The sequence below is a fragment of the Arthrobacter sp. ok362 genome, assembly GCF_900102785.1.
GTDB lineage: Bacteria > Actinomycetota > Actinomycetes > Actinomycetales > Micrococcaceae > Arthrobacter.
This window is the reverse complement of sequence record NZ_FNGC01000023.1, coordinates 1-40667: the sequence shown is the minus strand read 5'-3', so window position 1 is coordinate 40667 and position 40667 is coordinate 1. Positions and strand designations below refer to the sequence as shown.

The window sequence follows — 40667 nt, the reverse complement described above, 5'->3', positions numbered from 1 at the left end:
GATGAAGGCGCCCTGGAGCTGGCGCAGCAGCTCTTCGGAGGGCTCGGCGCCGTCCTGGTCCAGCGCGTCGGCCCAGCTCCGGGCGACCCGGACGAGGAAATCGGCGTCGTTCTCGGCGGCCGTGCGGGTCAGGGCGTGCTCCATCCGGGCCGCGGCATCCGCGTCGCACAGCGGCCGCACCCGCTCCAGCGCGACGGCGATGACCGTCGCGGCCCGGGACGCGACCTCGCCGGCCGCGACGGCGGCGGCGAGTTCTTGGTGCACGGGCGGCACCGGCCGGCCCGCGAGTCCCTCCCGGGGCAGCACAGCCTCGGCGAGGGAGAGCCGGCGCCGCGCCTCCGCGGCGCCGATCCGCAGCCGCGCCCGCAGGAACTCCGCGGTGTTCCGGTACCCGTCATCCACGACCGACGCGGGCCCGGATGACGCGTCAGCCGGGGTCGCCGTCGCAGACGCAGACGCAGATGCCGACGCGGCCGCGCCTGCTGCCGCGGTGCCGGCAGGCTCCGCGGCTCCGGATCCGCCGGTCTCCCATCCGCCGGGGCTCTCCCGCCAGCCCGTGGTCCACGAGGTGGCCGCCCCAGCGGCAACCCCGGCGGCGGCGACTGTGGACTGCTTCCTGGTCCGGTCCACGGCGGCGGCCGCCACCAGCTGCAGATACTCCACCGTGCGCGAGAACTCCTCCACCTGTCCGGCGAAGTCCGACGCGGCCCGGAGATCCCACGACGCCGCGTCCTCCACCGCCGTCGCACTCACCGTCTGGAGCGCGGCCAGGGCGCCGTCCACACGGGTTGCTGGACCGGGGCTGGGCCCCGGTCCGCGTCCTCGCAAGCAATGAAATCCCTGACGGCTTCCATAACCAGAGTCTGCCAAAGGGGTACGACATTATTAGTGACCCTGGCAACGAAGGCGATATCGCCCCGGCCGGGTTGGTCGTCGAGAAGATCCGCCGCAGCACAACTGCAATGAACGAGACCACGATGTAGACGTGACCTTGCAACTGTGCCCCACCCCGGCCGCCGCAAGGAGTCGGGATGCCCGGCGGACCAAATGCACCTACACTGCTGGAATGCCTATCATCCCGGATACCAAGGACTGGACCTGGGTCCTGTCACGGCCCTGCCCCGAGTGCGGTTTCGATGCCTCCGCTGCAACCCCAGCCACGGCGCCGGGGATGGTCACCAGCATGCTCCCGCGGTGGCGGGCGGCCCTGCGACGGCCGGACGCGGCAGAACGCCCCGCTGAGGCCACGTGGTCCGTCCTCGAGTACGGCTGCCACGTCCGGGACGTCTTCACGCTCTTCGATCACCGGCTTTCCCTCATGCTGACCGAGGACGATGCCCGGTTCGATGACTGGGACCAGGACAAAACGGCAATCGAGAAGGACTACGCCAACGCCGACCCAGCCGTAGTGGGCGCTGAATTAACCGCCGAGGGCGAGCAGATTGCAGCGTCCTTCGCGCGGGTCCCGGAGCAGGATTGGGGGCGCAAGGGAACCCGGAGCAACGGCTCAGTGTTCACAGTCCTGACCTTCGCGCAGTACTTCCTTCACGACGTCGTCCATCACCTCCACGACGTGGACGGCTAGCACGCCGACGGCTGGCACCCAGACGGTAAGTCCGCGCTCCGCTATGTAGAGCGGCCTCTAAAGCGGCCGCCTACGGCGCTGCCGGCCGGAGATCCTTGTCCCACGCCATGCTCCGGTTGACCGCTGCGTAGCCCATCTTGACGTAGAGCGCGAGGGCTCCGGTCGGGTTCTCCGAATCGACGTCCAGTGAGGCCACGTCCATCCCCGCATCGGCGAAGCGGCGCATGGCATCTGCCAGGAGCACCTGCGCGATGCCGCGGCCCCGGAATTCCCGCCGGACGCCGAGGAGTTCCGTGTACCCCTCGCGGAACCCCCGGCTCAGGGCGGCCTCGGCGTCGTGGGTGGCCAGTTGGTAGCCGGCCACCGCCCCGGTGGAACGGTCCAGGACGACGCCGCTCAGGTCCGGCCGGGCCTGCGGGTCGTTCACCACAAAGCCCCATGCCTCCTCGTCGCGGGGCTCGCTGCCCCAGTGGTCCCGAAATGCCGCGTTGTGCGCCAGCCGCACCGGTTCATGCAGCGCCGGTCCAAACGTCACGAGCTCCAGTCCGGGGTCCAGGACGGTTTCCGGCACAGTCTGGCTCAGCGGCCGGTGCATCTCGTTGTAATAGCGGACAATGCCGTAGCCAGCGCCGGCGAACAAGGCGGCCTGGTGTTGGTGCTGCTGCTCCATGTGGAGCCGCAGCCTCGGGCGCGGGACGGCGTCGCGTGCGTCCCCGGCCTCGTCGGCATGCCCCGCCGTCCCTGCGTCCTCTGCAAAGCGGTCCTTGGTCCGCTGTTCCATCCAGCCCAGCAGTCCGGTACCGACCCCGCTCCCCTGCCACTCAGGGTCAACGCAGCCGGAGCCGATCGCTTTGTCTCCGTCGCGGTTCTTGGTGATCCGGCCGTAGGCCCGGGCAACGTCCTCCGCATCGAAGCCGAGGATGGTGTTTGCCACCACGGGGTTGTTCTTCGACTCCAGGATCTGTTCCAGATCCGCCCGGCGCTCAAACCAGACGGGCTGCTCGACGGCGGCGGTCCGGGCGATCAGCCCGGCCCACGCGTCGAGGTCCCTGCGCTTCGCCGCCCGCCAGGACAGCCGGGGATCGAGTGCGGGCCGGGGCTGGAGCTCGCCGTTTTGGTTCATGGCAACAGGCTAATGGGCGGGCGACCCCCGCGCCAGCACGGCCGCCGGCGCCGGACCTTCGCCCGCGGCGGCCGCGGCAGCCGCGGCGTCCAGGTCAAGTCTGGTGTCAGCGGCGTCGATATCGTTCGGGTTGTGGGTGACGAGGACAACGGTCCGGTCGCGGAGCCCGTCCCGCAATTCGGCGAGCATGAGCCTGCCTGACTCCGCATCGAGGTGCGCCGTCGGTTCATCGAGCAAGATGACATCGGCCCCGGTCATGAGCGTGCGCGCAACGGCCAGCCGCGTACGTTCCCCGCCGCTGAGGAACGCCCCGCCCGGGCCGATCCGGCTGTCCAGCCCGTCCTCAAGCCGGGCCATCACCGGACCGAGTCCGACGGCGTCGAGGGCAGCGTGCATCTGCTCGTCTTCTTCGGCCGCAGCGGCCTTTCCGGCAGGGGCGGCCCCGGCCGCACGCGCGGCACCGTCTGTACTGGCGCCGGGTGCGGGCTTCGGCTCCGGCCGGGCCAGGAGAAGGTTGCCGCGGATGGTGGAGTCGAACAGATGCGCCTCCTGCGGGCACCACGCGGCGCGTCCGCTCAGGTACAGGTGGCCGCTGGCCGCCGGCAGGAAACCCAGGATCGCGGCCAGCAGGGTCGATTTGCCGGAGCCGGAGGCACCGGTGACGGCCAGCCAGCGCCCGGGTCCGGCCTCGGCCGTGAGTCCGGTAAAGACGTTGCCGCCGCCGGGCCACGCGGCAGCGAGGTCCACCAGTTCGATCCCGGGCCTGCCGCCGGGGCGCGAAGGCACGTGCACCAGGCCGCCGGTTGCGCCGGCGTCGTCGTCCTGTTCATCGTTGGCGCCCGGCTCCAGGACCCCTGCCTCGCTGATCCGCCGCATTACGGCGCGCAGCGCCGGGTACTGACGCACGGCCGTGGTGATGGCCGCGTAGGGGTCCACCAGGGCAAGCTGGACTAGGACGACGACGGCGACCGTCGCCGGTTCGACCGCGCCGCTAAGAGCGAGCGGGGCGGCCAGCACGGCACTGGCCAGGGCGGCCCCGGCACAAGCCAGGACGGTCAGGGCCTGGCCGAGCCCTTCCGCCCAGGCCGAGCGCTGTGAGGCAGCGGTCGCGGCCCGGTCGGCCCGGCCTATCGCACCAAGCACGGAGGCGCTCACGCCGTTCGCATGGAGTTCTGCGCGGGCGTCCAGGGCGGCGGCCACGTGACGGAGCACGCCGGAGCGGAGTTTTTGTTCGGTGCCGGCAGACATGCGGTCGGCGGCCAACGCCAGTGCAGGGGCAACGACAATGCTCAGCAGCGCTGCCGCGCCCACAGCGGGCAGCGCCGCGGGAAGCAGCAACCCGATCCCGACCACCGCGGCCGCGGCGACCGCTATGGCAGTCACGGGTGGCAGCACGACGCGGGGAAGGAGCTCGCGGACGGTGTCGACGTCGTCCACCACCGTGCCCAGGACGTTGCCGCCCTGCAGGAGTCGGCGCAAGGACAGTGCCCGCCGGCTCAGCGACTGCCACAGCCGGCCCCGGAGCCGGGTCAGTGCGGCAAACACGGCGTCATGCAGCAGCAGCCGTTCGGCGTACCGCAGTCCCGCCCGGCCGACGCCGAAGAACCGAACGCCGACGATCGCGGTGAGCAGGTACAGGATCGGCGGCTGCTCGCTGGCGCGGATGATCAGCCAGCCGGACAGCCCGGCGAGGGCGACGGCGAACAGCGCCGCCAATGTGCCTACTGCTCCGGCGGCGGCAAACCGACCCATTACCGGGGCCAGCAGGCGACGCAGCTGGGAGGTGACTGAGCCCGCCGAGCCGACGGTCACGGCAGGCGCGGGGCCAGCTTCACGGCGACTCAAGGTCGCGCCCTGGCTAGGACTCAGCGTCGCGGCACCCACGACGAAAGGCGGCAGGCTTGCCGCAGCCTGCACGTCCTCGGTTCTCCCGGCGGATGCCGTCAATGGTGTGACGGGGTCCGGAAGTTCGATCCCGTGGTGTCCGCCGCCGTGCGGAGCCACCGCAACGAGCGTGTCGGCAAGCTCACGGGTCTGCCGGTCGTGCGCGACGAGCAGAACAGTTACCTGTCCCCGGAGCCCGGCGAGTGCCTGGTTGACCATTGTGGCCGTTCCCCGGTCCAGATGGGCGGTGGGTTCATCCAGGAGCAGCACGCTGGCTCCGGCCTCGATCCGCGCCAGCCCGCGGGCCAGCGCCACCCGCCTCAGCTCCCCCGGGCTCAGCTCGGCCGGGTGCTTGGCGGCCAGGTGCTCCGCGCCCACGGCCGCGAGGCACCGCTGCGCTGCCGCATCTTTTTCCGCGCCGGCCGCAGTGCTGACCGAAGTGCCGGCCGGAGCACCGGCGGCAGGGCCTGCTGCGCCGGCGTCGGGTCCATAGGCGGGAACGCCGAGATACAGGCGGATCTCGTCCAGCACCGTGGAGGCCACCATGACGGGGTGCTGTGGCACCCAGGCGACCTCCGCCGTCGTGAATCCTCCGAGGCCTCCGGACACGACGGTTCCCATGCCGGTGCCGATGGTCCCGGCGAGCACTCCGAGCACGGTGCTCTTGCCGGCACCGCTGGCCCCGTCGAGTGCCGTGATCCGGCCGGCAGGAGCGGTGAAGCTCAGCGGACCGACGGCGGCGTCCGTGCGTCCGCCGAACCGAACGGTCAGCCCGTCCACGGTGACGGCAGGTGGCCCGTCAGGGGCATCGCCGGCAGCCCCGGCGGCGGGCGCCGGGTTCAGCGGCGTGGCTCCCGGGTCCGCGAGGACCGCAGTGGTTTCGGCGAGCGCTGCCCGGCCGTCGTCGCTGGCGTGGTGTGCGGTGCCAAGCTCCCGGAGCGGCAGGTAGCAGTCGGGAGCCAGGATGAGCGCAAGCAGCCCTGCCTCAAGCGCCATGTCGCCGTTAACCAGGCGGACGCCGATGAACACGGCGACCACCGCCACGGAAATGGTTGCGATGAGCTCCAGGGCCAGGGCCGAGAGGAAGGCGGTGCGCAAAGTCCCCATGGTCCGGGAACGGTATTCCTCGGACATGTCCTCCAGCGCCCGGCGCTGGGCGGCGGCCCGGCCCAGGCCGACGAGGACGGGCAGGCCTTTGGCGAGCTCGAGCATGTGGCCGGAGAGCCGTGCCAGTGCGGACTGGGCTTCCCTGACGCGTTCCTCTGTGTACCGTCCGATCAGGACCATGAACAGCGGCACCAGCGGCACCGTCAGCACGATCACCACCGCGCTGATCCAGTCGGCAAACAGGATGCGGGCCCCCAGCAGCAGCGGGATGGCCGCGCAGTTCACCAGCGCTGGCAGGAACTGGGTGTAGTAGTTATCCAGGGCGTCCAGCCCCCGGGTGGCCAGGACGGCGAGGCCGCCGTCGGCGGGCCCGGACGCGCGCGTTCCGTTCCTGAGCGCCTGCTCCAGCAGCTGAGAGCGCAGTTCCTCCTTCACCCCGAGCGCCGCCCGGCGCGAGGCCACTGTCTGGGCCCACACGGTCAGTGAGCGAAGCACAGCTCCGGCGACGCCCAGAACCAACTGGTCTGCCCAAGCGGGGTCATGCGCCGCGAGCCCGGCGAGCATCGATGCCACAGCCTGAGCCATCAGCACAAGGGACAGCGCCTTCAGGGCGGCCAGCAGGCCCAGCAGGTAGAGGGCGGAACGGGTCGCAGGGCCGGCGGGGAACGGTCTCATCAGGGAAGTTAGTCCTTCGGTGCCAGGGCTTTGGCGGCGATCGCGGGAAGGAAGCTGTGCGCCTCGGGAATGTGCGCCGCGCTCACGCGACGCCGGAACACCCAGTACGTCCAGGCCTGGTATGCCAGGACCAGCGGCAGCCCGATGCAGGCCACGATGCTCATCAGGCCCAGGGTGTAGTCCGAGGACGAGGCGTTGGAGACTGTCAGGTTGAACGCGGGATTAAGGGTGGACGGCAGCACGACGGGGAAGGCGGCACCGAAGATGGATGCGCTGCCGAGCAGGAGGAATGCCCCCAGCGACATGAAGGCACGGCCTTCGGCACCCTTGCGGGCGAAATTCCACGCCAGGACTGCCGCGAGGACCGCGGCGACGACGGCAGCGATGGTCCAGGCCTCGCCGCTGAGGAGTTGGAGGCTCACTGCCCATCCGGCGATAGGCAGCAGCAGCACGGGCAGCAACCGGACGAACCACGCCCGCGCCCGGTGGCGGACTTCGCCGTCGGTCTTCAACGCAAGGAACCCGAGCCCGTGCAGGAGGGAGAACCCGACCACGGCGAGCCCGCCGAGCACGGCGTAGCCGCTGAACCAGGCGAACGGCCCGCCCTCGCGGTCACCGTTGGCATCCAGCGGCATTCCCGTGGTGGTCAGGGCCAGTGCGGCTCCGACGCCGAAGGCCGCGACGAACGACCCTGCCGAGATGGCCCAGTCCCAGCGGGCGCGCCACCGGGGGTTGTCCACCTTGCCGCGGTATTCGAAGGCGACTGCACGGAAGATGAGCGCCACCAGAACCAGCAGCAGGGGCAGGTACAGTGCGGAGAACAGCGAGGCGTACCAGAGCGGGAAGGCCGCGAAGGTGGCACCGCCGGCGGTCAGGAGCCAGACCTCGTTGCCGTCCCAGACCGGGCCGATCGTGTTGATCAGGACGCGGCGCTCCGTGTTGTTCCGGGCGAATACCTTCATCAGCATCCCGACTCCAAGGTCGAAGCCTTCGAGAAAGAGATAGCCCGTCCACAGCACCGCGATGGCGATGAACCAGATGGTGGGTAGCAGTTCCATGCTGAGAGTCCTCTGCGCTTTTCCGTGTGGGGTTGCTGGCTGGGTGGGTTGCGGGGTTTAGTAGGCGAACGCCAGGACGTCGTCGTCGGGCTTGCCCGGACCGCCCGGGGGCGTGCTGTCCTCGTTTTCGTCGACGGGGGCATGCACAAGTTCCGGCATGGCCGAGGCGACGCCGCCGCGGATGTACTTGACCAGGAGCTTGACCTCCACCACCAGCAGCACCGCATAGATGGAGGTCAGGACCACGAGGGAGGTCAGGATCTCGCCTGCCGAGACTCCCGGCGAGACGGCCGCGGCGGTGAACATGAAGACCTGATCGATTCCGCTGGGGTCCGGGTTTGGGGCGACGACGAACGGCTGGCGGCCCATCTCGGTGAAGATCCAGCCCGCGGCGTTGGCACCGAACGGTGCGAGGATGCCGAACACCGCCAGGCGCATGAGTCCGCGGGAGGCGGGCACGGTTCCCTTGCGCGTGGCCCACAGTGCCACAAGGGCCGCGAGGGCGGCCACGCCGCCGAAGCCGATCATCATCCGGAAGCCCCAGTAGGTGACTTCCATGACGGGCACGTACTGGATTTGCTGGCCGGCGCGATCTCCGTAGATAGGGTTGTTCGGCACTTCGGTGCCGTACTTGGCCTGGTACTCACCCAGCAGGCTGTTGACGCCCTTGACCTCCGTGGTGAAGTCGCCCTTGGCCAGGAAGGACAGGATGCCGGGGACCTCGATCACGGCCACGACGTCGTCGCAGTTCTTGGAGCCGACGTTGCCGACGCTGAGGACCGAGAAGCCGGTGCCGTCGTGGCAGGCGGCCTCGGCGGCGGCCATCTTCATGGGCTGCTGCTCGAACATGAGCTTGCCCTGCAGGTCCCCGGTGACGGCTGTGCCCGCGAAGGAAATCATGGCGACGACGGCGCCGATCCGCAGGGAGCGGATCCAGACGGTGTGGTCGTTGCGGTCCCGGCCAAGAATGCCGGCGGCTTCGCCGGGAATCACCTTGCCGTCGGCCCCGATCGTGTCGATGCCGTCGTGGCGGCGGCGCCACAGGTGGTACCAGGCGATGCCGAGGAGGAAGGCCCCGGCCACGGCGAGGGCGCCGAAGAGGGTGTGCGGCACGGCGACGAGGGCGGTGTTGTTGGTGAAGACGGCCCATGCGTCGGTCATGACGGGCCGGCCGTTGACCATTTCGACGCCGACTGGGTGCTGCATCCAGCTATTGGCCACGATAATGAAGTAGGCGGAGAACACGGAGCCAATCACGGCGACCCAGAGGCAGGCCAGGTGGACACCGGGCTTGAGTTGCTTCCAGCCGAAGATCCACAGGCCGAGGAACGTTGACTCGACGAAGAAGGCCAGGAGCGCTTCCATGGCCAGCGGGGCGCCGAACACGTCGCCCACAAAGCGGCTGTACTCGCTCCAGGCCATGCCGAACTGGAACTCCTGCACGATTCCGGTGGCGACGCCCATGATGAAGTTGATCAGGAAGAGTTTGCCCCAGAACTTGGTCATGCGCAGATATTCCGGCTTGCCAGTGCGGTACCAAAGCGTCTGGATCACGGCCACCACCAGCCCGAGGCCGATCGTGAGCGGCACCATCATGAAGTGGTAGACCGTGGTGATTCCAAATTGCCAGCGTGCGATTTCCAAGGCGTCCAAGGCAGTCCCTACTTTTGGCTAGGTCGAGCAACTTCTACGTGGCGTAGAAGTAAGTCTTCTACAGAGTGTAGAACACAACGGCGCTTCCCTGTAACTCAGACTCCCACGGCGCGTCACGGCCTGCAATGGCCGGGCCGCCCCCGCCCGGCGCCTCCGGGGCCGGCCGCCCGACACGCCGGACAGCCGTGTTCTACTTCATGTAGAAAGAATGCGCAAAACGCGATAGATTTGAAACTGAAGTGTTCACATACACCGCACCGGCAGCCACCAGCATTTTCCCAGCACGACGCCGGCGCGGCAGTCACAGAAGGATGTACGCAATGGCAAGTCTCGGTGAACTGGAACGGGCAGTGATGGACCTGCTCTGGGCGGGCCAAGAAGCTGCGACGGCCAACACGCTGCGGGACCTCCTCGCGCAGAGCACCCAGCCCCAGGACGGCACCGTCGGGCACGTGGGCAAGGACCTCGCGGTCACCACGGTGCTGACCGTACTCTCGCGCCTCGAGCGCAAGGGCCTTGTGGAACGCGAACGCGGTACCCGCCCGCACCGCTACCAGGCCGTCTCGAGCCGCGCGGACCATACCGCGGAGCTCATGCACGAGGTCCTCGGCTCCGCCCCGGACCGCGAGGCCGTCCTGGCCCGGTTCATTGGTTCCGTCACGGACAACGAAGCAGAAACCCTGCGCAAGCTGTTGGGGCGCAGCTAGCGCCCGATGTTCTGGACCTCATATTTTCTGGCGGTCCTGGCGATAGCGTTGGCGTGGCCGGTGCCTATCCTCCTCTCCCGTGCCCAGTGGCCGGCCCGCTCCCCCTTCACGGCAATGCTGCTGTGGCAGGCGATCGCCCTGGCCGGCGGCCTGTCCATGATCGGCGCCATGCTGGTCTACGGGCTCGAGCCGGTCGGGGATAACCTGGTCTCCGGCCTGCGGGCCCTGGCGGGGATGGTCTTCAACAATGCCCCCACCACCGATCTGGGCTTCTGGCACATCTTTGCGCTCTCGGCCGCGGCCCTGCTGACGGCGCACCTCGTTTTCACCCTGTTGCTGACCTATTACAAGATCCAGCGCCAGCGCAGGCGCCACCGCGAACTGCTGGACCTTCTGGCCTCACCGTCCTCCGACGGCCCGGGGACCATGGTCCTGAACGTGGACTCGCCCGTGGCGTACTGCCTGCCCGGCGGCGCACGGTCCGTGACGGTTCTCTCCGACGGGCTCATGGCCGCCCTAGAGCCCGCTGAGCTGCGTGCCGTGCTTATTCACGAGAATGCGCACCTGAGCCAGCGCCACCACCTCCTGCTGTGGGCCTTCGCCGCGTGGCGCCAGGCCCTGCCGTGGCTCCCCACCACCCGGCTGGCGCAAGAGTCGGTCAACTCCCTGATCGAAATGCTTGCCGACGACGTCGCGCTCAAGACGGAGAGCAAGGCGACCCTGATCAAGGCGATTGCCATTGTGGCCAGCGGGTCTCCTGCCACTCCGGCGGCACGCCTGGCGTTCGGCGAGCCCGGCCCGTCCGACGTCGACCCCAGCCAGCCCGGCGCCACCGGGGGCACTGGCTCGGCCGGTACGACGGCGTCCCGCGTCAGCCGCCTGCTCTCGCCCCGGCCGCCGCTGTCGGAACCCCTGCGCGCCGTCGTCCTGGCATGCTGCGTGCTGCTGCTGGCCGTGCCGACGGCCCTGTTGCTGGTCCCTGGCCTGCTCGGCTAACGCCGGCCCCTGCCGTCAGGCGTCAATGCGCTCCCGGTCCAGGTTCGCGGCGCCTGCAATGATGAAGTCCTTGCGCGGCGCCACGTCCGAGCCCATGAGGAGGTCGAAAGTCTCTTCGGCCTGCTTGGCGTTCTCGATCCCGACCTTGCGGAGTGTCCGGTGACGCGGGTCCATGGTGGTTTCGGCCAGCTGCTCGGCATCCATCTCGCCCAGCCCCTTGTACCGCTGGATCGGCTCCTTGTAGCGCTTGCCCTCTTTGGCGAGCCGCGCCAGCAGGACATGGAGCTCAGCCTCGGAGTAGGTGTAGATCATCTCGTTGGCCTTCTGGCCGGCGTTGACCACCTCCACTCGGTGCAGCGGCGGGACGGCGGCGAAGACGCGGCCCTCGTCGATCATCGGGCGCATGTAGCGGAAGAAGAGCGTCAGGAGCAGGGTGCGGATGTGGGCGCCGTCGACGTCGGCGTCGGTCATCAGGATCACTTTGCCGTACCGGGCGGCGCTGATGTCGAACGTCCGGCCGGAGCCGGCTCCCACCACCTGGATCAGGGCCGCGCACTCGGCGTTGGAGAGCATGTCCCCCACAGAGGCTTTCTGGACGTTGAGGATTTTGCCGCGGATCGGCAGGAGCGCCTGGAAGTCGGAGGATCTCGCCAGCTTGGCGGTGCCGAGTGCGGAGTCACCTTCGACGATGAACAGTTCGGAGCGTCCGACGTCGTCCGTGCGGCAGTCGGCGAGCTTGGTGGGCATGGAGGAGGTTTCCAGCGCATTCTTGCGGCGCTGGGTTTCCTTGTGGACCCGGGCCGAGATGCGGGACTTCATCTCGCTGACGATCTTTTCCAGCAGCAGCGCGGACTGGGCCTTGTCGTTGCGGTTCGCGGACATCAGCTTGGCGCTGATCTCCCGTTCCACCACCTTGGCCACGATGGCCCGTACGGCCGACGTGCCCAGGATTTCCTTGGTCTGGCCCTCAAACTGCGGTTCGGCCAGCCGGACGGTCAGGACTGCGGTCAGCCCGGCAAAGATGTCGTCTTTTTCGATCTTGTCGTTGCCGGCCTTGAGCTTGCGGGCATTGGTCTCCACGGCCTTGCGGAACGTCTTGAGGAGGGCCTGCTCGAAGCCGGACTGGTGGGTGCCGCCCTTGGGCGTGGAAATGATGTTGACGAAGGTGCGGACCGTGCTGTCGTAGCCGATGCCCCAGCGCAGCGCGACGTCGACCTCGCAGTCGCGTTCGACCTCCGCGAGCTGGCTGTGGCCCTTTTCGTCGAGGACGGGGACGGTTTCCTTGAATTTGCCGGCACCGTGGAGGCGCCAGACATCCGTGACGGCCGGGTCGGCGGCGAGGAAATCGACAAACTCGGAGATGCCGCCGTCGTGGTGGAAGACCTCCTCATGCGGGCCCGATTCGCCTGGCGTGCCGGCAACCCTGCGTTCATCCCGGACCGTGAGCTTCAGCCCGGGGACCAGGAAGGAGGTCTGGCGGGCACGTGCGGCGAGGTCATCGTAGGAGAATTTGGCGTCGGGCGTGAAAATCTGCCGGTCCGCCCAGTAGCGGATCCGGGTTCCGGTCACGCCGCGCTTGGCCTTCCCCACGACATCCAGCACGGAGCCGTCGATGAAGGGTTCGAAGAGCGTCGCGGGGTCCGGCTTGGTGCCGGGATCCTTGAACCGGCCAGGCTCCCCCCGGCGGAAGGACATCTTGTAGGTCTTGCCGCCGCGGTCCACTTCGACGTCGAGACGGGCCGAGAGCGCGTTGACCACGGAGGCACCCACACCGTGCAGGCCGCCGGACGCGGTGTAGGAGCCTCCGCCAAACTTTCCGCCGGCGTGGAGTTTGGTGAAAACCACCTCGACGCCGGTCAGCCCGGTTTTCGGTTCGACATCCACCGGAACGCCACGGCCGTCGTCATGGATCTCCACCGAATTGTCCGCATGCAGGATGATCTTGATGTCGTGGCCGAAGCCGGCGAGGGCCTCGTCCACGGAGTTGTCGATGATTTCCCAAAGGCAGTGCATGAGTCCGCGGGAGTCCGTGGAGCCGATGTACATGCCCGGGCGCTTACGGACGGCCTCGAGGCCCTCCAGCACGGAGAGGTGCCGGGCGGTGTAATCAGAACTGGGTGCCACGGGTCGTGAACTCCTTACAGGATCGGGACCGCCCCTGCAGCGTGCGCAGGCGGGCAGTCACAGAAATTGACGCTCTTCCTAGGTTAGTCGGACTCCGGGTCATCGACGGTTTGCCACTCCCCGCAGGGACTCTCCGGCCACTCGCCGTTACGGAGACGTGATACGCGGACAGCGAAAGTAGGCCATCCGTGCCATGGTTTGGCCACGAATGCTGGTTATATAGGTATACCGATCTACTAAGGAGGCCGAACATGACAACAGCAGTTGCGGACCGCACACTGACCGCCGCAGACCGGTGCGATCGTTGCGGGGCACAGGCATATGTCCGAGTTGTTCTCGGTGCCTCCGGCGGTGAGCTTCTTTTCTGCGGCCACCACGCACGCGCCGTAGAGCCGACACTCAAGCCGCTCAGCTCAGACTGGCATGACGAGACTGACCGCCTTCACCAGAAGGCCCCGGTTCCGGTCGACTAGACCGCACCGGATTCGGCTCGGCGCCCTACAGGGTTCCGGGCGACTTGAGACCACTGCATCAGGGCCCCTCCATATCGGAGGGGCCCTGATTCGTTAAGAGACGTGCTTCCGTGGGCTACCCGCATCCAGCAACTTGGCGGCAGTAACAGCAACGCGGGGCCACTTCCTGCCCGTTCCTCCGATGAGGGCGGGCAGGATGTGACCCCGCGTTGCTGTGCACGTCGCCTGGCCTGTGGCCGGTCGGCGCTTAGTCCAGGTAGTCGCGCAGGACCTGTGAGCGCGACGGGTGCCGCAGCTTGGACATGGTCTTGGATTCGATCTGGCGGATGCGCTCGCGCGTCACGCCGTAGACCTTGCCGATTTCGTCTAAAGTCTTCGGCTGACCGTCGGTGAGGCCGAAGCGCATCGCGACCACGCCGGCTTCACGCTCGGACAACGTGTCCAGCACCGAATGCAGCTGTTCCTGCAGCAGGGTGAAGCTCACGGCATCCGCGGGCACCACGGCTTCGGAGTCCTCGATGAGGTCGCCGAACTCGGAGTCGCCGTCCTCGCCAAGCGGGGTGTGCAGCGAGATGGGCTCGCGGCCGTACTTCTGGACCTCCACGACCTTTTCCGGAGTCATGTCCAGCTCGAGGGCCAGCTCCTCCGGCGTGGGTTCGCGGCCGAGGTCCTGCAGCATCTGGCGCTGGACGCGGGCCAGTTTGTTGATGACTTCCACCATGTGCACCGGGATGCGGATGGTGCGGGCCTGGTCGGCCATGGCGCGGGTGATCGCCTGGCGGATCCACCAGGTGGCGTAGGTGGAGAACTTGAAGCCCTTGGTGTAGTCGAACTTCTCGACCGCACGGATCAGGCCCAGGTTGCCTTCCTGGATCAGGTCCAGGAACAGCATGCCGCGGCCGGTGTAACGCTTGGCCAGCGAGACAACGAGGCGGAGGTTGGCCTCCAAGAGGTGGTTCTTGGCACGCTTGCCGTCGTGGATGACGAATTCGAGCTCACGCTTGAGCTTCGGATCCATGGTGCCGCCGTCGGCGGCGATCTTCTCCTCGGCGAAGAGTCCGGCCTCGATCCGCAGGGCCAGGTCCACTTCCTGCTCGGCGTTCAGCAGGGCGACCTTGCCGATCTGCTTCAGGTAGTCCTTGACGGGGTCGGCGGTGGCGCCGGCGGACATGACCTGCTGCACGGGGGCGTCGTCGTCGTCGGCGTCGGAGTACACGAAGCCGGTGCCGGTGGCGGCCGCGGCCTTGCCGGCGACTTCTTCGCCTTCTACTTCGTCGCCGAGCTCGGCTGCGTCGGGCGTGATGTCGTCGAGATCCTCTTCGGCGTCGACGTCGTCGTCAGACGCACTGGCTGAGTTGCCTGCGGCTTCTGCCGCGGCTTTGGCGCCGGGCTTGGGCCCGCGCTTCTTGGGCTCAGGCTTGGCGACTCCGGTAACGGTGTCGCCACCCTCTGCGGAAGCGGCGTCCTTGACAGCCTTGTTGGCTGCGCGCGTGGCGGCGCGCTTGGCGTTGGTCGCCGCCTTCTTCTCCTCAGGGGACAATTCGGCCTGGTCGGCGGGTTCCTTCTTCGCGGAAGACGGGGTCACTGAAAACCTTTCTAGCTGCGGTCTGCGGAATCACCATACGGGCAACACCACTATGACCCTGTCAAGTCCGTGTTCAACATCAGGTGCTACCACGACCAGCAGAGCCACTAAGTAGAACTGCTGGGATGGCCTTAATGTTCCCTGTTTCCAAGGAACATTTAGGGCACTTGATACACGGACCCAACCGGGTCTCGGCAACCATTGTCTCACGGTTTTCACCCTGAGTGCCTTTCGGGACGCCGGTCCACAATATTGCCGCGGGTTCCGCGCCGCCTCAGTTACTCAAGCCGCGTCAGGGGCAAACTTCTGCCAGGCGGCCTCTCGCCTGGCCGCCCAGCCGCAAAGGGTGCCGCGCCGGCCAAGCTCTGCCAGCAGTTCCGCGAGCCTGTATCCCGGGTGCTCCTGCAAGGCCTGCTGGTACAATGCGTCGGCGTAGGAGCCGCGGCCACGGCACCATTCGATCCAGCCCCGTGCCGTCACGGCGGCTGCAGTGGACTCCCCGTCACCCAGAGCGCCGAGCCGCTCCAGAACCCGCTGGAGCCCGACCATCAGGGTCCAATCCGGGACGGATGGCGCCAGTCCGAGCAGGACCTCCCCGTAGCCGGCGACCGCTTCGGCACCTGGAATGGCGCCGGCAGCCGGCCCGCCGACGGCGGGCGCCTCCGGCGGGGGGTTCCCCAGAACGGACCTGGGGCGGGAAGCGGGATCGGACATGCGGTCGGGCATGCGGTCCGACACGGTCCCTGACAAAGGGCTAGGCGTCGGTCCGAGCCGTGAAACGGACATGGTTCCGGGCAAGTCGGCAGACCCGGCTTCCGCGTCGAACATGCCGAAGTCCTCAGCGCCGCGTTCGGCCGCGGACCGTCCGGCGGCAGCCATGACGAGCACGGCGTCCCGCCATGACGGGACGCACAGGCTGGCCCGCAGATAGCCGGCCAGTTCGGGTGAGAACTGGAGTGGCTGGCCCGCGGCCCTGGGATCGGAGCTAAGGGGATCCAAGCTACTGGGATCCAAGCTACTGGGCTCGAGGGTGCTGGGATCGAAGGTGCTGGGATCCAAGTTCCCGGCGGGTTGGTTCACGGCGGGCTGGTTCACGGCGGGCTGGTTCACCGCATCGGGCATCCCGGCGTCGGGGGCGGTGGTCCCGGGGGCCAGGGCGCTCGGTGGGGGGCCAGGAGGATACTCCCAGCCGGTGGCGGCCTGCATGGCCATCGTCCAGACATCGAGGACCTGGTCAAATTGGGCCCGGTCCCGCCGTCGCGGAGAGAATTGCTCCGCCCAGCCGCACTCGGCCGCGCGCACCGCGGGGTCCACAGGCAGCGGCGCCGGCTTGGTCCCTTGCGCGCCGGGGACGGCGCCGACGCTGCTGCCGCGGTAAACCATCTCGGCATTGAGCCTGCTGTTCCTGATCTGCTCGACCGGCCTGCCGCGCGTCCCACAGCACTCCGGATCATCGCAGTACGCGTTGCGCCAGAACTCGGCACCGATCATCCAGGCGTCCCTCAAGGGCAAGCCGGCTGCCTCGAGGGCAAGCTCAAGTTCCTTGAGCAGTCCCGCCCACGCATGGCCGCCGCCGGGACTGTCCGTATCGGTGTCAGTGAAGAAGGCCAGCAGCGAACCGTCGGCCAGGTCGTCCGCCTGCAGGTACGCCACGACATTTCGTGCGAAGTCGGCCAGCAGATCCCTCTGGCCGGAGCCGCGTTTAGGGAGGGCGCTCCCGCGCCCGCTGGCCCTGGAGCCACCCCCTCCCCGGCCGCTCCCGCCCCCGCGGTCGCCGGCGCTACCGGGCACGGGGAGGTCGACCCGCAAGGTGGCTCCGAGCCGTTTGCCTTGCAGGGTCATGGCCACGAGGCTGTTTTCCGGCCAGTAGCCGAGGGAGTGCGGGATGAAGCCTAGGATGTCTTCGGGCCCGGTAATTCTCAAGTGATCTGGAGCTGTCATGAGCCCAGCTTCGCGGCGACCGCTTCCTCGCGGCAGTACCGGACTGCGCTATGTGGATAACCGCGTGCGGACAAAGATGTCTCCCACGTCCACGAACGAGTCAACGCCGCCGATAAGTTCGCAACGAATGTGGCGGCACCAGCGCCACGGACGGGGGTCCTGCCACCCCCGACTGCTGACAGGACCCCTCCGGATATAGTGCCGATGCCGACTATTTCGGTGTTGGTCCGCCCAAGGCTGCCGCGTTCGCCGCGGCGCTTCGGCGAATCTCTTTGACCCTTTCGATCTCCGGCGCAAGTTGCTGCATGCGGGTTGTCAGGTACTTGTCGAGGACTTTGTCCAGCGCGGCGTGGAACCCGGTCTTGTCCCGGCAGACGGCGTCGGTCACGGCGATTCTGAACTCTTCTTGTCCGCCTGCAACTTTTCCCGCATCAGCGGCCTGCTGGGGGTTCGCGTAGGAGGAGTAGGGAGTTTCATTCATACAGGCTTTCCAGTCCTTGATGGCCGTGGCTATGCCCGGGTCGCCGGAAGCGGAATTTGTCGCGAGGAATAGTGAATTGGACGCGAGACCGGTGGCGAGCATGTAATTTTCGGCACCGCCATAGATCCGCGTCATGGCCTCGCCTCGGCAGCCGCCCGAGGTTGCCCCCATCCCTTGCACCGTGGTGATGTTGGTCGAGCCGCTGGTCCCGGCGAGGGCCGTGTTAAACGCTGGGTCCGCGAACAGTTGCCCGACTTGAGACTCTGGCGCGGGCTCGCGGGGGCCCTGCGGCCCGGTGCTGGCGTAACCGGTGGCTTTGGCGGCCTCGATCGTGAGCCGCTTGAATCCGATGACTCCGTTGAGGTCCAACGGCTTGTCCCACATGGGTGGTGTGTAGTCAAAACCGGCCTTAGCCATGCAGCGCCGAACGACTTCCTGCATGCCCTTTTCGGCGACCGGATCCGCCTGGGCATAGGCCTCAGCCTGACGGATGATCCCTGCGACGGGCTCCGCAGATGGGGTGATCGGCGCGGCCGGGATGGCCGCGGCGGCCAGCGCGGCTCCGGTGCCAAGAATCAAGACAGCGACGCCGATTGTCTTCTTTTTCATGATTAATTCCTAAAGCTGGTTGGAGCAGTGCGGTGACCGGCCTTGGCTGTGCGCGAAGGCCCCTGCAGGTGGGACGGTGGGGCTAGTTCAGTACGTTGTTTTCGTAGGCGAAGGCGACCAGCTGGATCCGGTTCTTCAGCTTGAGTTTGGACAGGATGCTGCCCACATGGGACTTCACTGTGGCCTCGCTGAGTACGAGTGACGCGGCGATCTCGGCGTTTCCCAGCCCTTTGGCGGTCAGCAGGAACACGTCGCGTTCCCGCCCGGACAGTTCGGCCAGAGCGGCGTCGTTCCCGGCCGAGGGCGTGGTGTAATCGCGCAGAAGTTCGTTCGTGATGGCGGGGGCGATCACCGAATGGCCAGAATGAACCGTTCGGATGGCGGCCAGGAGGAAGTCGGGCGTGGTGTCTTTGGTCAGGAAGCCGGCGGCGCCGGCCTGGATGGCGCGGACGACGGCTTCGTCGTGCTGGATGGTGGTCAGAACAATGATCTTGGTAGTCGTTCGACTGGGAGTTTCCAGGATCGTCCTGGTGGCCGTGATTCCGTCCATGACAGGCATCCGAATGTCCATCAGGAGCACATCCGGGAAAGCCTCCCGCACGAGTTCGACGGCTGCCTGTCCGTTGACGGCTTCGCCGACAAGGTCCATGTCCGTCTGGCTGCGCAGGATCATTTTGAGTCCGGCACTGAACAGCGGCTGGTCATCGGCCAGGGCGATCCGGATGGGCGAATTGGTCATGACCGTGATCCTTCCAAGACGCGGAGGCGGGACATGTTAAGGACAGCCGGTGCCTGCTGGTCAGGACCGGTCGAGGGGAGGAACGCCAGCACTTCGAAGGTCTCTTCGCTCCGGACTGTTTCGACCCATCCGCCGGCGGCTGCGGCGCGGGCCTTCATTCCTGCTACCCCGCGTCCGGACGGGGCGCTGTTCGGCATCGCGGCCGGGCTGGTGACCAGGGACGATCTGATACGGAGTTCGAGGGACGTCTCGGTCCAGAGCAGATGCAGGTGTGTGCCCCGGCCCCGGTCCCCGTGCTTGAAGGCATTGGTCAGGCTTTCCTGGGCCAGCCGGTAGACCGTCAGCTGCTGGACTGCGGTCATGTCCCACGGCTCGCCTGCGGTTTCGATCGTGACGGGCATGCCGCTGGAGCTCAGCCGTTGGGCAAGAACCGCCAGGTCCTCAACCTTGTGGGTCGGTGGGTTGCTTAGTTCCGTGGAGAAGCCTTCGATCAGCCGGCGCGTTTCGACCAGCGCAGTCCTCGCCGATTCGGCGATGACTTTGGATGCTTCTTCGACGGTTTCCGGTTCTGTGCGGTGGATGAAGCTTATTCCGTCGGCCTGCGCCACGATGACTGTCAGTGAATGTGCCAGAACGTCGTGAAGTTCCCCGGCGATTCTGTTGCGTTCCTGTTCGATGGCGAGTTCCGTCGCGGTCTCTCGCAGCCGGGTTTCCGCCGCGAGCTGCGCCCGTCGGCTCCTCGAGACGTTGTTGACGGCCACACCGACGGCCCAGGCGGCGAGGTTCAGGGCGGCGAACGCTCCGAAGATCAGAAATGCGTAGGTCAGGGTTCGCAGTAGTCCCCTGCCGTAGATCTGGCTGGCGAAGATGACGTTGATCCAGGTCTGGTCGGTGAACCAGTTGATGGTCGTGATGCCGGCGAACATGACAGCAGCAACAGGTGGAACCCACCGGTCCCGGGTTTTCCAGCCGATGACGGCGAAGAAGATGACCACGGGAACGGCACTGTAGCTCAGCACGCCGGACAGGAGGACCAGCGGGAAGACCTTGAGGCTTTGCAGGACCAGGGCCATGAAAACCAGCCCCAGGGAGGCCGCCGGCAGAATCTCGGCCACGGCGACACCCGTTAGGAGTGCCAACAGCAGGGCGCTGTTCTGGTCGAAATGGCGCTCCTCCAGGATAAGGAGTGTCCCCATCAGCAGCACGGCCGTGGCCGGTGCTGCGAGGAGCCTCAGAGACTGGATCGTTTTGAACATGCCTTCACCCTAAGCGGGCTTCCGCACCACCAACGCTGATTCTGAGTGAGTTCCACCCGGATGATGAACAACTTCACTCTTGCGGATGATCCGTCAACCACGTCGGACACATCAGCCACCACAGACATAGAGGATGCTAATTGGCTTCGGCACAGCGACTGTGGCCTGCAGGCATCCCGCAGAGCCGCCCTCCCGTCAAACAGCGGATCAGGGTGTGCGGCGGCGCTCCGCGACCAGCCTGCGCTGCTCGGCGAGGGCCTTGAGCAGCGGCGGAACCATGACCCCTTGGGCCGCCATCTGGCGCCGGACCTTCCGCCGGGTCACGATGATGGCGACTGCTCCCCCGGCAAGCAGCAGGAACTGCACGCTGAGAGCCACCCGGAACGAATCCAGGCCGTAGAGCTCGCCCTGGGAGAACCCGCTGGCATGCAGGAGGTCGAGCACCAGCCCAATCAGGTAGATGGACACCAGTGCGGCAATGAAGCCGCCCACGTTGACAATGCCGGTGGCGGTGCCAAGCCGGTGGGCCGGGTTGAAGGTCCGGGCGAAGTCGAAGCCAATCATGGAGCCGGGGCCGCCGACGGCCAGGGTCACCACGAGGGCAGCCAGGAGCCAAAGCGGTGCGCGTCCCGGCAGCAGCAGAACCGCTGCCCAGGCGGCGGCGGTGCAACCGGAAATCAGGAGCACCATGGTGGAGCGCCGCAGCGGATGCCGGGCAACGAATCTGCCCATCAGCGGTCCGGCGGCAATGGCAGCGGCCACGTACAGCGCCATGAGGGCCGAGACGGTACCGCGGTCCAGCCCCTGGGCGGAAATCAGGAACGGGTAGCCCCACGTCATGGCAAAAACCGTGCCGCTGAACTGGACCGTGAAGTGGCTCCACAGCCCGAGCCGGGTTCCGGGCTGCCGCCAGGCGTGCGCCAGCGAAATGCCAGTGGCGCGCAGCCCCTGGGATGGCGAAGGAGGCGGGTGCCCGGGCGGAAGGTCCTGAAGCAGGAGGAGGACCAGCACGACGGCGAGGCCCGACATCGCCGCGAGTGTCAGGAAAGCAGGAGTCCACCCCGCGGAGTGCAGGATCATCGCGAACGGCACCACACTGAAGAGCTGGCCCAGCTGCCCGGACATGCCCGTCAGCTGGGTCAGCAGCGGCACACGCCCCGGCGCGAACCAGAGCGGGATAAGCCGGATCACTGAGATAAACGTCATGGCGTCCCCTGCGCCCACCAGGACGCGTCCGAGAACTCCGCCGGGGATGTTGTCCGCAAATGCCAGCTGAAGCTGCCCGAGTCCCATCAGGACGCCGCCGCCGGCCAGCATGGCGCGGGAGCCGAACCGGTCCACGAGGATGCCTACGGGAATCTGCAGCGCCGCATAGACCAGCAGCTGGAGCACGGTGAAAAAGGAGATCTCGGCCGCGCTGGCGTGGAAGCGTTCCGTTGCCTCCAGGCCGACCACCCCGAAAGAGGTGCGCTGGCTGACCGCCACGAGATAGGCAAAGATCCCGATGATCCAGATCAGCCAGGCGCGGGGAGAGGTCACTCCCCCATTATGCCCGGTTCACAAAAAATAGTATTTATTCGCCGGGTTCTTTACGGGCCAGGTACGCCTCGACGGCAGCACCAAGGGCATCGGCGTTGGGGATTTGGTCGTTCTCATCTGCCAGCAGCGACCTCCGGACCGTCCCCTCGGCCTTTTCGTCGTACCGGGTCTCCAGCCGTGAGACCACCTGCTGGACCTCCTCGGATGCCTCGATCTGCTCGGCAATCTGACGGCCCACCTCGCGTCCCGCCTCGCGCAGGCGGTCGGTCGGCAGCATGAGGGACGTTGCCGCGCCCAGGTACTCCAGCCCGGCCACGGCGGCCGTGGGATACTCGGCTTCGGCCAGGTAGTGCGGCACATGGATCACATAGCCGGCGATGTTCCGGCCGGCCTCCGTCAGCCGCAGCTCCAGGATGTGGCCCACCGCAGCCGGAACCTCCACTGTGGGCTTCCATACCGAGATTCCCTCGATCAGCTCCGGCCGGTTGCCGTGCACGGTCACACCGACCGGCCGGGTATGGGGCACAGGCATCGGAATCGAATGGATCCAGGTGACGAGGTTGACGTCAAGCTCCTCGATGAGGCCGACGACGGCACGCGCGAAGCGTTCCCATTGCAGGTCCGGCTCGAACCCAGCCAGGAGCAGGAACGGGCTGCCCAGCCCGTCGACCAGCCGGTAGAGGGCCAGGCTCGGCGCCTGGTAATCCTGCAGGTGGTCCTCGACAAAGCTGATCTGCGGGCGCCGGGAGCGGTAGTCGATCAGCTGGTCGGCGTCGAACTCGGCGATCATCTCGGCATCGAGCGTGTCCAGCAGTTCCGCGGTGATCTGCCGGACCACGTGGCCGGCGTCGGCAAAGCCAGTGAACCCCATGACGAGGTTGAGTCCGCGCAGCTCGGCGCTGGAGAACAGCGCGTCATCACGGATGTAGAGCGACTGGGGATCCAGCAAAGAGCCGGAAATCCGTTCAATCACGGCGTGTTCCTTTCACGATGGCGGCGGCGGGAGAAGCGGGGCGCGGTCCGTCGTCGGGACGGTGCCAGGCAGAACCAGCCAGTCAGGCAGATCCTGTCGGCCAGTCCCACGGGGCACTCACCGCACGGCAGCGCCGCTACCAGTACAACGCCCCGGCGCCCCGGCTAATTCCTGCCTGGAGTGTGCTCCAGCTCTCATTCGATTCAATTTCCGCACTGCCGAGAGACTACGATCGGACATGGCCCTAGGGCCTGTTTTGCAGACACCGGGTTGCGTCCCAGACCGACGGCGCCCCCGGGATCCGTGGCAGGGCGCCAAACATGCAGTTCCTGCCGAATATCACCGAGAACCATCACAGAGAATTGAGGACTGTCCTCGTGGTCAAGAATAGTGAAGTCAAACTTAGTGCAGTCGCAGGGGATTTGAAGAAGTCCCCCAGCGATGCCCTCGTCATCGGCGTCGGACAGGGTCCCGACGGCCCCGTTTTGCTCGACAATCCGCTGACGGCCAAGGCCGCGGAGGCCTTGGCGGAATCACTGAGCGTTCTTGGCATCACCGGAGCGGCGGACCAGGCTCACCGACTGCCCGGCCTGCCCGAGGCTGGGGCCACCATTTTGCTCGTGGCCGGCGTGGGCAAGCTGCCGACGAATAAAGACTCAGCGAAGCAGCCACTCTCCGAAGAGGCACTGCGTCGCGCCGCCGGCTCGGCCGTGCGCCAGCTGGCCGGCGTCACCACCGTCACCCTGGCCCTTCCGACGACGACCCTGGCCGAGGTCGCGGCCGTCGCCGAAGGCGCCGCGATGGGCGCCTATTCCTACACCGAGTTCCGCACCTCCAAGGACGGGCTCAAGGATCCGGTGAAGAACGTCGTCATCCGCACCGACTTCGCCACGGACAAGGCGCTCCAGCCGGTCCTGCACCGGGCGTCGCTGATCGGCACGGCCGTGAACGCGACCCGCACCCTGGTGAACCAGCCGCCGAGCCACCTCTACCCCGAGTCCTTCGCCGACGCCGCCAAGGAGCTGTCCAGGGGCCTGCCTGTCAAGGTGACGGTCTGGGACGAGAAGCGCCTCGAGAAGGAGGGCTTCGGCGGCATCCTCGGCGTCGGCAAGGGCTCCACCCGGCAGCCGCGCCTCGTGAAAGTCGAGTACGCCCCGGCCAAGGCCACGGCCAAGATCGCCCTCGTGGGCAAGGGCATCACCTTTGACACCGGCGGCATCTCCATCAAGCCGGCCCTGGGCATGGGCGACATGAAGTCCGACATGGCGGGCGCCGCCGTCGTCCTCAACACCGTCCTGGCCCTGGCGGGCCTCGGGCTGCCCGTTAAGGCAACCGCGTGGCTCTGCATCGCCGAGAACATGCCCTCCGGCGCTGCCCAGCGCCCGGCCGACGTCCTGACGATTTTCGGCGGCAAGACCGTCGAGGTCCTCAACACCGACGCCGAGGGCCGACTGGTCATGGCCGACGGCATCGTCGCCGCCAGCCAGGAATTCCCGGACGCCATCATCGACGTCGCAACGCTTACCGGCGCCCAGCTGATCGCCCTGGGCGACCGCACCGCCGGCGTGATGGGCTCCGACTCACTCACCGGCGCCATCAAGACCGCAGCCGACCGGGCGGGCGAGCTCGTCTGGCCCATGCCGTTGCCGGAAGAGCTCCGGGCCAGCCTCGACTCGCAGGTCGCGGACATCGCCAACATCGGCGAACGCCACGGCGGCATGATGACCGCGGCCGTTTTCCTGCGCGAATTCGTGGGCAAGGGCAAGGACGGCGAACAGATCCCGTGGGCCCACATCGACATCGCCGGCCCGTCGTTTAACAACGGCAGCCCCTACGGCTACAACCACAAGCAGGGTACGGGCTCCACCGTCCGGACCCTGGTGGCCTACGTCGAGGACATCCTCGCCAAGTCCGTCTAGTCAGCATTGCGGCGCTGTGGCCGGGAGAGCGATGCTTCCCCGGCCACAAAGCCGCGTGACACTGGACACAAGCGCTCCACAAACGCCATGGCAAGGTGGAGCATGTATTAGTGGTTCGCTAAGGTAAACCTTGTTTCCCAGAAGCAGACCCAAATGTAGTAGTCACAAATGAAAGGGAACCGGCCAGCTGGCACAATCACAGCAGGCAGGTTCCACGACCAGATGACGCGTACTCTCGTGTCATCGTTCACGCGAGGGAGCGTTTTAGTGGCCGATCAGGCAACTGCGCAAGAATTCGACATCCTGGTACTCGGCGGCGGCAGCGGCGGCTACGCCACCGCACTGCGTGCTGTCCAGCTTGGCCTGACCGTCGGCCTCATCGAAAAGGGCAAGCTCGGCGGCACGTGCCTCCACAACGGTTGTATCCCCACTAAGGCCCTGCTGCACTCGGCAGAGCTGGCCGATCACGCCCGCGACTCGGCCAAGTACGGCGTCAACGTGACTCTGGACAGCATCGACATCACCGCTGTCAATGCTTACAAGGACGGCATCATTGCCGGCAAGTTCAAGGGCCTGCAGGGTCTGATCAAGGGCAAGAAGGGCATCACCGTCATTGAGGGTGAAGGCAAGCTTCAGGGCACCGACACCGTCGTCGTGAACGGCACCGCGTACAAGGGCAAGAACATTGTCCTCGCGACCGGCTCCTACTCCCGCACGCTGCCGGGCCTGGAAATCGGCGGCAAGGTCATCACCTCCGACGAAGCCCTCACCATGGATTACATCCCCAAGAGCGCGATCATCCTGGGCGGCGGCGTGATCGGCGTCGAGTTCGCTTCGGTCTGGAAGTCCTTCGGCGTCGACGTCACGATCGTTGAAGGCTTGCCGTCGCTGGTTCCGAATGAGGACGCCACAATCGTCAAGGCTTTTGAGCGCGCCTTCAAGAAGCGCGGCATCAAGTTCTCGACCGGTGTCTTCTTCCAGGGCGTCGAGCAGAACGACGACGGCGTCAAGGTCACCCTCGTAGACGGCAAGACCTTCGAAGCCGACCTCCTGCTCGTAGCTGTCGGCCGGGGCCCTGTCACGGCGAACCTCGGCTACGAAGAGGCCGGCATCACCATCGACCGCGGCTTCGTCATCACCAACGAGCGCCTGCACACCGGCGTCGGCAACATCTTCGCCGTCGGCGACATCGTCCCCGGCGTGCAGCTCGCGCACCGCGGCTACCAGCAGGGCATCTTCGTCGCCGAAGAGATCGCCGGCCTGAAGCCGGTCATCGTCGAGGACGTCAACATCCCCAAGGTCACCTACTCCGACCCCGAAATCGCCACTGTCGGCTATAGCGAGAAGGCTGCCAAGGAGAAGTTTGGCGAGGACCAGATCCAGACCCAGGAATACAACCTGGCCGGCAACGGCAAGAGCTCCATCCTGGGCACCAGCGGCCTGGTCAAGCTGGTCCGCCAGAAGGACGGCCCCGTGGTGGGCGTCCACATGATCGGCGCCCGCATGGGCGAGCAGATCGGTGAAGCCCAGCTGATCGTGAACTGGGAAGCCTACCCGGAGGACGTGGCCCAGCTGGTCCACGCCCACCCGACCCAGAACGAGTCCCTGGGCGAGGCGCACCTGGCGCTGGCGGGCAAGCCCCTCCACGGCTAAGCAACTCCGCAAGACAACAGAGCTTGGTGCACCCGGCCGGAAATGCCGGGTGCACTAAGCTCGAACAAGGCAGCAATCATCCGCACTAAAGATCATAAGGAGAACGGGGACGACATGTCTGAATCCGTTAACTTGCCCGCCCTCGGTGAGAGTGTCACCGAAGGAACCGTCACCCGCTGGCTCAAGCAGGTAGGTGACCGGGTAGAGGTGGACGAGCCGCTGCTCGAAGTTTCCACCGACAAAGTAGACACCGAGATCCCCTCTCCGATCGCCGGCGTAATCGAAGAAATCCTCGTCGCCGAAGACGAGACCGCTGAAGTTGGCGCCCCGCTGGTCCGCATCGGCTCGGGCGACGCCGCCCCGGCCGCCGCAGAGGCTCCGGCCGCCGCACCCGCCGAAGAGGCCCCGGCCGCAGAGGCCGAGGCTCCCGCCGCGGAGGCACCGGCCGCAGAGGCCGAGGCTGCCGCCGCACCGGCTGCAGCTCCGGCCGGCGAAGGACACGACGTCACGCTGCCGGCACTGGGTGAAAGCGTCACCGAAGGCACCGTTACCCGCTGGCTGAAGAGCGTCGGCGACACCGTAGAGGTCGACGAGCCGCTGCTGGAGGTCTCCACGGACAAGGTTGACACCGAAATCCCGTCCCCCGTCGCCGGAACCCTCTTGGAAATCCGCGTCAACGAGGACGAGACCGCCGAGGTCGGCTCCGTCCTGGCCGTCATCGGTTCCGGCGCCGCAGCACCTGCCGCACCGGCGCCCGCCGAGGCACCCGCACCGGCCCCGGAAGCACCCAAGCAGGAAGCCCCGGCAGCCCCGGCCCCGGAAGCAGCTCCCGCGGCCCCGGCCCCGGAAGCACCCAAGCAGGAAGCCCCGGTTGCTCCGGCAGCCCCCGCCGCACCGGCAGCCCCCACGGCTGCGGCAGCAGCTGCCGCACCGGCAGAGTCCGGCTACGTCACTCCCCTGGTCCGCAAGCTGGCCAACCAGCAGGGTGTCGACATCGCTGGCCTGACCGGCACGGGCGTCGGCGGTCGCATCCGCAAGCAGGATGTGCTGGCTGCCGCCGAGGCAAAGGCCGCACCGGCCGCAGCCACTGCGGCTCCCGCCGCGGCGCCGGCATCTGCGCCGACCTCAGGTGCAGTGTCCTCGCTGCGCGGCACCGTGCAGAAGGCCCCGCGGATCCGCCAGGTCATCGCCCGCCGCATGCGCGAGTCGCTGGACATCTCCACCCAGCTGACGCAGGTCCACGAGGTCGACATGACCAAGGTGGCTAAGCTGCGTGCCAAGGCCAAGGACTCCTTCCAGGCCCAGAACGGCTCCAAGCTGACCTTCCTGCCCTTCATCGCCAAGGCTGTTGCCGAGGCCCTGAAGCAGCACCCGAAGGTCAACGCCTCCTACGACGAGGACAAGCAGGAGATCACCTACCACAACGCCGAGCACCTGGCGATTGCGGTGGACACCGACAAGGGCCTGCTGGTTCCGGTCATCTCGGACGCCGGCAACCTGAACCTGGCCGGCCTGGCCGGCAAGATCGCCGACGTCGCCGACCGCACCCGCAACGGCAAGATCGGCCCGGACGAGCTCTCCGGCGGAACCTTCAGCATCACCAACATCGGTTCCGTGGGCGCCTTGTTCGACACCCCGATCATCAACCAGCCGCAGGTTGCCATCCTTGGCACCGGTGCGATCGTCAAGCGGGCCGTAGTGGTCGCCGACGAGAACGGCGATGACTCGCTGGCCATCCGTTCGATGATGTACCTCTCCCTTACGTACGACCACCGCCTGGTGGACGGCGCCGACGCGGGACGCTTCCTGCAGACGCTGAAGGCGCGCCTTGAGGAAGGCGCCTTCGAAGCCGACCTCGGACTCTAGGGTCTAAAAGCACACCGACGGCGACGGCGGTGCGGGCGCCGGTGGGAATCCACCGCAGTGCCCGTGCCGCCGTCGCCGTTTGCTGTTCCGACCCGGGACGGCCCGGCGGGTCCTACTACGGTGCGTAGAAGACTCTGGCTACACTGATGCCATGAACATCGTCTATAACGTCATGGTCTTCCTTCACATCATCGGCGCCGCCATGATCGTCGGCATCTGGATCGGCCAGATGAAGAAGCCCACCGTCCACCCCCGCCAGTTCGACGGCGCGATGCTGCAGCTGATCACGGGCATCATCATGGTGGGGCTGATTCCGGTCCTGGACATGAACGCCAACTACGTCAAGCTCGGCATCAAGCTCGTCATCGCCCTGATCGTCGGCGTCCTGGCCTTCATTGGCCGCCGCAAGTACAAGAAGGGCGAGCCGATCAGCAAGGGCCTCGCGCACAGCGTCGGCGGCCTTGCACTGCTCAACGTTGCGATCGCGACCCTCTGGCAGTAGCTTCTGACGAACAACGCGGTGCCGCTCCCCGGCCGGGATGCGGCGCCGTCGTCGTTAAGCGGCTTGTCAGTAGCCGGCGATGCAGAATTCGTTGCCCTCGGGATCTTGCATGACATCCCAGCGGAAGTCGCCGATGTCATTGCCCTCCACGAGTGCATCGGTTCCGGTAATCTCCATGACGACACTCTGGGGACGACTCTGTTCGCAGGTCACAATCCTCTGACAGCGGAACCCCCGTGCGGCGGCCGCGCTGAGTCCCTAGGATTGATCACGGCAGGCTCCGGCACCTCGCCGGATCCCTGATTCACAACGACGTCGAGGAGTGGACATGGCAACAACACGCACCGCACACACTGTATGGAACGGCGACCTGATGTCGGGTGCCGGCAACACCACCCTGGACAGCTCCGGGCTGGGCAACTTCGACGTCACCTGGAAGGCGCGCGCCGAGGCCGCCGAAGGCAAGACCAGTCCCGAGGAGCTCATCGCGGCAGCACACTCCGCCTGCTTCTCGATGGCATTCAGCAACGGCCTGGCGCAGGCCGGCTTCACGGCCGAGGAGATCAACACCAAGGCCGACGTGACGTTCCAGCCCGGCACCGGCATCACTGGCAGCCACCTCACCGTCGCCGCGCGGGTCCCCGGCATTTCTGCGGACGACTTCCAGCGGCTGGCCGGGGAAGCCAAGACCGGCTGCCCCGTCTCCGCCGCCCTGACCGGCATCGAGATCACCCTGGATGCCACCCTGGCCTCCTAGCCCACCCCCCCCCCCGCAATAGAACGCACGCATTACGTAACGAAGGCCCCCGCTTCCCTGGAATGTCCAGAGAAGCGGGGGCCTTCGTTGTACTGCGTGCGGACGCGCGGGACCGCCTAGGCCTGGTTGGCCTGCTGGCGCGCAGGCAGCGGTGCGGGCCGGACCCTGCGGTAGCCTTCGCGCAGCGGCGGACGGTCCGTGGGCAGTTCCTGGATCATTTCCTTCAGCGCTCCGATTCCGTACTCCAGCTGCGGGTCGGTGCCGGCGGCGTAGGCGTGCGGCGGGAAGGTCACCTCGATATCAGGGGTGACGCCAAAGTTCTCCACGCCCCAACCAACGCCACCGGCGAACCAGGTGGCGTAGCGCGGCTGGGTGACGCCGGTGCCGTCGGCCAGGGCGAAGCGGTTGTCGATCCCGACGACGCCGCCCCAGGTGCGCGTGCCGATGACGGGCCCGATCCCCCGCAGCTTGGAGACCTGCGTGATGATGTCGCCATCCGAGCCGGCGAACTCGTCCGTGAGGATGATGACCGGTCCGCGGGGCGCGTGGTGCGGGTACGTCCGCGGCTTTTCCCCGCGCGGCATGCTCCAGCCGGTGACCTTGCGCCCGATGAGCTCGGCCACGAGCTGGGAGGTGTGGCCTCCGCGGTTACGCCGGACATCGACAATCAGTCCGTCCAGGGCCGTTTCGGTATCGAGGTCGCGGTGCAGCTGGGCCCAGCCGTTGGCCATCATGTCCGGGATGTGCAAGTAGCCGAACGTCCCGTTCGAGGCTTCCCGGACGGTCCGCCGGTTGCCGGCGACCCATTCCTGGTAGCGCAGGCGCTCCTCGTCCTTGACGGGGACCACCGCCACGCGGCGCTGGGCGCCTGCGGCCGCGCCGTGGCCGGCGCCGTTGCGCAGGGTGAGTTCCACGGCGCGGCCGGCCGCACCGACGAGCTGCACTGCCGGGGTCCGCGTTTGGGTAAGTTCGACGCCGTCGATCGCCAGCAGGACGTCACCGGGCTTGGCGTCGGCGCCGGGCCGGGTCAGCGGCGAGGTGGCCAGCGGGTCGGAGGACTCCCCCGCGAGGATGCGGGTTATTTCCCAGCCCTCGCCGGTGAACGCCAGATCCGCGCCGAGGCGCCCCTGGGGGCTGCTGCCGTTTTCGGTGACGGCCAACGGGCGGACGTAGGCGTGGGAGGTGCCCAGCTCGCCGTGCAGCTCCCAGAGCAGGTCCACAAGGTCATCATGGGAGCCGAGGCGTTCCACCACCGGACGATAGCGGGCGTGGATGGAGTCCCAGTCCTGGCCGGCCATGTCCTCGGTCCAGAAGAAGTCGCGCTGGAGCCGCCATGCCTCGTCGAAGGCCTGGCCCCACACGCTGAGCGGGTCCAGCTGCACCCGGATGCGGCCAAGGTCCACCTTGATGAGCTGGCCGGAGTCCTCGTCGGCCTTGGCGCCGGCGGGCGCAACCCGGATCTGCTTGTCCTGGATGAACACGATCTTTTCTCCGTCGCCCGAGAGCCGGTAGCTGTCCAGAGCATCAACGATCGTGGAGGTGCGGCGCTTGGCCAGGTCGTAGCGGACCAGGCTCGGCGCGGCGCCCTTGTCCTCGAGGCTGGCCCGGCCCTCGCCGGTGGTGCCGGCGAGTTCGCTGTCAAGCCAGAGCAGGGCCCCGGCAGCGGCGGCGAGTGAGGAGTAGTTGCCTTGCGGCACCGGGACCCCGATGACGCGGTGGGCCAGTCCGTCGGCGTCGACCCGCACGGAAGGCACGGGCTTGGCGGCGGACTGCGCCCCAGAGGCAGCACCGTCGGTTCCCGCGGCGCCTGTTACTGCCTCGCCTGTGACTGCCCCGCCTGCGGCGTCGGCGTCGACGGCGTCGTCCTCAAGGGCGACGCTCGGGCCGAACGGCGATGGGGTGTCTGCGGCGAGGGCGACGAGGTAAGGCTTGATTGGGCTCGGGAAGGACAGATCGAAGGAGTGGCCGTCGTAGACCGGATCGAAACTGCGGTTGGAGAGGAAGGCGAGGTATTTGCCATCCGGGGTGAACGAGGGTGATTCGTCGCGGAACCGGCCGTCGGTGACATCAATGATCGCCGCGTCCGTGCCGCCGTCGATCCTGGTGATCCGGAGCCGGCTGCGGGACCCGAAGGACGTGACCGGCTCGGACCAGCCGAGCCACGCGGAGTCCGGGGACCAAGTGAATCCTTCAATGCTGCCCTCGCCGATGCTGCTCAGCTGGGAAATCGTGCCCGTACGTGTGTCGGCAAGGTAGATGTCACCGAAGGACGTGCCGACTGCGAGCCAGCGCCCGTCGGGGCTGGCTTCAATGGCGCTGGCCCGGCTGGGCTTGGGGAAGTCGATCCGGGTGACCTCGCTGGACGCAGGCGTCTTGTGCCCGGCGGTGTCGGTCTGGTGAGCACCGGCCTGATGGGCGGCCCACGAATCGTCCGTGCCGGTACCGGGAACGGCGGACGCGGCGTCGGTGCCGGCAGCGGCGACCGGGCCGGACACAGAGCTGCCTGCCTCGGCAGGGGTTGCTACCAAGCCGGCCAGCGCGGCGGCGGACACCGGCTTCGGCAGCGGGATGCCGGCACCGGACTCCTCGGACTGCGCGGCGGACTGCGCGGCTTGCTGAGATGCCTTCGGCCCGGCCACCGACGCGCCGGCCAGGGGCGCCGCAATGGCTTTTAGGTACAGGGCCTCGACGCCGTCGTGGTCGGCGACATAGGCGATCCGGCCCTCACCGAAGGGCCGGGCCAGCCGTGCCCGGACGCCCGGGGTGGCTTCGAGGACGCGGGACGGGCCGTCCTTGTGTCGCAGCCAGTGGACGGTTCCGTGGGATTCGACGGCGCTGGACGCGCCCGTGCGGTCCGGGACGACGTCCCCGAGGTGCCGCGAGGGCTTCAGCGGCGCGGCACGGCGCGCCTGCGAAGCGGACCCCAGCGAAATCTCGAGTTTGACGGCCTCCGCGTCGAGGCTGGGCAGCAGCCAGAGCTCCCCGGCCGATTCGAAGACGACGCGTTCCCCGTCAGTGGCGGCGTGGCGGACGTAGAAGTCCTCGTGGTCCGTGTGGCGCCGCAGGTCGCTGCCGTTCGGCAGTACGGAGTAGAGGTTTCCGTAGCCCTCGTGGTCGGACAGGAACGCGATCCGTCCCTTGACCCACAGGGGGTCCGTGAGGTTTCCGTCCAGCGCGGGGGCAAGCCGGACGAATTCACCGTTTCCGTCGGCGTCGATCCACAGCTTGCCGGCTGCGCCGCCGCGGTACCGCTTCCACCAGGCGGGCTCACGCGACAGGACGCTCGCGAGCACCACGGGACGTTCGTCTCCGACGACGGGGCCGAAGGCCACCGATTCGACCGGGCCAAACGGGAGTTCCTGCGCCCAGCCGCCGGTCACGGGGAGGCTGTAGGCGTGGGTGTGCCGGCTGTCTGACTGGCGGAACGCGCTGGTGACCAGGACATCGCCGTTGGGCGTGAAGCCCTTGACCCGGGTGGAGCTGTGACCGAAGTAGCTCAGCTGGCGGTAGCCGCCGCCGTCGACGTTTGCTGTGACGACTTCCGGGGCCGTCCCCTGGACGACGGTCCAGACCAGGCGCTTACCGTCGGGGGTGAAGCGGGGGTTGCGGGCCGGCAACTGCAGGGAGGATACGCGCCAGGCACGGCCCCCGCCCACGGGTGCAATCCACACGTCGTCCTCGGCCACGAAGGTGACTAGATCGCCGTGGACATGCGGGAAACGGAAGTAACTCGAGGGGGTCATCGTTAGATCATAGCGACAACGGCCCTAACGGCCCGGGAGTTTCGCGGCCGTGCCGGGCATGGTGAGATGGATCATGCGAATCCTTATTGCCGGGGCCTCCGGGCTGATCGGAACTGCCCTTTCGAGCGCCCTGCGCAGCGAAGGGCACGACGTCGTGGCCTTGGTCAGGCGTGCGCCCGCATCACCGGCCGAGTTCCAGTGGGACCCGGCCGCCGGCCGTATCGACGACACCGCTCTGCAGGGCGCGGACGCGGTGGTCAACCTTTCCGGGGCCGGAATCGGTGACCGGCCCTGGACCAGGGCACGGGTCAACGAACTCCGCAGCTCCCGGCTGGGCGCGACACGGACCCTGACGTCGGCCATGACCCGGCAGGAAACGCCGCCAGCGGTGTTCCTGAGCCAGTCGGCCTCCGGATACTACGGCAGCGCCGGTGCCGCGGTGCTTCGTGAGAACGCGCCGGCCGGGAATGGCACCCTGGCCCGGATCTGCGTCGACTGGGAGGCCGCGGCGCATGAGGCTCCGGCCGGGGTCCGCGTGGTCACGCCCCGCACCGGCGTCGTCCTGAGCCGCTCCGGCGGCGCGCTTGGCCGTTTGCTACCGCTGTTGCGCCTGGGCGTCGGCGGCCCGCTCGGCAACGGCCGGCAGTACTGGCCATGGATCACCTTGCCGGACGTGGCGGGCGCCTTTTCCTTCCTTCTCTCGGCGCCCGTGTCCGGGCCGGTCAACGTCTGCGCCCCCGAAACCGCAGACGTCAACTCCCTGATCGGGCAGCTGGCCGGGGCGCTGCACCGGCCTGCGGTGCTGCGCGTACCCGCTCCGGTGCTGCGTGTGGTGATGGGCCAACTCGCCGAAGAACTGCTGCTCGCGAGCCAGCGGCTGGAGCCGGCAGTCCTGGCGGACAACAGCTTCGCCTGGCAGCACCCGTCCCTCCGCGACGCCGCGGCGTGGGTGGCCGGACGCGGCTAACCTGACGCAGGATCCCCGGCGAGGACCTGCGCAATCCGCCAAACCTAGCCTCGCATGGCCGGGTAGCGCTGGAGGAACAGCGCCAGGGACTCGGCCAATGCCCTGATCTCGCCCGGATCGACGCTCTCGTTCGGCGCGTGGATGAGTGCGAGCGGTTCCTCGACCCCCAACAGGATGATCTCCGCGTCAGGGTAGGTGTCGGCGAACACGTTACAGAGCGGGATCGATCCCCCTTGCCCCAGGGTTGTCATCGGCCGTCCGTAGGCCTCGGACATCGCGGCACCCAGGGCGTCAAACGCCGGGCCGCCGACCGCTGCTTGGAAGGGTGACCCGATGGCCTCAAGGTCCACCGCGACGTGGACACCCCAGGGCGCGGCCGCCTTGAGGTGGTCGACCAACGCCGCGTGGGCGTCGTCGGCCGCCATGCCGGGCGGGACCCGCAGGTTGAGCCGCGCGGCAGCCCGCGGCACGATCGCCGCCGTCGAACCCGTCACCGGCGGGCAGTCAATTCCCAGCACGGTGATGGCCGGCCGCGCCCAGATCATGTCGGACACGCTGCCGTCACCCAACAGCGCCACGCCCTCCAGCACGCCGACGTCGGTACGGAACTGCTCGGGCGGATACGGTGCGCCGGTCCACCTTTGCGTGTTGTCCAATCCCGCGATCGTGGTGTTGCCCTGCTGGTCCCGCAGCGATGCCAGCATCAGGATCAGCGCGGCCAGCGCATCGGGGGCTGCACCGCCGAACATGCCGGAGTGGAGCTCGGATGCCATTGCCTGCACCGTCACCACGACATTGACCATCCCGCGCAGCGTCACAGTCGCCGCGGGGTGTCCCACGGCTGCGTTGCCGGTGTCGCAGACCAGGATCGTGTCGGCGCTGAGCATCTCGGGATGGCTCGCCACGAACGCCTCGAGCCCGCCGGTGCCCTGTTCCTCCGAGCCCTCGACCACGAGCTTCAGATTCAAGGGCATGTCGTTGCCGAGCGCCCGCAGCGCCAGCAGCTGCGCGAGGATGTTGCCTTTGCAGTCTGCGGCGCCCCGGCCGTACCAGCGGCCGTCCGCCTCAGTGAGTTCGAAGGGCGGGGTGCGCCACGCGGATTCATCGAGGGGTGGCTGCACGTCGTAGTGGGCATAGAGGAGAACGGTGGGCGCAGCCGGATCCGAACCCGACCTCGAGCCGATTACCGCATCGGAGCCGTCCGGCGTCCGTTCGAGGTGCGCGTCCGAAAATCCCAGGCCAGCGAACTTGTCGAGCACCCACTGCGCTGCCTTGGCGCACTCCTCAGGGGGAAATTGCCGGGGGTCCGCCACCGACCGGATGGCCACGAACTCGGCGAGCTCCCCCCGTGCCGGACGCATCAGTTCGGCGATGCGGGAGCGAAGATCCACGGCTCACGCACCGCCCGACTTGTAGGTGTTGAGATCGTTGACGAACTCCTGGAACTCGGCCAATTGGTCCGGGCAGTAGACCTTGATAATCGCGAGCTCGCCCTGGGCGATCCGGTTGTTTGAGATCACCGGCCTCATTCCGGGCCCGGTGGTCCCGTTCGCCAGCTGGCTCAGGAAAGTGGCCCGGCTCAGCGCGCCGTTCGGATTCGCACAGACAGCGCCGCCGTCGTCGCCGAGCACCCGGGCTATCTGCTCGCGCGAGGGCGCTGTCCCCCCGGCCGCATTGATCTCCACGATCAGCTGGTCGGCCTTCGCCAGGGACTGCTGCGTCTCCCTCGCCTGCCGGAACGTCAGCAGGGCGACGACGGCGAAGACCACGAGCAGGACCATGGAGACGATGTAGACGACCGAGCGGCCCCGCTTGGTTGAGGACTCCATATCAGTGCTCATGACTCTGGTACCTCCGTCGGCGCCCCTTGCTCGGGCAGCTTCCAGGAAGGCTTGCGCAACCTGTAGAAGAGGAACGGCACGAGCAGGCCGAGCCCCAGTGCGCCGCCGCCGACGATCAGGAAATAGACTGCGGGGTTGCCGCTGCCGAACTGCGACGGCGGGATGAAACCGACGAGCAGGGCGGCCAGGGAGGCGGCGAAGCCGACGCCGCACAGCCCGATCAGCATCGGCGCCCGGAAGCCGCGCGGGTGGTCCGGATGGCTCCGGCGGAGCCGGACCGCGGCCACGAACATCAGCAGGTACATGATCAGGTAAACCTGCGTGGTGATCACCGAGAAAATCCAGTAAGTGCTCGAGACATCCGGGATCAGCGCGTAGCCGAGCGCGATCACAGTGGTGACGAGACCCTGGACAACCAGGAGGTTCTGCTGAATGCCGTTCTTGTTCAGCTTCTGCAGGAACGGCGGAAGGTAGCCTTCCTCGCGCGAGATCAACAGCAGGCCCTTGGACGGGCCGGCCAGCCAGGTCAGCATGCCGCCGAGGGAGGCCGCGACCAGCATGATTCCGAGGATCGGCGTCAGCCCTTGCAGGTTGAACGACGCCAACACCGCGTCGAAGGCCTGCATGACGCCTGCGGTGAGGGAGAGTTCATCGGCGGGGACGATCCAGCTGATTGCCAGCGCCGGAAGGATGAAGATGAGCAGGACGAGGCCCATCGCCAGGAACATCGACTTAGGGTACTCCTTGGCGGGGTCCTTCAGTGAAGACACGTGCACTGCGTTCATCTCCATGCCGCTATAGGACAGGAAGTTATTCACGATCAGCACCAGGCTGGCCAGGCCAGCCCACTCGGGGAAGAAGTTCGCCGCGGTCATCGGAGCGGCCGACACGTTGCCTTGGCCGAGGAACACGATGCCCAGGATGACGAGCAGGGTACCGGGAATCAGGGTGCCGATGATCAGGCCTCCGCTGGCCAGCCCCGCCACACCCTTCGTGCCCCTGGAGGAGACATACACGCCGGCCCAATAGAAGACCACGATCACCAACGCGGTCCACACGCCGCTGCTGGCCAGCGCCGGGTTGAAGACATAGGCAAGAGTGCTGGCGACGAACCCCAACAGGGTCGGATAGTAGAAGATCGTCATCGCGAACTGGCACCACACCGCCAGGAAACCCATCGGCTTGGAGATGCCCGTCGCGACCCAGTTGTAGATGCCACCTTTCCATCCGGAGGCCAGCTCCGCGGACACGAGCGACGTGGGCAGCAGGAAAACGATGGCGGGAACCACGTAGAGGAAGACTGAAGCGAGGCCGTACACGGCCATGGTCGGGGCCGCTCGCAGACTGGCCACCGAACTGGTGGTCATCAGTGCCAAGGCCAACCAGGAGATCCAAACAGCCGTGGGCACCTTCGGGCGGGCCAGCGCCTGTTCACTCACGGCAGCCACACCCTTGAGTGCCTCGTGGTCTGCGCCACGGGCCAGGCGGAGCAAAGCCGCCTGGGGCGAGGAGACGACGATATCAACATTCCCACTGCCCCCTATCACACAAAGTGCTCGGTGCCTACAGCATGGACCTAGGAATTCGCCGGGAATAGTCCCGATTTCCTCTTCACGCCAGGTCGCCGGGGTGCTAGTTTGCGCGGCTGCGGGTGCGTTTCCAGAGCAGGTCGGTAATCAGTGCCAGGGCAGGGAGGTTACCACCGGCCCCCGGATCGCGGAACCCTAGCCCGCTTCGGGCCCGGGGGTAGAACGTCCTTGATCCGCCAGCGCCCGTCGACGGGCACCAGGACAAGATCAAGCTGCTGTGCGGCAGCGGCGGGAGCCTCTCCCACCACATTTCCGCCTCCATCGAGCTCCTGGTACGCAGAGGACGCCGTGGTAATGGCCACCACGGCACGGGAGGGGCTGCTGTCCGCGGTGGTTTCGACCCGTGTCAATGACGTCGAGAATCCGGCCAGCACATGGCCGGACCCGCTGAGCTGCGTTCTGATCCGCGCGTCGGCAGCGGCGGCGGCAGACTCCGGGGCGTTGACGTCGTCGAGCAGACTGAAGTCCCCGGAGCTGAGCGCGAGCGAGCGCAGCCGGGCGAGACCGCGGACGGCCTCTGCCGGATCCGCAGAGGCCAGCAGGGCCTCAAGCTCGGGTCGAGTTCTGCTGTCTCCACCGTCGGCCGTGACCGGCGGCGTTTCGCCTGCCGGGCCGCCCGAAGGTTCCGCTGACGTCCCCTCAGCAACGGCAGGTCCGGACTGCACCGGCGCGCCCAGGTCCGCACTGCGGTCCGCGCCCAACCCCGGAAACAGGCCGCCGACGGTGTCGCGTACCAGCCCGCCGCCGGCCAGCAGCCAGGTACCGGCCAGCAGGATCACGGCTGCGAAGATGAGCGAAATGGCCCGTCGGGCAGAGGTCTTTCGGAATCCGCGGTGGAGTCCGGCCGCCCTGATGGTGCCTGACCGCCTGCGCAGCCCGGCGGTTCCAGGGTGGGAACGCCGTGAATGCCCTGCTCCAGCCGCCGGTTCCAGCCGCTTCCTGCGCCGGAAACCTCTGGCGGCCGCCATCTGGTGCCGAACATGCCCGGGGCGGCGCCTCCCCGAACCCGGCTGCACAGCCCGGCGGGTGAGCAACTGCGGAATGACCGTCGGGTGGGCAGTGACAGAAAGGTCCACCGGCTCCGCCGCCGCGCTGCGATAGACCGCGGCGGCCAATTCGGCGGCCGAGGGCCTTTTCCGCCGGTCCTCGTCCAGTCCGGCCTCCAGCGCGGCTGCCAGCGCCGCCGGTACGTCTGGCAGCAGGAGCGGCAGCGGCGGACGCCCTGCGCCCGGGACCGGCGCCCGGCCCGTCAGGCAATACCAACCCAGGGCCGCCAGTGAATAGACGTCGCGATCCGGCTGCAGGCCCGCCCTGACGGCGTCCACCGGCGCCGGATCGGAAAAGCCCTCGGTCCCGGCGAGGCGAGCTGCCCCGGCGTCGGCCACCATCCGGGCTACGCCCACATCGGCCAGCAAGGGTTTCCCGTGTGCCGTAAACAACACGTTGCCCGGCGAGACATCGCCGTGGGTGAAGCCATGCGAATGCAGGTACTGAAGGGCCTGGGCGATGGGCGTCAGGATCGTCACGGTCTCCCCCGCGCCAAGCCGCCCACGGCCCGCGATCAGGTCCGCGACTGATCCCCCTGGCGCGTAGTCCAGCACCAGGCCCAGGGCTCCGTTTTCGTCCGGCCCGGTCCGCAGCCCGGGAAGGCGCAGCACGGTGTGGGCCCGGAGCAGGTGCTCGTGGTCCAGCGCCGAGAGGATGCGAACCTCCCGGCGCATGGCCTCTTCGGCTTCCCGATCCGCGGTTCCGCCGTCGCCATCCCCTGCCTCTCCCCCGGGGTCGAAGCACTTGAGGGCGAATTCCCGGCCCGTTGACCGTTCGGTCACCAGCCACACGGCGGCCGTGCCCCCGCGCCCCAGCAGGCGTCCGACGTCGTAACCGGGAACCTCGGGGGCGGCGCTGCCCGCGGCAGGGAGATCTTCCATATCCAAGAAATAGCCGATTGCGCGGAATCGTGCAGAAGTTATCCACAGGCATGAGAGCTTAAGCACACAAACGGGTGCTGGGTGCGGCTGGGTCTAAGCTTGATGCCATGACTCTTGAGTTCCAACAGCTGGGTCTCGCCCCGGACTTCATCGATTACACCCGCGGCTGGGACATCCAGCGCGAATTGCATGAAAAGGTCCTTGCAGGCACCGCGCCCAGCACCGTACTGCTGCTCGAACACTCCGCGGTCTATACCGCCGGCAAGCGCACCGAAGACCACGAACGGCCCTTTGACGGAACCCCCGTTGTGGCCGTGGACCGTGGCGGCAAGCTCACGTGGCACGGCCCCGGACAGCTCGTGGGCTACCCCGTCATCAAGCTCAAGAACAAGGCAGGCATCCGCGACTACGTGGAGCGCCTCGAGGCCGTCATCATTGCCGTCCTGGCGGACTACGGCATCGACGCCGTCCGGATCAAGGGCCGCGCCGGCGTCTGGATCGAGCAGGACGAGAAGGGCCCGGACCGCAAGATCGCCGCCATCGGCATCCGCGTCAACGAGGGCGTCACCATGCACGGCTTCGCGATCAACTGCAACAACGATCTCGCCCCCTACGGCCAGATCATTGCCTGCGGCATCAGCGACGCCGGAGTCACCACTATCGCCCAGGAACTTGGCAGGGACGTCACCCCGGCGGACCTCGTGTCGCGGATCACCGAAGAACTGCGCAACAATGAACAAGCCCTAGTTGCAACCCCAGAAGGAGCTCTACTGTGACACTGGCACCAGAAGGCCGGAAGATGCTGCGCATTGAGCAGCGAAACGCGGCCACACCGGTGGAACGTAAGCCGGAATGGATCAAGGCCAAGGTCCAGATGGGCCCGGAGTTTGTCCAGCTCAAGAAGCTCGTCAAGAAGGAAGGCCTCCACACCGTGTGTGAAGAGGCCGGCTGCCCGAACATCTTCGAGTGCTGGGAAGACAAGGAAGCCACGTTCCTGATCGGCGGCTCCGAATGCACCCGGCGCTGCGACTTCTGCCAGATCGACACCGGCAAGCCCTCGCCCGTGGACATGTTCGAGCCCACCAAGGTGGCCCGCTCGGTCCAGGCCATGCAGCTGCGCTACGCCACCGTGACCGGGGTGGCCCGCGACGACCTCGCCGACGAGGGCGTCTGGCTGTACGCCGAGACGGTCCGCAAGATCCACGAACTGAACCCGGGCACCGGCGTCGAACTGCTGATCCCGGATTTCTCCGGCAAGCCCGAGCACATCGCGGCGATCTGCGACTCCGGGCCCGAGGTCTTCGCCCACAACGTCGAAACCGTGCCCCGGATCTTCAAGCGGATCCGCCCGGCGTTCCGCTACGAGCGCTCCCTGGACGTCATCACCCAGGGCC

30 protein-coding genes are annotated in these 40667 nt (G+C 67.4%); 12 read left to right on the top strand and 18 right to left on the bottom strand.

Annotation, left to right across the window (positions count from 1 at the left end; translation table 11 throughout):
- Positions 1-783: DUF222 domain-containing protein (locus BLQ10_RS21100; RefSeq protein ID WP_175558718.1), on the bottom strand; the 783-nt coding region annotated here is incomplete at its 3' end.
- 283 nt (positions 784-1066) lie between these two features.
- Here BLQ10_RS21100 and BLQ10_RS21090 point away from each other — a divergent pair.
- Positions 1067-1585 (top strand): DinB family protein, encoded by a 519-nt coding sequence (locus BLQ10_RS21090; RefSeq protein ID WP_091564949.1) that lies wholly within the window; start codon positions 1067-1069, stop codon positions 1583-1585.
- 70 nt (positions 1586-1655) lie between these two features.
- On the opposite strand, the gene BLQ10_RS21085 is transcribed toward BLQ10_RS21090, so the two are convergent.
- Genes BLQ10_RS21085 through BLQ10_RS21070 form a run of 4 tightly spaced genes read right to left on the bottom strand, consistent with a single transcriptional unit; the run spans position 1656 to position 9085 of the window.
- Positions 1656-2708 carry a GNAT family N-acetyltransferase gene (locus tag BLQ10_RS21085; protein WP_091564948.1) on the bottom strand — a complete coding sequence of 351 codons (1053 nt, stop codon included), beginning with the start codon at positions 2706-2708 and terminating at the stop codon, positions 1656-1658.
- A 9-nt stretch (positions 2709-2717) separates the two neighbouring features.
- Positions 2718-6374, bottom strand: coding sequence for a thiol reductant ABC exporter subunit CydD (gene cydD / locus BLQ10_RS21080; RefSeq protein WP_091564947.1), 3657 nt, complete (start codon positions 6372-6374; stop codon positions 2718-2720).
- Between the two features lie 8 nt (positions 6375-6382).
- Positions 6383-7432: a cytochrome d ubiquinol oxidase subunit II gene (cydB, locus tag BLQ10_RS21075; RefSeq protein WP_091564946.1), complete on the bottom strand. Its 1050-nt coding sequence runs from the start codon at positions 7430-7432 to the stop codon at positions 6383-6385.
- 57 nt (positions 7433-7489) lie between these two features.
- Positions 7490-9085: a cytochrome ubiquinol oxidase subunit I gene (locus BLQ10_RS21070; protein ID WP_091564945.1), complete on the bottom strand. Its 1596-nt coding sequence runs from the start codon at positions 9083-9085 to the stop codon at positions 7490-7492.
- A gap of 320 nt (positions 9086-9405) precedes the next feature.
- Between BLQ10_RS21070 and BLQ10_RS21065 the strand changes: the two genes are divergently transcribed.
- Positions 9406-9792: a BlaI/MecI/CopY family transcriptional regulator gene (locus BLQ10_RS21065; RefSeq protein ID WP_091564944.1), complete on the top strand. Its 387-nt coding sequence runs from the start codon at positions 9406-9408 to the stop codon at positions 9790-9792.
- Positions 9793-9798: 6 nt separating this feature from the next.
- The gene (locus tag BLQ10_RS21060; RefSeq protein ID WP_091564943.1) at positions 9799-10788 is read left to right on the top strand and encodes a M56 family metallopeptidase; all 990 of its coding nucleotides are present in this window, start codon (positions 9799-9801) and stop codon (positions 10786-10788) included.
- Between the two features lie 15 nt (positions 10789-10803).
- Here the strand turns inward: BLQ10_RS21060 and BLQ10_RS21055 are convergent, their stop codons facing one another.
- Positions 10804-12912, bottom strand: a complete 2109-nt coding sequence (locus BLQ10_RS21055; RefSeq protein WP_091564942.1) for a DNA gyrase/topoisomerase IV subunit B — start codon at positions 12910-12912, stop codon at positions 10804-10806.
- 251 nt (positions 12913-13163) lie between these two features.
- On the opposite strand from BLQ10_RS21055, the gene BLQ10_RS22910 reads away from it, so the two are divergent.
- On the top strand, positions 13164-13385 hold the full coding sequence (locus BLQ10_RS22910) for a DUF7455 domain-containing protein (RefSeq protein ID WP_026266251.1): 222 nt from the start codon (positions 13164-13166) through the stop codon (positions 13383-13385).
- Between the two features lie 247 nt (positions 13386-13632).
- Here BLQ10_RS22910 and BLQ10_RS21045 read toward each other — a convergent pair whose 3' ends face one another.
- The 7 genes from BLQ10_RS21045 to BLQ10_RS21015 form a co-directional block, all read right to left on the bottom strand.
- Positions 13633-14970: an RNA polymerase sigma factor gene (locus BLQ10_RS21045; protein WP_091564941.1), complete on the bottom strand. Its 1338-nt coding sequence runs from the start codon at positions 14968-14970 to the stop codon at positions 13633-13635.
- Positions 14971-15252: 282 nt separating this feature from the next.
- Positions 15253-16911: a DUF4192 family protein gene (locus BLQ10_RS21040; protein WP_091564940.1), complete on the bottom strand. Its 1659-nt coding sequence runs from the start codon at positions 16909-16911 to the stop codon at positions 15253-15255.
- Positions 16912-17122: 211 nt separating this feature from the next.
- Positions 17123-18001 carry a hypothetical protein gene (locus BLQ10_RS21035; protein WP_091564939.1) on the bottom strand — a complete coding sequence of 293 codons (879 nt, stop codon included), beginning with the start codon at positions 17999-18001 and terminating at the stop codon, positions 17123-17125.
- 82 nt (positions 18002-18083) lie between these two features.
- Entirely contained in the window at positions 18084-18740 is a 657-nt protein-coding gene (locus BLQ10_RS21030) for a response regulator (RefSeq protein ID WP_091564938.1), read from the bottom strand.
- On the bottom strand, positions 18737-19996 hold the full coding sequence (locus BLQ10_RS21025) for a sensor histidine kinase (RefSeq protein ID WP_091564937.1): 1260 nt from the start codon (positions 19994-19996) through the stop codon (positions 18737-18739). Before BLQ10_RS21025 ends, BLQ10_RS21030 begins: the two co-directional genes overlap by 4 nt.
- A 207-nt stretch (positions 19997-20203) precedes the next feature.
- On the bottom strand, positions 20204-21535 hold the full coding sequence (locus BLQ10_RS21020; RefSeq protein ID WP_091564936.1) for an MFS transporter: 1332 nt from the start codon (positions 21533-21535) through the stop codon (positions 20204-20206).
- Between the two features lie 34 nt (positions 21536-21569).
- Complete coding sequence (locus BLQ10_RS21015) at positions 21570-22508, bottom strand: proteasome assembly chaperone family protein (RefSeq protein WP_091564935.1); 939 nt, start codon at positions 22506-22508, stop codon at positions 21570-21572.
- Between the two features lie 377 nt (positions 22509-22885).
- Between BLQ10_RS21015 and BLQ10_RS21010 the strand changes: the two genes are divergently transcribed.
- From BLQ10_RS21010 to BLQ10_RS20985, 5 genes are all read left to right on the top strand, one after another.
- Positions 22886-24427: a leucyl aminopeptidase gene (locus BLQ10_RS21010; protein ID WP_091564934.1), complete on the top strand. Its 1542-nt coding sequence runs from the start codon at positions 22886-22888 to the stop codon at positions 24425-24427.
- Between the two features lie 267 nt (positions 24428-24694).
- Positions 24695-26080 (top strand): dihydrolipoyl dehydrogenase, encoded by a 1386-nt coding sequence (gene lpdA, locus BLQ10_RS21005; protein WP_091564933.1) that lies wholly within the window; start codon positions 24695-24697, stop codon positions 26078-26080.
- 114 nt (positions 26081-26194) lie between these two features.
- Positions 26195-27946 (top strand): 2-oxoglutarate dehydrogenase, E2 component, dihydrolipoamide succinyltransferase, encoded by a 1752-nt coding sequence (sucB, locus tag BLQ10_RS21000; RefSeq protein ID WP_091564932.1) that lies wholly within the window; start codon positions 26195-26197, stop codon positions 27944-27946.
- Positions 27947-28097: 151 nt separating this feature from the next.
- The gene (locus tag BLQ10_RS20995) at positions 28098-28448 is read left to right on the top strand and encodes a hypothetical protein (protein ID WP_091564931.1); all 351 of its coding nucleotides are present in this window, start codon (positions 28098-28100) and stop codon (positions 28446-28448) included.
- Between the two features lie 328 nt (positions 28449-28776).
- Positions 28777-29205: an OsmC family protein gene (locus BLQ10_RS20985; protein ID WP_091564930.1), complete on the top strand. Its 429-nt coding sequence runs from the start codon at positions 28777-28779 to the stop codon at positions 29203-29205.
- A 116-nt stretch (positions 29206-29321) separates the two neighbouring features.
- On the opposite strand, the gene BLQ10_RS20980 is transcribed toward BLQ10_RS20985, so the two are convergent.
- A complete protein-coding gene (locus BLQ10_RS20980) occupies positions 29322-32948 on the bottom strand; it encodes a S41 family peptidase (RefSeq protein WP_091564929.1) in 3627 nt (1208 codons plus the stop codon).
- Between the two features lie 73 nt (positions 32949-33021).
- On the opposite strand from BLQ10_RS20980, the gene BLQ10_RS20975 reads away from it, so the two are divergent.
- Entirely contained in the window at positions 33022-33915 is an 894-nt protein-coding gene (locus BLQ10_RS20975) for a TIGR01777 family oxidoreductase (protein ID WP_091564928.1), read from the top strand.
- A gap of 44 nt (positions 33916-33959) precedes the next feature.
- Here BLQ10_RS20975 and BLQ10_RS20970 read toward each other — a convergent pair whose 3' ends face one another.
- From BLQ10_RS20970 to BLQ10_RS20955, 4 genes are all read right to left on the bottom strand, one after another.
- On the bottom strand, positions 33960-35306 hold the full coding sequence (locus BLQ10_RS20970; RefSeq protein WP_091564927.1) for a dipeptidase: 1347 nt from the start codon (positions 35304-35306) through the stop codon (positions 33960-33962).
- 3 nt (positions 35307-35309) lie between these two features.
- On the bottom strand, positions 35310-35756 hold the full coding sequence (locus BLQ10_RS20965; RefSeq protein ID WP_091564926.1) for a hypothetical protein: 447 nt from the start codon (positions 35754-35756) through the stop codon (positions 35310-35312).
- Positions 35753-37195, bottom strand: a complete 1443-nt coding sequence (locus BLQ10_RS20960; RefSeq protein ID WP_217635848.1) for a glutamate/gamma-aminobutyrate antiporter GadC — start codon at positions 37193-37195, stop codon at positions 35753-35755. The genes BLQ10_RS20965 and BLQ10_RS20960 overlap by 4 nt, the downstream gene beginning before the upstream one ends.
- Positions 37196-37452: 257 nt before the next feature.
- The gene (locus BLQ10_RS20955; RefSeq protein ID WP_091564925.1) at positions 37453-39273 is read right to left on the bottom strand and encodes a protein kinase domain-containing protein; all 1821 of its coding nucleotides are present in this window, start codon (positions 39271-39273) and stop codon (positions 37453-37455) included.
- Positions 39274-39380: 107 nt separating this feature from the next.
- Between BLQ10_RS20955 and lipB the strand changes: the two genes are divergently transcribed.
- Together lipB and BLQ10_RS20945 are read left to right on the top strand one after the other, a co-directional pair.
- On the top strand, positions 39381-40049 hold the full coding sequence (gene lipB / locus BLQ10_RS20950) for a lipoyl(octanoyl) transferase LipB (protein WP_091564924.1): 669 nt from the start codon (positions 39381-39383) through the stop codon (positions 40047-40049).
- A partial coding sequence (locus BLQ10_RS20945) for a lipoyl synthase (protein WP_139164311.1) occupies positions 40046-40667 on the top strand: 622 nt, incomplete at its 3' end. The genes lipB and BLQ10_RS20945, both read left to right, overlap by 4 nt.

Coding starts and splice junctions, on each gene's coding strand:
- BLQ10_RS21090 (WP_091564949.1), top strand. CDS start 1,067: ATGCCTATCATCCCGGATACCAAGGACTGGACCTGGGTCCTGTCACGG.
- BLQ10_RS21085 (WP_091564948.1), bottom strand. CDS start 2,708: ATGAACCAAAACGGCGAGCTCCAGCCCCGGCCCGCACTCGATCCCCGG.
- cydD (WP_091564947.1), bottom strand. CDS start 6,374: ATGAGACCGTTCCCCGCCGGCCCTGCGACCCGTTCCGCCCTCTACCTG.
- cydB (WP_091564946.1), bottom strand. CDS start 7,432: ATGGAACTGCTACCCACCATCTGGTTCATCGCCATCGCGGTGCTGTGG.
- BLQ10_RS21065 (WP_091564944.1), top strand. CDS start 9,406: ATGGCAAGTCTCGGTGAACTGGAACGGGCAGTGATGGACCTGCTCTGG.
- BLQ10_RS21060 (WP_091564943.1), top strand. CDS start 9,799: ATGTTCTGGACCTCATATTTTCTGGCGGTCCTGGCGATAGCGTTGGCG.
- BLQ10_RS22910 (WP_026266251.1), top strand. CDS start 13,164: ATGACAACAGCAGTTGCGGACCGCACACTGACCGCCGCAGACCGGTGC.
- BLQ10_RS21040 (WP_091564940.1), bottom strand. CDS start 16,911: ATGACAGCTCCAGATCACTTGAGAATTACCGGGCCCGAAGACATCCTA.
- BLQ10_RS21035 (WP_091564939.1), bottom strand. CDS start 18,001: ATGAAAAAGAAGACAATCGGCGTCGCTGTCTTGATTCTTGGCACCGGA.
- BLQ10_RS21030 (WP_091564938.1), bottom strand. CDS start 18,740: ATGACCAATTCGCCCATCCGGATCGCCCTGGCCGATGACCAGCCGCTG.
- BLQ10_RS21025 (WP_091564937.1), bottom strand. CDS start 19,996: ATGTTCAAAACGATCCAGTCTCTGAGGCTCCTCGCAGCACCGGCCACG.
- sucB (WP_091564932.1), top strand. CDS start 26,195: ATGTCTGAATCCGTTAACTTGCCCGCCCTCGGTGAGAGTGTCACCGAA.
- BLQ10_RS20995 (WP_091564931.1), top strand. CDS start 28,098: ATGAACATCGTCTATAACGTCATGGTCTTCCTTCACATCATCGGCGCC.
- BLQ10_RS20985 (WP_091564930.1), top strand. CDS start 28,777: ATGGCAACAACACGCACCGCACACACTGTATGGAACGGCGACCTGATG.
- BLQ10_RS20980 (WP_091564929.1), bottom strand. CDS start 32,948: ATGACCCCCTCGAGTTACTTCCGTTTCCCGCATGTCCACGGCGATCTA.
- BLQ10_RS20975 (WP_091564928.1), top strand. CDS start 33,022: ATGCGAATCCTTATTGCCGGGGCCTCCGGGCTGATCGGAACTGCCCTT.
- BLQ10_RS20965 (WP_091564926.1), bottom strand. CDS start 35,756: ATGAGCACTGATATGGAGTCCTCAACCAAGCGGGGCCGCTCGGTCGTC.
- BLQ10_RS20955 (WP_091564925.1), bottom strand. CDS start 39,273: ATGGAAGATCTCCCTGCCGCGGGCAGCGCCGCCCCCGAGGTTCCCGGT.
- lipB (WP_091564924.1), top strand. CDS start 39,381: ATGACTCTTGAGTTCCAACAGCTGGGTCTCGCCCCGGACTTCATCGAT.